The organism is Faecalibacterium hattorii (assembly GCF_003287455.1).
GTDB classification, from domain to species: Bacteria; Bacillota; Clostridia; order Oscillospirales; family Ruminococcaceae; genus Faecalibacterium; species Faecalibacterium hattorii.
This window is the reverse complement of sequence record NZ_PRLC01000004.1, coordinates 114693-172363: the sequence shown is the minus strand read 5'-3', so window position 1 is coordinate 172363 and position 57671 is coordinate 114693. Positions and strand designations below refer to the sequence as shown.

Below are 57671 nucleotides of genomic sequence, written 5' to 3'. Positions count from 1 at the left end.
ACATGGCTGTTAGAGTTGCTATCAATGGTTTTGGTCGTATTGGCCGTCTGGCTTTCCGTCAGATGTTTGATGCTGAGGGTTACGAGGTCGTCGCAATCAACGACCTGACCAGCCCCAAGATGCTGGCTCACCTGCTGAAGTACGATACTGCTCAGGGTTCTTTCTGCGGCAAGATCGGCGAAGGCAAGCACACCGTCGAGGCTACTGAGGATTCCATCATCGTCGACGGCAAGGAGATCAAGATCTACGCTGTCAAGGACGCAAAGGATGCTCCTTGGGGCGAGCTGAACGTGGATGTCGTTCTGGAGTGCACCGGCTTCTACACCAGCAAGGAGAAGAGCATGGCTCACATTCAGGCTGGCGCAAAGAAGGTCGTCATCTCTGCTCCCGCAGGCAACGACCTGAAGACCATCGTCTTCTCCGTCAACGAGAAGACCCTGTCCGCTGAGGATCAGGTCATCTCCGCTGCTTCCTGCACCACCAACTGCCTCGCTCCCATGGCTAACACCCTGAACAAGACCTATCCCATCGTTTCCGGTATCATGACCACCGTTCATGCTTACACCGGCGACCAGATGATTCTGGATGGTCCTCAGCGCAAGGGTGACCTGCGCCGTGCTCGTGCTGGCGCACAGAACATCGTCCCCAACACCACCGGTGCTGCTAAGGCCATCGGTCTGGTCATCCCTGAGCTGAACGGCAAGCTGATCGGCTCTGCTCAGCGTGTGCCTGTTCCCACCGGCTCCACCACCATTCTGGTTGCTGTCGTCAAGGGCAAGGACGTCACCAAGGAGTCCATCAACGCTGCAATGAAGGCTGCTGCTTCTGAGTCCTTCGGCTACAACGAGGATCAGATCGTTTCTTCCGATGTCATCGGCATGCGTTACGGCTCTCTGTTCGATGCAACTCAGACCATGGTCGCTAAGATCGACGACGACACCTATCAGGTTCAGGTCGTGTCTTGGTACGACAACGAGAACTCCTACACCTCTCAGATGGTCCGTACCATTAAGTACTTCGCTGAGAACTGCTAATTGAGTTCCTGACCTTCTAAAAAAAGGTTTTTGCTCCCCCTCCTGCCGGGTGACCGGTGGGAGGGGGAGCTTTTTTGTCTGTGCAGGAAAATTGCGGCCGGGCGAAACGGGCAAAATTCGGCACGATCTATTGAAAGCAGCTCCATAGTATGTTAAAATTACAAAGATAGGATAAACTGGGTTTGGTGTAAAAATCCATGTGCCGCGGGCCGGGAAGTACCCGGACAAAGCGGGCGGAAACGAGGCCGCCGCAGGGTACAACGGTAAGGAGCAAGAAATTTTTATGATTGCAAGACGTGAAAAATTGCAATATGGATATCTGTTTGTGACCGATCTTGTCTCGCTGGTGGCCAGTGTGGCGGTGGCGTGGCTGATCATGGACGGCCTGTTCGGTAAGATGACGGACTTCCGGGAGCCGCGGCTGGTGCTGGAAGCCTGTGTCATGCTGTTCATCGCCTACGTTCTGACCTTTTTCGTTTTCGACCAGAGCGAAAATATCGTTACCCGGAGCAGCACGCGGGAAGTGGAGATCGCGGTCGGCTTCAATATGTTGCTGGCTCTGCTGGATGTGGCGTGCTTGGCGCTGACCAAGGCCACCATGCTGGATTCGCGCTATTTCCTGATCGCAGTGCCTCTCGTCAACATTTTTATGATGTGCGGCAGCCATGCGCTGCTCAAAAAGCTGCTGACCCGCTGGAAGTACACCAAGGGGTTTCGGAGTCTGGTCGGCATCGTGACGACGCGGGAGCGGGCCCCGGGCATCATCCAAGACCTCCGAAAGGACTGGTCGAAGCAGCTTACCGGCATCGCGGTGCTGGAAGCCGTGGCCGAGGATGTGACGGGCGAGATCGAGGGTGTCGCAATCAAGGCCAATTACGATACCTTCATGGACTGGCTCCGTCAGGCGGCGCTGGATGAGATCTACATCGATGTCCCGACGGAAAGCGGCAATACGCTGGTGCCTTATCTGGAGGAGATCGAGAGCATGGGCCTGACGGTCCATTTCCGGCTTCCGGTTCTGGATCGGATCGAAGAGGCATGCTGCAGCGAGACCAGCGCCGTGCGGATGAGCCGGGTGCTGAGCCGCTGTGCCGGGGGCAATGTGGTCACCATGGGCACCGGGGAACTCAAGCTCCACGACCAGATCCTGAAGCGCGGGCTGGATATCTTCGGCGGCCTTGTGGGCTGCATCATCAGCATCCCCATCATTGCCATCGTGGCCATCCCGCTCAAGCTGGAAAGCCCCGGCCCGCTGATCTTCAAGCAGCGCCGCGTGGGCCGGAACGGCCGTGTGTTCTACATCCACAAGCTACGCAGCATGTATGTGGACGCCGAGGAGCGGAAGAAGGAGCTGATGGCCCAGAACGAAATGAACGGCCTGATGTTCAAAATGGAGGACGATCCCCGCATCACCAAGGTGGGCCGCTTCATTCGAAAGACCAGCATCGACGAACTGCCGCAGTTTTTTGATGTTCTCTGCGGTTCCATGAGCCTTGTGGGCACCCGCCCGCCTACGCTGGATGAGTACAACCAGTACGAGAGCCACCACAAGCGCCGCCTTTCCATGAAGCCGGGCATTACCGGCCTGTGGCAGGTCAGCGGCCGGAGCAACATCGAGGACTTCGAGGAAGTGGTCCGTCTGGATGTGCAGTACATAGACAACTGGACCCTTTGGGAGGATATCCGCATCCTCTTCAAAACCGTATGGGTCGTGTTTGCGGGAAAAGGTGCAAAATAAATGAACTACATCATTTTTGGCGGATCGGGGTTCATCGGGACCCACCTGATCCACCTGCTGCGGCAGGAGTGTGTACGGCCGGGGGATAAGATCTACGATCTGGATCTCGTCATGCCCGGCGAAGAGGGCGTCGTACCGGGCATCGTGGAGAAAAACGAAGGGGTCGAGTATATCCGCGCGGATGTCCGTCAGCCCCTCACGCTGGACTTTACACCGACGGCAGAGGACGTGATCTTCAACCTTGCGGCGGTCCACCGCACGCCCGGCCACCCGGACGAAGCCTATTTTGAAACGAACATCCTCGGTGCCGAGCAGGTGACCGCTTTTGCGGAACGGTACGGCATCCGGAAGATCCTGTTCACCAGCTCCATCGCCCCCTACGGCGCGGCGGAGGAGCTGAAGACCGAGGAAACGATCCCCATGCCCAATACGCCCTACGGCATCAGCAAGCTGGTGGCGGAAAAGATCCACCAGATCTGGCAGGCAAAGGACCCGGCGCGGGAGCTCACCATCGTCCGCCCCGGCATCGTTTACGGCAAGGGCGAGCACGGCAACATGACCCGCCTGTACAAGGGCCAGAAGAAGCACTATTTCTTCTACGCCGGGCGGAAGGACACCATCAAAGCCTGCATCTACGTCAAGGAACTGGTCCGCTTCTTCAAGTATCGGATGATCGACCACTCGTTCCCCGGCGTGGGCCTCTACAACTGCACCTTCGAGCCGGCCTATACCATCGAGGAGATCTGCACCGCGATGCAGTCGGCCACGGGGATGAAGTCCTATGTCCCGCTGATCCCCGGCAAGCTGCTGCTGTTCGCGGCGGCGGTGCTGGGGCCCATCGGCGGCAAAAAGGTTGGCATCCACCCGGCCCGCGTAAAAAAGCTGATGGTCTCCACCAATATCTGCGGCAAAAAGCTGGCCGCAACGGACTACCGCTTCCACTATACCTTGGAGGAAAGCTTCCGGGACTGGTATGAGGACTGCGGACGGAAAGAATTGATTTAATGTGAGGGAAAAACGTGTCTGAGAGTACGCCGATCCGGGTCGCCCAAATGATGACAGATATGAATTATGGCGGCGTCGAGATGGTCGTGATGAACTATTACCGCCACATCGACCGCTCCAAGGTCCAGTTTGACTTCTTCGCGCTGGAAGGCTCTGCCGTGCCCCAGCAGGAGGAGATCGAGCGGCTGGGTGGGCACGTCTATCTGGTGCCGCGGTATACCCATCTGGTCCAGTACGAAAGGGCGATCATGGAGCTGTTCCGGAAAAATCAATACCAGATCGTCCATTCGCACATGAATACACTGGGCGTGTTCTCTCTGTGGGGAGCACAGCGCGCCGGGGTGCCCAACCGTATCGTGCACAATCACTCGGTGGCGGGCAAGGGCGAAACGAAGAAGAATTTCGTCAAATATCTGCTCCGCCCGTTCGCAAAAATTTACCCCACCCAGCTCTGTGCCTGTTCGGAATCCGCCGGGCGCTGGCTCTACGGGGATTCGGAGTTCCGGGTCTTCAACAATGCCATCGATGTGGAAAAGTTCTCCTTCGACGCCCAGAAGCGGGCAGCCCTGCGCAAGGAACTGGGGCTGGAAGGCAAATTCGTGGTCGGCCACATCGGCCGCTTCTGCTACCAGAAAAACCATGAGTTCCTGATCGATGTGTTCGAAGAGATCCATCGCCAGCGGCCGGAGGCGGTGTTGATGCTGATCGGCCGGGGCGAGATGGAGAGTGTCATCCGCCGGAAAGTGAACCGCCGGGGGCTGCAGGACGCGGTCCTCTTTTTGGGCAACCGCAGAAAGATCGAGCGCTACTATCAGGCGATGGATGCGTTCGTTCTGCCGTCCCGTTATGAGGGGCTGCCTGTGGTGGGCGTGGAGGCACAGGCTTGCGCGCTGCCATTGATCTGCTCGACGGATATTTCACGGGAAACGAAACTGCTGGAATCGACGCAGTTCATCAGTTTGTCGGAACCGCCCCGGAAATGGGCACAAAAAGTGCTGGAAACGGCGGAACGGACCACGCGGTGCAATACGGAACGGCAAATGACCGAAAAAGGCTTTAATATTGCGGTCGAAGCGAAAAAGCTGGAAGTGTTTTATCAAAGCCTTTTGAGATAACAGGAGAAACCGATATGGAACCGCTCATCAGCGTCATCGTTCCCATTTATAATGTAAAGGCATATCTGGACCGCTGTGTGGAAAGTCTGTTGGGCCAGAGCTATAAGGATCTGGAAATTTTTCTGGTGGACGACGGCTCGACCGATGGCTGCGGGAAAGTATGTGACCGGTATGCCGCGCAGGACCCACGAATCACAGTGATCCACAAGAAGAACGGCGGCCTGTCTGACGCCCGAAATGCGGCGCTGGATGCGGCCCAAGGGGAATACTATGCCTTTGTGGACGGCGACGACTGGGTGTCGCCCTACTACGTGGAAAACCTCTATCGAGCGCTCAGAAAAGCTGATGCGGATATGGCCGTCAGCTGCTTTGAAGAGGTGTTTGAGGGCAGGGGCATCCAGTCGCAGCCCGCGGCAGAACTGAAAAATTTCCAGAGCCTGACCCCGGAAGCGTGCCTGAGGCGGATGCTTTATCAGGACGGCGTGGAGACCTCGACTCCGACGAAACTTTATAAAAAGGAGTTGTTCGAAGGACTGCGTTACCCGGTCGGAAAGCTTTACGAGGATATCCCAGTCGCGTACGAAGTGCTGAAGCGGGCGGCCCGCGTCGCATGGATCGGAAATGTGGATTACTACTATTTTCAGCGTGCTGCCAGCATCCAGAATGCGGCGTTCAACCCGAAGAAGCTGGACGGCGTGGAACACTGCCGCGCGATGCTGGAAAATGTCCGGCGGGATCACCCTCCGTTGGAACAGGCGGCGGAGTGCCGCTATCTCAGTACGGTCTGCAACATCCTGTTCCAGATCCGGGACAAGGCCCACGAGCCGGAGCGTAAACTGCTCTGGAAGGAAGTGGTCCGCTGCCGCAGTGCGGTGGTGCGGGACCCCAATGCCCGCAAAAAAGCGCGGCTGGCGGCGCTGCTTTCCTATGGAGGCTATCCGCTGCTGCGCTTTGTGTATGACCGGACGCAGTGGAGAGGGAAAACAAGATAAAAGGAGAAGTTGAATGGAAAAGCTGCGGAGAGATCACGGCTGGGAAAAGGGGCTGCTGACAGCGCTTTTCCTATTGGCCTGTTTTCAGAACCTGACCCTCGCCTCCATCGGTTCCGGTGCTTCGCTGAAATGGGTTCATGTGTTTTCGCTTGTGTTTCTGCCGTTTCTGTGCAGAAAAAAAGAACTGAGAGTCAACCGTCCGGTCCTGCTGTATGTGGCCTATGCAGCGGCTGTCTCTCTGCTTCATCGGAGCGAGTTTGGTGTCAATAGTCTGCTGCTGAACTACATCTTCGGCTTGTATCTGGTCGTGCTCTGCGCAAATTTTGGCGCAGACCTTTCCAAGGATGACTGGCTGGACATCGTGTCCGGCGCGGCAAGCATTCTGATGATCGTGATCCTGATCAAAAATTTGATCTACTATCAGGGATTTTTGGATTATCTCCGGACGGAGAGAATGGCGCACCCATGGGGCGTGAAAATGATCATCGGCGGAGGTTCCAACATTGAGTCGAGCTGGCTGGGGCTGCTGGCTTTTTTCTTCTGCCGGAGCCGCTGGAAATGGCTGTATGCGGGCGCGAACCTGATGCTTTCGTTCCTGTATGGGAGCCGCGCGGGAATGCTGATCGCCGCTGCGGCGATCCTCTGGCTTTTGCTGCCGCAGTTCAAGCGGCTGAAAGAACGGAAGGTGCGGATCACGGTGCTGGTGCTCTGCGCTGCACTGGTCGCGGCTCTGTGGGGGTCCGGCCTTTTGGAGTCGCTGGTCCTGCGCTCGCTGAATCGTTTTCTTCATGGCATGGAAGATGCGGGCAATGCGGGGCGTATCCGAATGTGGACCTACGCGCTTGAAACAAGCAAGGCCTATCCCTTTGGCTGTGGTGTGGGCAACTGCATGAAAGCGCTTTCCGGCGTGGCGGGCTTCGCCTATGGGGAAGATAATATCCACAATGTTTATCTGCAGAACCTCATCGACTGCGGCTGGCTGGGCGGGGCAGCGTATCTGGCGCTGGTCGTCCGGTTCTTCTGGATGGAAAAGAAAAAGCTGCTGCACGACCCGTTTGTGGCGGCGCTGTTTACCTACTGCGGGGCCTCTGTGCTTCAGTTCCGCGGCGGCGATACGCTGGCTTTCCTGCTGCTGGGCATGTATCTGGCGTACCGGGATGCAGACAACAAAAAAGAAAATTGGGTCGTAAAAATTCCATTAGGTAAAGGAAAGGAGACTCTGTGACGTGGGCAAAGAAAAGCCGCTGGTCTCGGTCATTATTCCTGTCTACAATGTTCAGAAATATCTGGAAGAATGCGTAGAGAGTGTACAGAACCAGTCCTATACCAATTTGGAAATTGTTCTGGTGGATGATGGATCCACGGATAATAGTGGCGAGCTGTGTGATGCATTGGCAGCGAAGGATACAAGAATTTGCACTTTACATAAAAGCAATGGAGGTCTCTCAGATGCACGGAATACAGGTATGCTGCAGGCGAGGGGAAAATATCTTACTTTTTTGGATGGTGATGATTTGCTTCCGCATAGTGCCGTAGAAAAGTTGGTTTCTAGTTGTGAGAAGAATCATTCGGAGCTTGCAATTGGACAACTCTTCGAGTTTTCAGGAGAAACGCCAAGAGATACAGAAAAAAATGGAACTGTTGAAAAGGTGGCGATGGAAGAAGCAATGAGAAGAATGTTCCTTTTCCAAGGAATCGGGCATTCGGCGTGTGGAAAACTTTATCGACGCGAATTATGGAATAAATTGAAGTTTCCATATGGAAGATTATATGAGGATTACGCAACGATTTACCGAGTGACATCCAAAAGCAAAACAGTTTCTATTATTGAAGAACCAGTATATTATTATCGCATGCGAGATGGATCAATCATGCACAGTGGTATTCAACGAAAAAATCTTGAGCTGCTGGAGGTCAGTGCAGATGTGACCGCTTTCATTGAGCAGGAGCTTCCGGAACTGCGCAATGAAGCTGCTTATCTTCAGCTTGTGACCTATCTGAAACTGTTGAAAGGAATTATGGATGGAGGCTTCTATCACTATCCAATGGAGCAGGAGAGAATCCTTGCCTATGTGCAGGATCAGCAGGACCTCATTCGCCAGCCGTGGGCAAAGCGTGCGGACAAGATCAAGGTGAAGACGCTGCTGCTCAGCAAGCACCTGTTTTACTGGGTATATGAACTGGCCGAACGAAAAAATGCACGGGATTTGAGAGTGTAAAAAGCATGATGAACAATAAGTTGATCAGCGTGATCGTGCCGGTCTACAATGTAGAGCATTACCTAAACCGCTGTGTGGACAGCATCCTTGCCCAGACCTATTCTGATCTGGAGATTCTGTTGGTGGATGATGGCTCGACTGATAGCAGTGGTGCAATTTGTGATGCCTATGCCCGGCAGGATGCGCGGGTGCAGGTCATTCATAAGAAAAATGGCGGGCTGTCCGACGCGCGAAACTGTGGAATCGAACACGCAAAGGGTCGCTATTTCTGCTTTGTGGACAGCGACGACGGCATAGCGCCGCAGATGATCGAGGTGCTCTATCGAAATCTGCTGAATGCCGGGGCTGATGTATCGGCGGTAGCACTGAAATATTTCTCGACGGAAGAGCTTCCGGCGGTCGAAGATGCGTTAGAGAAAGTGCAGTACATGACGGGAAAAGAGGCATTGCGCTCGATTTTGCAGTCAGAGGAGCTAGGGGATTTCGCAGTCAATAAACTGTACAAACGGGAATTGTTTGAAAATGTCTGTTATCCGTTAGGCCGGATGATGGAAGATCAGGGAACGACTTATAAACTTCTTGATAAATGCCAAGGTGTTGCATACTGTCCCGTCCCGCTTTATTTCTATTACCAGCGGCCCGACAGCATCCTGCACAAGCGGACACTGAAATTCTACGAAGACAAGTGGGATATGGGGTGTCAGCGGTATCAGTATATCCGTGAAAAGTACCCGGATATGTTGGAAAACGATGCAGCGATGATGAAGATCGTAGAGCACTGCTACCCGTATCTGAGAAAAGACCAACGCCGCAAAGCGGAAATGGAGCGATTTCTGCAGGAGTTCCGCACAGAGGCCGAGGGGCTTCTGGACAGCGGGTTCATGAGAAAATACCGGCTGCTGAAACAAAGCAGAGGACTGTACAGCGCGCTTTTTCTGCTGAAAAACGGCCGCGCAGCGAAATAAAGGAAACAGGGAAGAAGAATTGGAACAGGAAAAATTGATATCGGTCATTGTGCCGGTGTACAATGTGGAAGCTTTTTTGGAACCGTGTGTGCGCTCCATTATAGGACAGACGTATCGGCGGCTGGAAATTATACTGGTGGATGATGGTTCACCGGACAATTGCCCGCAGCTGTGCGAACAGTGGGCACAAAAAGATGAGCGCATTCGCGTGCTCCACAAGGAAAATGGCGGGTTATCCGATGCAAGAAATGCCGGGCTAAAAGCTGCAACTGGTGATTTTGTGTTGTTCGTGGATTCGGATGACTGGATCGCACCGGAAATGGCAGAAAAAATGTTGGATGCCATGGTGGAATACAAAGCGGATATGGTGCTCTGCCAGTATACAGAAGTATTCCCGAATGGGAAAATGCTCCGAAAATACGACGGAAAGCGCGCAGTTCGAGTTTATGGCCGACAGGAAATGTTCAAGTTGCTTTTGGAAGACCTTGAGGTGACGAATCATGTCTGGCGCAGACTGTATAAACGAAAGCTGCTGCCGGAAAATCTGTTCCCGGTCGGCAAAAATTTCGAAGATATGTATGTGATGGCAGAACTGACGGAAAAATGTGAGACATTTGTCAGCCTGAATGATGTCTACTATTATTATCGTGCAAATCCGGACGGTATTATGAAAACTAAGACATCAAAAAATCTGAATGATTATCTGGATGCGCTGGAGAAAAGCCATGCGGATATCTGCCGCTTTTGCCCGGAGATGCCGAAAGCAATGCAGGACAGTATGCGCCGGATGCGCGGCCTGACAGCAACCTATTTGTGGGAAGATGCACTGGTGGTGCCGACATTGACTTCGCAAGAAAGAAAGCAGATTCGGGAGAGAGTGGACAAGTGGGCAGATATGCTGCCGGAAGAAGTGCCCGGATTCAATGCGAGACAGCGGACATATTACAGATTGTTTCAGGAAAATGACCTGCGGGCTGCATGGATATGGTATGAATTATGGTTTAACCAGAACAACTGGTGGTGCCATTTGAAAAAGGCTGTGAAAAGAGCAGTGCCGCTTTTGGCGCGGAATGCAGCCGAGGACACTTTCTCATGAAAAAATCAATGAGTCTCAATGCGGTGATGAATGCGCTGAAAACGCTGATGAGCGTTATTTTCCCTCTCATCACCTTTCCCTATGCCTCGAACGTCCTGCAGGTCGAGAACCTTGGCAAAGTCAATTTTGCAAACTCGGTGTGCGGCTATTTTCTGCTGTTTGCGGGGCTGGGCATCTCGTCCTATGCGGTGCGGGAGGGTTCCAAGTATGTGAACGACCGGGAAAAGCTCTCGGCTTTTTCGTCGGAGATGTTCTCCATCAATATGATCACAACGGTCATCGCCTACCTAGCCCTGTTTGTGACCATGCTTTGTTCGGCCAAATTGCGGGGTTATACGGATCTGCTCCTCATCATGAGCTTGCAGATCTTCTTCACGACCATCGGCACTGAATGGATCTTCACGATCTTTGAGGAGTATACCTACATCACGGTGCGCGGCATGATTTTTCAGATCCTTTCCTTCGCCGCACTCTTCCTGTTCGTGAAAAATCAGAGCGATTACTGCATCTATGCGGGGATCTCGGTCTTTGCATCGGTGGGCTCCAATGTCCTCAACTATTTCCGCGCCCGGCGGTATTGTGCCATCCACTTTACATGGAAGATCGACTGGAAGACCCATCTCAAGCCCATTATGATCATCTTTGCCTCCACGCTGGCGACGACGCTGTACGTCAGCTCGGACACGACGATCCTCGGCATTCTGGGCAGCGATTACAACGTCGGCATCTATGCTGTGGCGGGAAAAATCTACGGCATCGTGAAGAACCTTCTTTCGGCGGTGCTGGTCGTTTCCATTCCGCGTCTGTCCCATTACGCCGGCATCGGCGCGAAAAAAGAGTTCAACCAACTGTTCAACAATATTTTCAGAGCCCTTATGGTCGTGGTGGCCCCGGCGGTCATTGGGCTGATCTTGCTCAGCAGGGAAGTGGTGCTCTTTATTTCCGGGGAAAGCTATCTGGATGCGGTGCAGCCGCTGCAGATCCTGAGCTTGGCTCTGTTGGTCTGCCTGTTTGGCTGGCTGTATAATTCCTGCGTTCTGCTGCCCTGCCGGAAGGAGAAGGAGCTGTTTTTTGTCACCCTCGTCAGCGGCGTGCTGAACGTCGCCCTGAACCTTGTCCTGATCCCGTACTTCAAGGAGAGCGCGGCGGCTTTTACGACGCTGCTGGCAGAGCTGTGTTCCATGGTGATGTGCATCCACTACTCGAAAGGGCTGGTGGAGCTCGTGTTCGATTGGAAGATCGTCGGGTCGGTGGCGGTGGGGTGCTTTGGCATTCTGGCGGTCTGCACGGTGGTCAAGGCGCTGCCGTTGCCGCTCCTCGCAACGATTTTTACGGCAGTGCTGGGGTCGGTGGCGGTCTACGGCGTGATCCTGATCGCGCTGAAAAACCCGCTGGTGCTGGAGTATCTGGCCAAATTCAAGCAGAAGATCAAACGCAGGATCTGAACTTTTCCGCTAAACTCCTTCCGCCATCGCTCACGTGATGCCAGAGAGGAAGCTGGCACGGCGCAGCCGGGACGGAGGGAGTTCTTTGCAACGGCTTCTTTTTTGGCCGCTTTCGGTCAAAATCACTACATTTCGCACAGGGAATAGACGAAGTTTGTTAATAAATTATCTATCACTTCTCCTTGCAAACATCACACTTTTTGTTTATAATAAGGGTGTACGGGGAGGCAAGCCCCGATAGCGAGTGAAATTCGATTCCGATGAAAAGAATTTGAGAGGAGCTTATTACCATGGGTTTAGGTAAGAAAACGATCGACGACGAGAATTACTGCGGCAAGAAGGTCCTTGTCCGCTGCGACTTCAACGTCCCGATGAAGGACGGCGTCATCACCAACGAGAACCGCATCAATGCAGCTCTGCCCACCATCCAGAAGCTGATCAACGACGGCGCAAAGGTCATCCTGTGCAGCCATCTGGGCAAGCCCAAGAACGGCCCTGAGGCAAAGTTCAGCATCGCTCCCGTTGCTGCTGCCCTGAGCGCAAAGCTGGGCAAGACCGTGGTCTTCGCAGACGACGACAACGTTGTGGGCGAGAAGGCAAAGGCTGCTGTGGCTGCCATGAACAACGGCGACGTTGTCCTGCTCCAGAATACCCGCTTCCGCAAGGAAGAGACCAAGAACATGCCGGAGTTCTCTCAGGAGCTGGCATCTCTGGCTGACGCTTACGTGGACGACGCCTTCGGCAGCTGCCACCGCGCTCACTGCTCCACTGCCGGTGTCACCGACTACATCAAGGATACCGCTGTGGGTTACCTGATGGAGAAGGAGATCAAGTATCTGGGCAACGCAGTCAACGACCCGGAGCGTCCCTTCACCGCCATTCTGGGCGGCGCAAAGGTCGCCGATAAGCTGAACGTCATCTCCAACCTGCTGGAGAAGGTCGATACCCTGATCATCGGCGGCGGCATGGCCTACACCTTCATCAAGGCGCAGGGCTATGAGGTCGGCAAGAGCCTGTGCGACGACTCCAAGCTGGAGTACTGCAAGGAGATGATGGCAAAGGCTCAGGAGAAGGGCGTCAAGCTGCTCCTGCCCGTCGATGCCGTCTGCATCAAGGACTTCCCCGATCCCATCGACGCACCCGTCGAGACCACCGTTGTGCCCGTGACCGCAATGCCCGCCGATATGGAAGGCTGCGACATCGGCCCGGAGACCACCAAGCTGTTTGCAGAGGCTGTCAAGGCTTCCAAGACCGTTGTGTGGAACGGCCCCATGGGCGTGTTTGAGAACCCGACTCTGGCTGCTGGTACGCTGGCAGTGGCACAGGCTATGGCTGAGAGCGGCGCTACTACCGTCATCGGCGGCGGCGACAGCGCAGCAGCTGTGCAGCAGATGGGTCTGGGCGATAAGATGACCCACATCTCCACCGGCGGCGGCGCTTCTCTGGAGTATCTGGAGGGCAAGGAGCTGCCCGGCATCGCTGTCATCCAGAACGCTTGATCTGCGCTCGTAACAGCATCACTGAGGTGCGGCGGCCATGCGCCGCTGCGCCTCTTTTGTTTTGAAGGTAATTAGTAAGGAGATAGACATCATGGATAAGGCAAAGCGTAAGGCAATCATTGCAGGCAACTGGAAAATGAACAAGACCGCCTCTGAGGCAGCCAAGCTGGTGGATGAACTGATCCCCGCCGTCAAGGATGCTTCCTGCGAGGTCGTCATCTGCACCCCGTTCACCGATCTGGTGACCGCCGTGGAAAAGACCAAGGGCACCAATATCCATGTGGGTGCCGAGAACGTCCACTTCGAGAAGTCCGGTGCGTTCACCGGTGAGATCAGCGCCGATATGCTGGTCGATCTGGGCGTCGAGTACGTCATCGTCGGCCACTCCGAGCGCCGCCAGTACTTCGCAGAGACCGATCAGACCGTCAACAAGCGTGCTCTGGCCGCACTGAATGCGGGCCTGAAGGTCATCATCTGCGTGGGCGAGAGCCTTGAGCAGCGCGAAGAGGGCGTGACCGAGGAGCTGGTCCGGATGCAGACCAAGATTGCCCTGCGCGATGTCACCGCAGAGCAGATGGCCAATGTCGTCATCGCCTATGAGCCCATCTGGGCTATCGGCACCGGCAAGACCGCCACTGCCGATCAGGCAGAGGAAGTTTGCGGCCAGATCCGCAAGGTCATCGGCGAGGTCTACGGCGAGGCCGTGGCCGAGGCGACCACCGTGCAGTACGGTGGCAGCATGAATGCCAAGAACTGCGAGGAGCTGCTGAGCAAGAAGGACGTCGATGGCGGCCTGATCGGCGGCGCATCCCTGAAGGCTCCGGACTTCGCCGTGATCGTCAACGCTGCTTCCAACGGCTGAATCCTGATTTCCTGAATCACCCCAGCGCCCGGCTGCGCCGTTTTCAGCGCTGAAGCCGGGCGCTTTTGAGTCCGATCGTTCAATATAAAGGAGAATACCTATGTCCAAGAAACCCGTAATGCTCTGCATCATGGATGGCTTTGGCTGGACCCCCAACGAGACCTACGGTAACGCTGTGGCCGCCGCCAACAAGCCCTTCATCGATTCTCTGATGGCAAAGTACCCCATGACCACCATCGACGCCTCCGGCATGGCCGTTGGTCTGCCCGATGGCCAGATGGGCAACTCCGAGGTCGGCCACACCAACATGGGTGCCGGCCGCATCGTCTACCAGCAGCTCACCCTCATCACCAAGTCCATCAAGGACGGTGAGATGCTCAAGAACCCGGTTCTGGTCAAGAACATGAAGGCCGCCATCGACGCGGGCAAGGCCATTCATCTGATGGGTCTGGTCGGCACCGGCGGTGTCCACAGCCACGCAGACCACTGGTTCGGCGTGCTGGAGATGGCCAAGCACATGGGCGCCAAGGAGGTCTACCTCCACTGCATCACCGATGGCCGCGATACCGACCCGCACTCCGGCAAGGGCTTCCTCGCCGACCTGCAGGCCAAGCTCGATGCGCTGGGCATCGGCAAGATCGCCAGTGTCTCCGGCCGTTACTACGCCATGGACCGCGACAACAACTGGGACCGCGAGGAGAAGGCCTACGCTGCCTTCGTCTACGGCGAGGGTGAGCACTATGCCAGCGCTGCCGAAGCCATAGAGGCTTCCTACGCCAACGACAAGACCGACGAGTTCGTTCTGCCCTGCGTCACCTGCGAGGGCGGCCGCGTGCAGGATGGCGACACCGTCATCTTCATGAACTTCCGCCCCGACCGTGCCCGCCAGATGACCCGCATCTTCTGCGACGATGCCTTCACCGGTTTTGAGCGCCGCGGCGGCCGCAAGCAGGTGAACTACGTCTGCATGGCCGAGTACGACGCCACCATGCCCAACTGCGAGGTCGCCTATCCGCCCGTGGAGCTGAAGAACGTTCTGGGCCAGTACCTGTCCGAGAACGGCAAGACCCAGCTCCGCATCGCCGAGACCGAGAAGTATGCCCACGTCACCTTCTTCTTCAACGGCGGCGTGGAGGCTCCCTACGAGGGCGAGGATCGCTGCGTGATCCCCAGCCCGAAGGTGGCCACCTACGACCTGAAGCCGGAGATGAGCGCTCCGGAGGTCGCAGCCGAGTGCAAGAAGCGGATCGAGAGCGGCAAGTATGACGTCATCATCCTGAACTTCGCCAACTGCGACATGGTCGGCCATACCGGCGTCTTTGAGGCCGCTGTGAAGGCCGTAGAGGCCGTGGATGCCGCCGTCAAGGAAGTTGTCACCGCTGTGCTGGATGCGGGCGGCTGCGCCTTCCTGACCGCCGATCACGGCAATGCCGAGAAGATGAAGAACCCGGACGGCACGCCCTTCACCGCCCACACCACCAACGTGGTGCCCTTTGTGGCCATCGGCTGCGGCGACGTGAAGCTCCGTGAGGGCGGCTGCCTCGCCGACATCGCCCCCACCATGCTGCCCTATATCGGCCTCCCTGTCCCCGCAGAGATGAGCGGTAAGAGCATCATCGTGGAGTAAGGATTTCTCCCGCCTAAATCCAAAAGCAAGCGCAAAGCGCCCCGCAGGGCCTTCTCCGAAGGTCTGCGGGGCGCTTTTATGTTGGCCGGGATATCTTTATTTGTCGTCATAGTGGCCGCGGCACTGTGCGATAAAAATACGGCCATTTTCAATATGATAGACCAAGCGATTTTTCTCGTCGATGCGGCGGCTGAATTCGCCCTGCAGGTCACCCCGTAAGGCTTCTGGATTACCAATGCCCTCAAGGCAACCATTGCGCTCGATATCCTTGATAAGCTGGTTGATCCGCTTCAGTGTTTTCTTGTCCTGAAGCTGCCAATAGAGATAATCTTCCCATGCTTCATCGGACCAGATCTTTTCACTCATCCTCAACCTCGATCAGCTCATGGGCCGTTCCTTTTCCGGAGCGGAGCTCCTGAACCGATTTTTTTACATGTGCCATGTTGGCGTCTGAGTAGAAGGGGTCTTGGTTCTGGGTAATCTCGAAGGGAATGCGGTTTTCACGAAGGACAGCTTTCACGAATAGATTGATCGCAGTGGAGGTATTGAGGCCGACGTTGGAGCAGAACGCATCAAAATTGATCTTATCCGCTGCGTCCACGCGGGCGGTCAGTGTTGCTTGTGCCATAGAGAACAGCTCCTTTCTGTGTTCTATCTGCCTTTATTATAATGCTATTGTGTACAGTTTGCAAGCAGATGAAACACAATTTACAAAATCTTCCCGATTCTGTTACAACACAAAACCCCGCCGCTGAGGGTTCCCTCAAGCGGCGGGGCATTTGTGTTAAAATACCGGAAAGCGGTTCAGCTTAGAGCTGGCTTTCGTATTCCTTGCGGTAGCCTTCCAGCTCACGCTGGTTGCCATAGACGAAGTGTCCGTTGGCGATCTCTTCCCAGACCGGCTTATCCACGCTGTAATCGTGCACGGACGGATCATAAACAAGCAGCTTCTTGTTCTTCTCCAGTGCGGGGTCGGGGATGGGAACGGCGCTCAGCAGGGCTTTGGTGTAGGGGTGCAGCGGATGGAGGAACAGCTCCTCCGCCTCAGCCAGCTCCACGATGCGTCCCTTGCTGATGACGGCGATGCGGTCCGAGATGAACCGAACCACCGACAGGTCGTGGGCGATGAACAGGTAAGTCAGGCCGCGGCTCTTCTTCATCGTGTTCAGCAGGTTCAGCACCTGTGCACGGATGGAGACGTCCAGAGCCGAGATGGGCTCGTCGGCCACGATGAACTCCGGCTGCATGACCAGAGCGCGTGCAATGCCGATACGCTGGCGCTGGCCGCCGGAGAATTCGTGCGGGAAGCGGGAAGCGAACTCCGGCAGCAAGCCGACTTCGTGCAGCGCATCCATGACCTTGTTGTGCAGGTCCTCCTGATCTTTGTACAGGTGGTGGTTCAGCAGACCCTCGGCCACGATGTACTCGACCTTGGCGCGCTCGTTCAGGGAAGCCATGGGGTCTTGGAAGATCATCTGGATCTTGCGGATGACTTCCTTGTCCAGCTCCTTGGAGATATGGCCATTGATCTTCTGGCCTTTGAAGAAGATGTCGCCGCCGGAAGTCGGGTTGATGCGGCAGATGGCACGGCCAATGGTGGTCTTGCCGGAGCCGGACTCGCCGACCAGCGAGAAGGTCTCGCCCTTGTAGATGTCGAAATTGACATGATCCACTGCGACGAATTTCTTTTTGCCGGAGCCAAAGGTGATCTGAAGGTCTTTCAGCTCAATCAGCTTTTCACGTTCAGCCATTTAAGTTGGAACCTCCCATCTTTCCCATTTTCTCACGAAGGTTCTGGATGGAGTGCGGACGCTCGATCTTGGGCGCGCGCGGGTCCAGATACCAAGTCTTTGCTGCGTGGGTCTCGGACACTTGGAAGAATGGAGGTTCTGCCACGAAGTCGATGGCCAGCGCATGCTTGTTGCGGGGGGCGAAGGCATCGCCCTTGATCTCGTTGAACAGGTTCGGGGGAGTGCCGTCCACGGTGGGGAGGCTCTCACCCTTGGTGCCCAGCTGGGGCAGCGCCTGAAGCAGTGCCCAAGTGTAGGGGTGCCAAGCGTCGTAGAAGATCTCCTCCACGGTGCCGTACTCCACGATCTGACCGGCGTACATAACAGCCACACGGTCGGCCACATTCGCCACAACGCCAAGGTCGTGGGTGATGTAGATGACCGACATGCCCAGCTCCTTCTGCAGATCACGGATCAGCTGCAGGATCTGTGCCTGAATGGTCACGTCCAGCGCAGTGGTGGGCTCGTCGCAGATCAGCACCTGCGGGCGGCAAGCCGCTGCAATGGCGATGACGACACGCTGGCGCATACCGCCGGAAAACTCGTGGGGGTACTGGTCATAGCGGCGCTCCGGGTCAGGGATGCCGACCTTGGCCAGCATCTCGATGGCCGCCTTCTTGGCGGCCTCACCCTTCAGGCCCTGATGGTGCTCGATGCTCTCCTGAATCTGCTTGCCGATCTTCTTCAGCGGGTTCAGGCTGGTCATCGGGTCCTGCATGACCATGGCGATCTTCTTGCCGCGCACGCCCAGCCAATCCTTTTCGGTGAACTTGGTCATGTCGCGGCCCTCGAACAGGATGGAGCCGCCGGTGATGGAACCGTTGGCGTCCAGCATGCCCACGAAGGTCTTGGTGAATACGGACTTGCCCGAACCGGACTCGCCCACGATGGCAAGGGTCTCGCCGTCGTACAGATCCAGCGAGCACTTGCGGATGGCGTTCAGCTTGCGTCCGCGCAGACTAAAAGTGATCTCCACGTCTTTGGCAGAGATAATCGGTTGTCTATCCATTTACGTTTCTCTCTCCAATCTATCAAACGTGGTTGCGCGGGTCTGCCGCATCCGACAAAGCGTTGCCCATGATGTAGAACGAGATCGAGATGATGGACACGATGGATGCAGGGAAGACCAGCAGGTACGGGTAATCGAGGAAGAAGCCGCGCACCTTGCTCAGGATCAGGCCCAGCGACGGAGTATCGATGCCAAGGCCGAGGCCGAGGTAGGACAGCGTAGACTCCAGATTGATGGTGCCGGGGATGGAAAGCGCCATGCGCAGGATGATGACAGAGACCAGATACGGCAGGATGTTCTTGGTCAGAACACGCCACAACGGGGTACCGAGGCAGCGGGACGCGAGGTTGTACTCGCGGTCACGGAACATGAAGACCATGTTGCGGACACGGCGTGCCATGGACAGCCAGTTGATCGCGATCATCGAAATTGCCATGATCCAGAAGCTCTGACCGACCATCAGGGCGATCAGGGTCATATAGATGATGTAGGGCACGTTATCGATCAGGTTGTACAGCTCCGTGAAGAAACGGTCCAAGCTGCGGACATAGCCCCAGATTAGGCCAAAGATGACGCCGACGATGCTCTCGCCAACGGCGACGACCAGAGCCAGACGGATGGACACCTGCGTGGCGTACCACACTTGGCACCAGTAGTCGCGGCCGAGGTTGTCGGTACCGAACCAGTATTCGCTGTTCGGCTTGATGAACGCCTTGCTCGTATCCGAGATCAGGCCCGTGTAATCGTACTTGCCGATGGCCAGTGCGATAAAGGAAAAGACCGTCAGCGCCAAGAACAGGATCAGGCAGAAGACAGCGACCTTCTGCTTGAGGAAGTTCTGGATGACAGAACCCCAGTAGGAATAGTTGGAATAGCCGATGCGCTCAGCCTCTTCCGGAGAGTATTCCACGAAGTAGAACAGTTCGTCCTGCTTCTTACCCTCAAAATCAGATGCCTTAGCCATCAGCGAGCTTCCTCCTTTCCAGTCAGAGTGATACGGGGGTCAACGACCATCATCAGCACATCGCCCAAGAAAACGCCCACGATGCCCAGAACGGCATACAGGATGACCAGCGTCTGCACGACGTTCAGGTCATAACGCTGGATGGCGTCGGTCAGCAGGGGGCCCATGCCGGGGACGGAGAAGAAGCGCTCCATCAGCAGGGAGCCGCCTACCGTCAGCAGGATGGACTGGGGGATATACTGCACCATGGGGACCATGGCGTTGCGCAGAACGTGCTTGAACATGATCTCGCGGGAGCTCAGGCCCTTGACACGCGCCAGCTTGATGTAGTCGCGGGTCAGCTCATCCACCATGTAGCGGCGGGTCCACAGGGCGTAGCCCGCGATGGATGCCAGCGACAAGCAGGTGATGGGCAGCACGCTGGACGCGCTCACATTGCGGGTGGAGTACAGCGTGGGGAAGCCCAGATACTTGGAGCCCAGCACCAGCACCAGAGAATAGGACACCAGCGAGGGGACCGCATTGACGAACACGGTGTAAGCCGTGCCGATCCAGTCAAATACCTTGTCCTTGAATGCCGCCTGAAGGATGCCCATCAGAACGCCCAGCACCAGAGAGATGGCGGACGCCGTGAGGCCCAGACGCATCGAGACGCCGAACTTTTTGCCGATGACCTTGACCACCGGTGCACCGTTTTGGATACGGCGGGACGTGCCGAAGTCCAGATGCAGCAGATCGTTGTAGAACTTGATCAGCTGGGTGGGGATGGGGTCGGTCAGGCCGGCCGCTTCCAGAGCGGCGGTCTTCTGCTGATCGGTGAACTTCATGAGCTGTTCCTCAGTGAAGTAGTAGTCCGTCGGCAGACAGCGCATCATCAAAAAGACGGCTGTTGCGATCAAAAAGATTGTGACAAGCGACTGGAGCAGCCGCTTAACCGTGTATTTTAACATGTTATCGAACCTTTAACTTTTATTTTGGGGTGCGGTGGAAAACTCAGGCCTTGGTGGCAGCATCGAAGGCAGCAGCGAACTCCTCGTACTGCTCGGTGGTGTAAGGCTCTTCGCTGGTCTCCCAGTTGACAGCCTTGTAGTTGCAGGGGCCGTACATGGCGTTGATCTTGCTGTACTCGTTGGCGTGGGTCAGAGTCCAGGACACATCGAAGTAGCAGGGGCAGGCCAGAACGTTGTTCAGCATGCAGGCCTCAGCCTTTGCGAAGGCGGCGTAACGGGCATCGGTATCATCAACGATGGCCTTTGCGGTGTTGACCAGATCGGTGAACTCCTCGTAAGCAGCGACCAGATCCTTCTGCCAGTCAGCGGGGCCGGCCTCCACGATCTTGGCGATGTTGGAGTAGTACCAGCTGTAGTAAGCATTGTCGTCGTGCAGGATCTCCTGACCAACGAAGTTGACAGGGTCGCCGAAGTCAGCGCCCCAGCCGTTGATGACGAAGCTCTGCACCTGAGGATTGCGGACTTCCTGCGTGAGGGAAGAAACGTAGGTCTTGATGTCCAGCACGATGAAGTCATCGCCGAAGCTGTCGGTGAAGCACTGCTTCAGCACGGTTGCGCTGTCCAGAGCGGTGGAGTTGCCGGCGATGATGTAGTAAGCAGCGTGGACGGGGAAGGTGACGCCGATGGCGCTCAGCTCGTCCATAGCCTGCTTCTTCAGGTCCGCGATGTCGCCGTTGTTGGCGCGCAGACGGATCATGGTCTTGCCGTCATAAGACTCCTTGTCGAAGCCCATCTCCTTGGCCACCAGAGTGCTGTACTCCTGACCCTTGGTATTATAGCAGACACCCGGCATGGTGTAGTAGTCGTTCTCGCACTTCAGGGGGTTGATCTTGTTGGTACGTGCATACCAGTTGGTCAGCTCCAGACCCTTGTAGAAGCACTGACGGAAGGCGGTGTTGGCGATAGCCTTGTTCCAGTTGTCATCGGGGGTGCCGTCATCGTTGTTCTTCTGATAGTTGAAGTGCATCTGGTAGCTGTACTTCTTGGGGCGCTTCTCGCAGAGCTGAGCATTGTACTCGCTGTTGGGATCGGCCTGGATGGTGGTCAGGGTGCTCTCGCCCACATCCATCTCGTCCAGCTCACGGTTCTGGTACAGCTGGAAGGTGACGGTGCCGTCGCTGATCATGGTGACGGTGAAGCGGTCGAAGCGGGACACATCGTTTGCACCATAGTAGTTGGGGTTGGGGATGTAGCTCTTGGTGTTCTGGCTGATGAACTCCTCCACCACATACGGGCCGTTGTACCACATGTTGGTGTAGTCGCAAGCACGGAAGCCCTCGATGCCCAGCTCGGTGATCAGGTCCTCAGAGACGGGGTAGAAGCTGGTGTAGGCCGCCACGGTATCAAAGTACGGGCAGGGAGCCTTGCAGGTGAAGACGAGGGTGTAATCATCGGGAGCCTCGACGCCCACACCGGCAGCCAGCATATCTTCGTAGGTCAGGTCGGCAGCAGCGTCGCCCATGTCGCTGGTCTTCTGGTAGTAGTCAGCAGCGCCCACCAGAGTCTCGTTGGGCATGGAGGTGTTGTTGGCCTGATTCTTGGCAGCGTTCAGCACCCACTCCAGACCCACGAGGAAGTCCTTGCTGGTCAGGTGAGCCTTGACCTCGCCGTTGACGTCCACCCAATCCACATCGTCGCGCAGGTTGAAGGTCCAGACGGAGGAGTCGTCGTTGTGGCTCCACTCCTTTGCCACGGAGGGCACAGCCTTGCCGTAGCAGTCAAAGCTCAGCAGACCCTCCCACAGGTTCGTGGTGACATTCATATCGGAAGCCATCTGGGTGTACAGCATGTTCCAGCTCTCCAGTTCACGGTTGGTGGCCTCCCAAGAGATGAACTCCTTCAGCGGGGCAGCGCCGGTGGTGTTGGGGGCGCTGGTTGCACCAGAGGAAGCAGCGGTGGAGCTGCTGGAGCTACCGCCACAGGCTGCCAGAATGCCGGCGGCACCAACGACGCCGGAAGCCTTCAGAAAGCTGCGGCGGCTGATTGCATGAGACTCGTGATTGATGTTCATTGTGTTATCCTCCCTAAATAATTTCCGTGCTTCGGTGCATGGTGCAGGACAGGTTGTCCTGCTTATTTCCCACTCCTTCACGGGGGGTCTGCATTCTCTGTACTGCTGGGGAATACAAAGGAGCGCAGATACAGACCCCTCTGTCTGTGCCTGTGCTCCCCCCGCAAAACCTTAACACACTGGTGATTATACCATTAAAAGAATAAGCTGTCAATGGAGTGTGGACAGGAAGCTGTTCAAAAAAGAAAGACAGACTGTGGGAAATGATGAAATATATTTGTTTTTGTCTGGAAAAGGATGCAGAAAGTTTAACACTGCTTTTGAAAAACAAAACAACCGAAATTGTTCTCCATAAACGAACAGGTGCGAAATGCTTTACATAATAAAAGAGCGGAAGCCATCCGCTTTGCGAACAGCTCCCGCCGGGGAAAGATCACTTCATAAAACGAGCCGAGGGAAAAGATCAGCCCTTGGTGGCAGCATCGAAGGCAGCGGCGAACGCTTCGTACTGCTCGGTGGTGTAAGCCTCTTCGCTGGTCTCCCAGTTGATCGCCTTGTAGTTGCAGGGGCCGTACATGGCGTTGATCTTGCTGTACTCGTTGGCGTGGGTCAGGCACCAAGTCACATCGTAGACGGTGGGGAAGATCAGGTTCTCCTCAAGGAAGTAGGCCTCAGCCTTTGCGAAGGCGGCGTAGCGCGCGTCGGTGTCGTTGACGATGGCGCGGCCCTCGTTGACCAGATCGGTGAACTGCTCGTAAGCATCCACCAGCTCCTGCTGATAATCAGCGGGGCCGTTCTCCACGATGCCCTCGATGTTGGTCATGTTGCAGCTGTAGTAAGCATTGTCGTCGTGGACGATGATCTGGGTCAGGAAGTTGATGGGATCGCCGAAGTCCGCGCCCCAGCCCATGTGGACGAAGCTCTGCAGCTTGGGTGCCACGACCTCCTTCATGGTGGAGGAGACGAAGGTCTCGATGTCCAGCACGATGAAGTCATCGCCGAAGCTGTCGGTGAAGCACTGCTTCAGGACGGTCGCGCTGTCCAGAGCAGTGGTGGAACCGGCCAAGATATAATAGGAGCAGTGCACCGGGAAGGTGACGCCGATGGCGGAGAGCTCCTCCATGGCCTGCTTCTTCAGGTCGGTGATGTCGCCGTTGTTGGCGCGCAGACGCTTCATGGTCTGGCCGTCGTACTTCTCACCGTCGAGGCCGATCTCCTTGGCCACCAGAGAGGTGTAGTCGGTGCCGTCAGAGGTGTAGCACAGGCCGCTCATGGTGAAGAAATCGTTCTCGCACTTCAGCGGGTTGATGGGGTTGTAGCGGGAGAAGAACTTGGTCAGCTCCAGACCCTTGGAGAAGCACTGGCGGAATGCCTTGTTGGCGATGGCCTTGTTCCAGTTCTCATCGGCGGTGCCGTCGGTCTTGCGCTTGTCGTAGTTGAAGATGAAGCAGTAGCTGAACTTCTTGGGGCGTTTCTCGCACATCTGCTGATTGTATTCGTTGGAAGGATCGGCCTGAATGGTGGCGATGCTGCTCTCGCCCAGATCCACCTCGTCCAGCTCACGGTTCTGGTACAGCTGGAGGCTGATGGTGCCGTCGGAGATCATGGTGATGGTCAGGCGCTCAAAGCGGCTGACGTTGGCAGCGTCGTAGTAGCTGGGGTTGGGGATGTAGCTCTTGGTGTTGCCCTGAATGTACTCCTCGATCAGATACGGGCCATTGTACCACATGGTCGTGTTGTCGCAGCCGCGGAAGCCCTCGATGCCCAGCTCGTCGAGCAGAGCGGGAGCCACCGGGTAGAAGCTGTTGTAAGCGGCCACGGTGTCGAAGTACGGGCAGGGATCCTTGCAGGTGAAGACCAGCGTGTAGTCATCGGGAGCTTCGATGCCCACACCGGCAGCCAGCATGTCCTCGTAGGTCATGTCGGCGGCAGCGTCACCGGCGGCCTTGGTCTGCTCGTAGTAATCGGCAGCGCCCGCCACGGTATCGTTGGGCATGGAGGTGTTGTTTGCCTCGTTCTTGTAGGCGTTCATGACCCACTCGAAGCCAACGAGGAAGTCCTTGCTGGTCAGGTGATCCTTCACCTCGCCGTTGACATCCACCCAGTCCACATCGTCCCGCAGGTGGAAGGTCCAGACGGTAGAATCGTCGTTGTGCTCCCAAGAAGAAGCGATGGCGGGCGCGACCTTGCCGTAGCAGTCAAAGCTCAGCAGACCGTCCCAGATGTTGGTGATGACGTTGGCGTCCTCAGCCTTCTGAGTGTACAGCATGTTCCAGCTTTCCAGCTCACGGTTGCCGCTCTCAAAAGAGATGAACTCCTTCAGCGGGACAGCGCCGGTGGAGTTGGGTGCCTCGGCACCGCTGGTGGAAGCGCTGCCGCCCTTGTCGGAGCTGCCGCCGCATGCAGCCAGCAGACTGGCTGCGCCGACCATGCCGGCACCCTTGAGGAAGCTGCGGCGGTCGAGCTTGTGAGACTCAAAATTGATGCTCATTGGATAGATCCTCCCAGATCTTGCACGGCGCAGACGGCCGTACACATTTTCCTATTCCTAAATCCAGTGTGGTCCGCCCCAGCCGAAAAAATGCACAGAGAGGACAAAAACCGCACTTCGGGTATTTTAGCACTGTAATGAAAAGAAGTCAATGCGATGAAGTGATAAATTGGAAACAAAAGGGTGATAACAACTTTCACAAAAAAAGCACTGCGCCGAAATTGCAAAAGAATCCAAAGACTGCCCGGCTGGTTTGAAACAGCAGACTTCAAAAGAAAAAAGGTTTGCTGTTTTTGCGGGGCGGACGATTCTGCTATCTTTTTTCACAAAAGCGTGTTACAATAAAATGAGTCTGTAAATAAGGAGCACACCATGAAAAACGACACCCCCCGCATCCCGAAGTTCAAACCCTATCTGTTCCACCCCGTTTTATATAAGACCGTCACCCGCACGTCCATCGTAGCCGTCCTGATGCTGCTGTGGGAGCGCTATGTCAGCGACGGCACCTTCACCATCTGGGAAGCGCCGGGCTTTCTGTGCGGGGTGGTGCTGCTGATCTGGGCGTGGATCGACTATATGCGGCTGGATGGCTTGACCATCCATCACCTGCTGGAAGAGTTCAAGGGACAGAGCAAACAGAAAAAGTTCCACTCCACCCGCTCCATCATCGACTACGCCGATGAAAAGATCGTTTCCTTCGAGGAGCTGGAGCCGGAAGAACGCACCTATTGCAGTATGCTCTCCAATCTGGTGCTGGGGCTGCCGCTGATCCTCATCGCCCTCTGCGTCAGCTTTTTGTAAGGGGGGCGCGCCATGGAAACGAATCGGAAACAACTGGTGGTGGGCATCCTCGCCCATGTGGACTCCGGCAAGACCACCCTCTCCGAAGCCATGCTCTACCGCGCCGGTGCCATCCGAAAGCTGGGCCGCGTGGACCACAAGGACGCCTTTCTGGACACCGACGCGCTGGAAAAGGCCCGCGGCATCACCATCTTCTCCAAACAGGCCCTGCTGAGCGCAGGGAACACCGACTTCACCCTGCTGGACACCCCCGGCCATGTGGATTTTTCCACCGAGACCGAGCGGACGCTCCAAGTGCTCGACTACGCGGTGCTGGTCATCAGCGGCACCGACGGCGTCCAGAGCCACACCGAAACGCTCTGGCGGCTGCTGCGGCGCTACCGCATCCCGACCTTTGTTTTCGTGAATAAGATGGACCTGCCCGGCCCCGGAAAAGAAGCCCTGCTGGAACAGCTCAACCGCCGTCTTGGCGACGGCTTTGTGGACTTCGGGGCCGAGGAAGCCGCCCGCGACGAGGCGCTGGCCCTCTGCGACGAGCGGCTGATGGAGGCCGTCCTTGACCGGGGCACCCTGACCGATGCGGACATCATCCCCGCCATCGCCCGGCGGCATGTCTTTCCCTGCTGGTTCGGTGCGGCCCTCAGGCTGGAGGGTGTGGACGAATTTCTGGAAGGGCTGGACCGCTTCACCCGCCCGGCCCCGGCGCTGGAAGCCTTCGGCGCAAAGGTGTTCAAGATCTCGCAGGATGAGCAGGGAGCTCGGCTGACATGGCTCCGGGTCACTGGCGGGGAACTGAAGGTCAAGGCTCAGCTCACCGGCGAAGCGGACGGTGAGCCGTGGGCCGAAAAGGCCAACCAGATGCGGCTGTATTCGGGGGCAAAGTACGCGCTGGCCGAGCGCATCGGGCCGGGGCAGGTCTGCGCCGTCACCGGCCTGACCAAGGCCCGCCCCGGCGAGGGCCTTGGCGCCGAACGGGACGGCGACCTGCCGGTCCTCGAACCGGTGCTGAGCTATCAGGTGCTGCTGCCGGAAGGGGCAGACGTTCACGCCGCCCTCGGCAAGCTCCACCGGCTCGAAGAAGAGGAACCCCAGCTCCACGTCGTCTGGAACGAGACGCTGGGCGAGATCCATGTGCAGCTCATGGGCGAGATCCAACTGGAAGTGCTCAAAAGTCTGCTGGCCCAGCGCTACGGGCTGGACGTAAGCTTTGGCCCCGGCGGCATTTTATATAAGGAAACGATCACCGAGGCCATCGAGGGCGTGGGCCACTACGAACCCCTCCGCCACTATGCGGAAGTCCACCTCAAGCTGGAACCCCTGCCCCGCGGCAGCGGGATGCAGTTCGACGCCGACTGCCGGGAAGAGGTGCTGGACAAGAACTGGCAGCGGCTGGTGCTGACCCACCTCGAAGAAAAGCAGCACCTTGGCGTGTTGACCGGTGCCCCGCTGACCGATGTGAAGATCACCCTCATCGCGGGCCGTGCCCACCTCAAGCACACCGAGGGCGGCGATTTCCGTCAGGCTACCTACCGCGCCGTGCGGCAGGGCTTGATGATGGCAGATCAGATCCACAAAACGCAGCTTCTCGAACCGTGGTATGCCTTCCGGCTGGAGCTCCCGGCGGAAAACGTGGGCCGGGCCATGAACGACATTCAGCAGATGGGCGGCAGCTTCGACCCGCCCCAGACCGCCCCGGACGGCCAGACCACCACCCTGACCGGAACGGCCCCGGCCTCCACCATGCGCAGCTACCCCATGGACGTGGTGGGCTACACGCGGGGCAGGGGACACCTGAACCTGAGTCTGGACGGCTACCGCCCCTGCCACAACGCCGAAGAAGTCATCGCCGCCGTGGGCTACGAGCCGGAGCACGACCTCGACAACCCGGCGGATTCGGTCTTCTGCGCCCACGGCGCGGGCTTCGTAGTCCCGTGGGAGCAGGTACGCAGCCATATGCACGTGGACAGCGGCTGGGGCAAGACCGCCCGCCCCGCCGAGGAAGCGGCCCAGAACCGTCCCCGCCGGATGGCCGCTTACCGTGCCACGCTGGAAGAGGATGCCGAGCTGCTGAAAATTTTCGAGCAGACCTACGGGCCCATCAAGCGGGACCCGCTGGCGGCGTTCCGCCCGACCCAAAAGACCGAGCGCCCGGATTTCAACGCCGAGCAGTGGGAGATCGCCCCCGAATACCTGCTGGTGGACGGCTACAACATCATCTTTGCGTGGGACGAGCTGAACGAGCTTTCCAAACAGAGCCTCGAAGCCGCCCGCAAAAAGCTGATGGACATCCTGTGCAACTATCAGGGGTTCAAAAAGTGCGTTCTCATCCTTGTGTTCGACGCCTATCGGGTGCCCGGCAGCCCCGGCACCATCCAGCAGTACCACAATATCCATGTGGTCTACACCAAGGAAGCCGAGACGGCGGATATGTTCATCGAGCATGTCACCCACGAGATCGGCAAGGGCCGCCGGGTCCGCGTCGCCACCTCGGACGGCATGGAACAGATCATCATCCTCGGCCATGGTGCTCTCCGCGTCTCCGCCCGCATGTTCCATCAGGAAGTGCAGGAGGCAGAGAAAGAGATCCGGAAATATTTACAGGGAGAAGTATAAACCTCTCCGTCATCGCTGACGCGATGCCACCTCCCCTAATGAGGGGAGGCCTTGGCAGCCGATTTTAGTTCATCTTTATGCCAAAGGCTCCCCTACTAGGGGAGCTGGCGGGCGCAAGCCCGACTGAGAGGTTGTACGAAGGAGAACGCTGCAATGATGATTACAAGTGAAGAATTTGTCTGGCGTGCCATTCCTCCCCGCCCCCGTTCCAGCCACAAGGGCACCTTCGGTTCGGTGCTGGCCGTGGCGGGCAGCGCAAGCTACCGGGGCGCTGCGGCCTTGGCCGTGGAAGGGGCCCTGCGCACCGGGGCGGGCATCGTCACGCTGGCCAGCGTCGAACCGGTGCTGGCGGCGGTGTCGGCCCGTCTGCCGGAGTGCTGCCTCTGCCCCTGCGAAGCGGGCGCGGCGGGCGGCATCGCCCCCGAAAATATCCCCCGCATCCAGCGCCAGAAGGCGACGGTCCTGCTGCTGGGCCCCGGCCTCGGTTACACGGTCCAGAGCGCAGCCCGCGCCGCCGAGACCCGGATGCTGGCGGGGACGCTCCTGCCCGGCTTTGCGGGCAGCGCCGTGCTGGACGCCGACGGCCTGAACGCCGCCGCCGATCTGCTGCAGGCCGGGAAGCTGCCCCATCCGCAGGGGGACTTGATCTTGACGCCCCACCCCGGCGAAATGGCTCGGCTGACCGGATGTTCGGCAGCGGACATCAACGCCGACCGCGAGGGTACGGCCCTCCGCTTTGCAAAGGCGTGGGATGCCGTCGTCGTGCTGAAAGGGGCCCGCACCGTCATTGCCGCGCCGGATGGCCGGTGTGCGGTGAACCCCACCGGCAACCCCGGCTTAGCCCGCGGGGGCAGCGGGGACGTGCTGGCCGGCATGACCAGCGCCCTGCTGGCCTGTAAGCTGCCCGCCTTTGAGGCCGCCGTCTGCGCGGTCTATCTCCACGGAGCCGCCGCGGACTGCGCCGCCGCGAAGCACGGCGAGGCCGGGATGCTCCCCCACGACCTCTTTGCCGAGCTGGGGGGCCTTTTCGCCGCCAACGGCCGCTGACCTTTTCCCAAACGATTCCTACCGAAACGCTTCCTTTCCGCCGGATTTGTGCTATACTGGACTTGGCACAAACTCGTTTGGAAAGGGGCGTTTTTGTTTATGGTTCCTGCACTGGAAAAAATCATTTCCGAAAGCGAGAACATGGTCTTTTTTGGCGGCGCGGGCGTTTCGACCGAGAGCGGCATCCCGGATTTTCGGAGCGTGGACGGGCTCTATCATCAGAAATATGACTACCCACCCGAAACCATCCTCAGCCATACCTTCTGGGAGCGCTGCCCGGAGGAATTCTATCGGTTTTATCGCGATAAGCTCATCGTCAAGGGGGCCAAGCCCAACGCGGCCCACCTGCGGCTGGCCAAGCTCGAACGGGAGGGCAAACTGAAAGCCGTCGTCACCCAGAACATCGACGGGCTGCATCAGGCCGCCGGTTCCAAAACGGTCTACGAGCTCCACGGCAGCACCCTGCGCAACTACTGCACCGAGTGCGGAAAGTTTTTTGACGCAGACTTCATTGCGAACAGCACCGGTGTGCCCCGCTGCCCGGACTGCGGCGGCATCGTCAAGCCGGACGTCGTCCTCTACGAGGAAGGGCTGGATGAGCAGGTGGTCTCCGGGGCGGTACAGGCCATCCGCAAGGCCGATACCCTCATCGTGGGCGGCACCAGCTTGGTGGTCTACCCGGCGGCGGGTCTGCTGCGGTACTTCCGGGGGCGGCACCTCGTGGTCATCAATATGCAGCCCACCCCCGCCGACGAAGAAGCCGACCTGTGCATCGCAAAGCCCATCGGGCAGGTGCTCAGCGAAGATGTGAAGTTGGAGGACGTGGGATGAAAGCAGTCATTCTCGAAAGCTATGTCATGAAGGAGGGCGACCTCGATTGGTCGGGCGTCAAGGCCCTCATCCCGGACACCACCAGCTATGTCCGTACGGCCTATGAGGAGATCGCGCCCCGCATCGGCGGCGCCGAGGTGGTCTTCCTCAACAAGTGCCGGATGGACGAAGCGGTTCTGGCCCAGTGTCCGAACCTGAAGTTCGTGGGCATCATCGCCACCGGCACCGACAATCTCGACTTGGAGGCGTGCCGCCGCCACGGCGTCGCCGTCGCCAACGTGCCCGGTTACTCGACCTACAGCGTCGCCCAGATGACCTTCAGTCTGCTCCTCGCCATCTGCCAGTGCGCCGAGCGGTACGATCGCGCCGTCAAGGATGGCTGCTGGCAGTTGGATATCCCGGCAAGCTATGGGCTACTGCCCCAAGTGGAGCTGTTCGGCAAGACCTTCGGCGTCTACGGCTACGGCAGCATCGGCCGCCAGACCGCCCGCATCGCCAAGGCCTTCGGGATGCGGGTCCTCGTCTGCACCCGCACCGTCCGGCCGGAGTATTCCGCCGACGGCGTGGAGTTCGTGGAGTTTGACACCCTGCTGCGGGAAAGCGACGTCCTCAGCCTTCACTGCCCGGCGACGCCAAAGACGCGGGGGCTCATCAGCGCGGATGCGCTGGCCCGGATGAAGCCGGGGGCCATCCTGCTGAACACGGCACGGGGGGCCTTGGTGGACGAAGAGGCCGTCGCCGCCGCCCTTCGCAGCGATCTGCTGGGCTTCTATGGGGCCGATGCCTTTGGCACTGAGCCGCTCCCGCAGGAAAGCCCCCTGCGGAAGGAACCCCACGCCATCCTCACCCCACACATTGCATGGACGACCAAGGAAGCGCTGCAGAACCTGATGGACATCACCACCCGGAACCTGCGCACCTTCCTCGACGGAAACGGCGAGAACATCGTCAACCGGTAACAGAAAAGGAGAACAACAATGCAGGCAACCATCCACAATGAATTCCTGACCCTGACCGTGGACACCCACGGCGCTGAGGCCGTCAGCCTGAAAAATGCGGCGGGGGAGGAGCTGCTCTGGCAGGCCGACCCGGCTGTCTGGAAGCGCCATGCGCCCATCCTCTTCCCGTGGACGGGCAAGCTGCCCGGCGGCACCTTCACCCATGGCGGCAAGACCTACAAGGGCGGCCAGCACGGCTTTGCGCGGGACGTGGAGCACACCCTGCTCCGCGCCGAGGGCGATACCATCGAGCTGGAGCTGCGGTCCGACGCCGCCACCAAGGCCCAGCGCTTCCCCTTTGACTTCGTCCTCACCAGCACCTTCCGGCTGGAGGGCAGGACGGTCCACCACACCCTGACCGTGGAAAACCCCGCCGACGCCGCGGAGGAGCTGCGGTTCGGCATCGGCTACCACCCGGCCTTCAACATCCCCTTCGACAGCGCCCACACCACCACCGACTACGAGTTCCGCTTCGACGGCCCCGAAAGCCCCATGATCCTCGACGCCCGCCCCAACGGGTTGCTCTCCGGCAAGTGTTACTACCAGTGGAAGAACGTCTCGTCCATCCCGCTCACCGATGAGCTGTTTGCAAACGACAGCTTCTGCATGGCGGGTCTGCGCAGCAGCACCGTGGGCATCTACGAAAAAGACACCGGCCGCCGCATCGTCTGCGACGTGCAGGGCTACCCCTACTCCCTCATCTGGTCGGCTCCGGCGAAGCCCGTCCGCTTCGTCTGCATCGAGCCGTGGCAGTCCCTGCCCGGTGCCGAGACCGACCCGCAGGAGTGGACCGAGCGGGCCGCTGCCGCCTGCCTTGCCCCCGGCCAGCGTTGGGCCACCACTCTGAACACGACGTTTGACCGATAAAAACAAAGAGGACCGGCTCGCGTGAGCCGGTCCTCTTTCTGTCTCAGAAAAAACAATAAAGATCTTACAGAGCCTTGATGGCAGTCTTGATGCGCTCGGCGGCGGCCTTGGTCTTCTCGGCGTCACCGAAAGCGGTCAGGCGGAAGTAGCCCTCGCCGCACTCACCGAAGCCGACACCGGGGGTGCCGACGACGCCGCAGTTCTCCAGCAGCCAGTCGAAGAACTCCCAGCTCTTCATGCTGCCGGGGCAGCGCAGCCAGATGTAGGGGCTGTTCTTGCCGCCGCAGTACCACACGCCGCACTCATCCAGCGCGTCGGCGATGACCTTGGCGTTTTTGCGGTAGTAGTCGAGGTTCTGCTGGATCTCAGCCATGCCGCTCTCGGTGAAGACGGCGGCAGCCGCGCGCTGCACGATGTAGGGCACACCGTTGAACTTGGTGGTCTGGCGGCGCAGCCAGAGCTTGTTCAGGTTCATGCCCTCGCGCTCCAGCTCCTTGGGCACGATGGTGTAGCCGCAGCGGGTGCCGGTGAAGCCGGCGATCTTGGAGAAGGAGCAGATCTCGATGGCGCACTCGCGGGCACCCTCGATCTCGAAGATGCTGCGGGCCAGATGCTCGTCGGTGATGAAGCACTCATAGGCGGCGTCGTACAGGATGACGGCGTTGTTCTTCTTGGCGTAAGCCACCCACTCCTTGAGCTGCTCGCGGGTGTAGGCTGCGCCGGTGGGGTTGTTGGGGCTGCAGATGTAGATGATGTCCGCCTTCACGCTGTCGTCAGGCATCCCAAGGAAGCCGTTCTCCTGATTGGTGCGGCTGTAGATGATCTTGCGGCCGTCGGTCACGTTGTCGTCCACATAGGTGGGGTAGACGGGGTCCGGAACCAGAACGGTGTTGTCCACGTCAAACAGGCCCAGCACGTTGGCCAAGTCGCTCTTGGCACCGTCGGAGATGAAGATCTCGTCCTCGTCCAGCTTGGTATTGCGGCTTGCGTAGTAACCCTGAATGGCCTGTTTCAGGAAGGGGTAGCCCTGCTCCGGGCCGTAGCCGTGGAAGCCTTCCTTGGTGCCCATCTCGGCGGCGGCATCCTGCATGGCCGTCACGACGCACTTGGCCAGCGGCTGCGTCACGTCGCCGATGCCCAGACGGATGATCTCTTTTTCGGGGTGTGCTTCCTGATAGGCCGCGACCTTGTGGGCAATGTCCACGAACAGGTAGCTGGCTTTCAGCTCGCCGTAATGATGATTCATTTTCATAATGTGTTCCCTCAATTCTTAATATTAGATTGCTCGCCCTCTCAGTCCGCTTCGCGTCCAGCTGTCCTCCCTCTGTCGCATATGCGACATCTCCCTCCGGCCGGAGGGAGTCTTTCCCAAAGGGGGAGCTTTTTTGCAAGAAGATAAACTTCCCGGAACTGCTAAAACCTCCCACTTTGGGGGAGGTGGCATCGCGTAAGCGATGACGGAGAGGGCAAGGACGTTAAACTTCAGCGATGCCTTCGTAAACAGTCGTTGCTGCGCCGGTCATCAGGAGCTGCTTGCCGGGCAGCACCCGGATGGTCAGCTCGCCGCCCCGCAGCGCTACATGGACATCCTCGCCCACGGGGCAGAGGCCCTGCTCCACCAGCGCCGCCACTGTGGCACAGGTGCCGGTGCCGCAGGCCCACGTTTCGCCGCTGCCGCGCTCCCACACCCGCATTTTCAGGTGGGTGGCGTCCACCACTTCGACGAATTCGGTGTTGATCCGCTCCGGGAAGTTCGGGTGGCGCTCAAACGCCGGGCCGATGGCTTCCAGCTTCAGACTGTCCACATCGTCCACAAGGGTCACGCAGTGGGGGTTGCCCACGCTGATGCAGGTGACATTCCACGGCTTGCCGTCTACCTCCAGAGGGCAGCGCACCAACGGCCCTTCGCCCATGTTCACGGCGGGCAGGTCTGCGGCCATGGCCGAGTAGACCCCCATCTCCACCTGCCAGAGCTCTTCGCCCATGCGGGTCAGCGTTTTGAGTCCGCTCTGGGTGTCGATCTTCAGCACGGACTTTTCCGCACAGGCCGGGTCGTGCACATGCAGCCACTCGGCCACGCAGCGGATGCCGTTGCCGCACATCTGCGCTTCGCTGCCGTCGGCGTTGAAGATGCGCATGGTGCCGTCCGCCCCCGGTGTGCGGGGCGCACAGATGCAGATGATGCCGTCCGCGCCCACCGAAAAGTGCCGCGCCGAGAGCTTCTGCGCCAAGGGGACGATCTTCTCCGGCACGCCGGAAGCCCGGCAGTCCAGATAGAGATAGTCGTTGGCGCAGCCCTGCATTTTGGTGAATGAGAGTTTCATCGCGTTCATCCTTTCAGTAGTTATAACGAACCAACTATTATGATAAGAAGCAAACGGGGTTCTGTCAAGCGAAAAAAGGCGCTTTCGGCAATTTTTATCGGAAATTTCCGCCCGGCCCGGCCCGGAACGCAAAACAGGGCTTGACAAGATGCGGCCCATGGGATATAAAAAATAGAGAGTGCTCTGTGCGGCGGCGAGGGCCGCGCGTAGGGTGACAACAAAGAATCGATGACAAAAGGAGACCGTGATAATGGAGACCTTTGAGAAGATCCGTGCACTGCTGGCAGAACAACTGGATGTTGACCCCGCCAAGATCACCATGGACAGTGACATCATGAGCGATTTTGAGGCCGACAGCCTTGACATCGTGGATATGGTCATGACGCTGGAGGACGAGTTCGGCATCGAAGTGCCCGACGACGCCATCGAAAATCTGCGCACCGTGGGTGACGTGGTGAACTTTGTGGACAGCCATCAGGGCTGATTTGGTTTTGCAAAAGGCCCCGTTTCCCGGCGCTGCACACGGCGGTGCTGCGGCGGGGCTTTTAATATGAGTTCGTGCGGAACGGCCAAGAGAGACCGGACGTTTGGCGCACGGCTTTGGAGGATAAAATAAAATGGCAAAAGACAACAAGAAACTCGTGCAGGCGATCACCAGTCAGGAGGAGAACTTCGCACAGTGGTATACCGACATCTGCGTCAAGGCAGAGCTGGTCGAGTATTCCAGCGTGAAGGGCTTCATCATCCTGCGCCCCTATGGTCAGGCCATCTGGGAGCTGATCCAGAAGGACATGGATGCCCGCTTCAAGGCCACCGGCCATGAGAACGTGGCCATGCCCGTCCTGATCCCGGAGAGCCTGCTGCAGAAGGAAGGCGAGCTGGTCAATGGCTTCGCGCCGGAGGTGGCGTGGGTCACGATGGGCGGCTCGGACAAGCTGGAAGAGCGCCTCGCCGTCCGCCCCACCAGCGAGACCATGTTCTGCGACCATTGGTCCCGCGTGTTGCACAGCTACCGCGAGCTGCCCATGAAGTACAACCAGTGGTGCAGCGTCGTGCGCTGGGAGAAGACCACCCGTCCCTTCCTGCGCAGCCGTGAGTTCTGGTGGCAGGAGGGTCACACCATCCACGAGACCGCCGCTGAGGCTGAGGCTGAGACCCAGCAGCAGCTGGACTGCTACGCAGACGTCTGCGAGCAGGATCTCGCCATCCCTGTTGTCAAGGGCCGCAAGACCGATAAGGAAAAGTTTGCCGGTGCCGAAGCCACCTACACCATCGAAGCCATGATGAAGGACGGCAAGGCCCTGCAGAGCGGCACCAGCCATTACTTCGGCGATAAGTTCAGCAAGGCCTATGACGTGACCTTCACCGGCCGCGACAACCAGCTGCACCACCCGTTCCAGACCAGCTGGGGCGTATCCACCCGTCTGGTGGGTGCCATCATCATGACCCACGGCGACGACGACGGCCTGATCCTGCCCCCCGCTGTGGCTCCCATTCAGGTGGTCGTGGTGCCCATCGCAGCCCACAAGCCCGGCGTCTCCGAGAAGGCCGCTGAGCTGGCCGAGAAGATCAGCAAGTATGCCCGCGTCAAGCTGGACGACAGTGACAACGCCCCCGGCTGGAAGTTCTCCCAGTGGGAGATGAAGGGCGTGCCCCTCCGTCTGGAGATCGGCCCCAAGGACCTCGAAAAGAACCAGTGCGTCCTCGTCCGCCGCGATACCCGCGAGAAGATCTTCGTCTCTCTGGACGAGCTGGAAACTGCCATCCCCGCCCAGTTGGAGGCCCTGCGCAAGGACCTGTACGAGCGCGCCCTGAAGAACCGCGAGGAGCGCACTTGGTCCGCCACCACCATGGACGAAGTCAAGGCGCTGGCCAAGGCCAACACCGGCTACATCAAGACCATGTGGTGCGGCGACCTTGCCTGTGAGATGAAGATGAAGGAAGAGGCTGGCCTGTCCAGCCGTTGTATGCCCTTCGAGCAGGAGCACCTCAGCGATGTCTGCCCCTGCTGCGGCAAGCCCGCCACCAAGATGGTCTACTGGGGCATCGCCTACTAAGCCGCCCCATAGTCAGAGCCTGATCAGATGAAAAAAGCAGCTTTCCCGTTGGGCGGGAGAGCTGCTTTTTTGTGTCTGCCTATTGACAACCATGTATCTACTGTATATACTGTAAATATACAGACGCAACGGAGGCGGCAGACATGAATCTCTTCATCGATAACAAGAGCGGTGCACCCATCTACGAGCAGCTCTACACCCAGATCAAGAACCAGATTTTGAGCGGGGAACTACAGCCGGAGGAGGCTATGCCATCCATCCGGGGGCTGGCGCGGGACCTGCGCATCAGCGTTATCACCACAAAGCGGGCCTACGATGAGCTGGAACAGGAGGGTTTTTTGTATGCGGTGCCCGCCAAGGGCTTTTTCGTGGCAGCGAAAAACACCGAGCTGCTCCGGGAAGAGAACCTGAAAAAAATCGAAGCACACCTGACGGAAGCCGTCCGGCTGGCGGCACCCTGCGGGCTGACCAAACAGGAACTGACCGAAATGTTGGAATTGCTGTGGGAGGAATGAACCATGAACGCATTAGAACTGCACGGCCTTGAAAAGCACTACCCGGATTTTGCGCTGGGGCCCATTGATCTGGAACTGCCCGGCGGCACAGTCTGCGGGCTGATCGGTGAGAACGGCGCGGGCAAGAGCACGACCATTAAGCTGATTCTGGACATGATCGACGGGGACGCTGGCACTGTGAAGCTGTTCGGACAGGAGGGGATCACCCCGCTTGCCAAAGCCGATATCGGCGTGGTGCTGGGCGGCGAGGGCATCCCCACCTGCCTGACCGCGCCGCAGGTGGGTAAAGTGATGGCGGGCATCTATCCCAATTGGGATGCCGCCGCCTACGCCGACTGGTGCCGCCGCTTTGACCTTCCGGAGAACAAGAAGTACGGCGACTACTCCACCGGCATGAAGATGAAGCAGTGCCTTGCCGTGGCACTTTCTCATCACCCCAAGCTGCTGCTGTTGGACGAAGCCACCAGCGGTCTGGATCCGGTGGTACGGGATGAGCTTATCGATCTGCTGCTGGACTTTGTGCGGGATGAGAACCATGCAATTTTGATCTCGTCCCACATCGTCAGCGATTTGGAAAAGCTCTGCGATACCATTGCCTTTCTGCACAAGGGGAAGCTCCTGCTCTGTGAGGACAAGGACACGCTGCGGGAGGAGTACGCCCTCTGGCACGGCACTGCCGGGCAATTGGAGGAGCTGGATAAAAACGCCATCGTCAGCCGTCGGGTGACAGCCTACGGGGCCGAGGCACTGGTGAAGAGGGAACTTGTCCCGGCGGGCAGCACCCTGACACCGGTGAGCATCGAAGAACTGTTCGTTTTGATGGTGAAAGGGGAGAATGTGCGATGAAAGGTTTGCTGTTGAAGGATTGGTATCAGGTCAGAACCAGTATGAAAACCATGTACCTGACGGTTGCATTTGTGCTGGTGATCTGGGTGCTCAGCACATCGAACGCCTATGTGTTTCCGGTGAGTTATGCGGCCATTTTTCTGGGCATCCTGCCGGTGAACCTGCTCACCTACGACCAGAGCGTCGGTTGGGTGGAGTATGGCCGGACGCTTCCGGTGAGCAAAAAGACGCTGGTGGCGGAAAAGTACCTCATCGGTCTGTTCTGCGCTGCGGCGGCTGTTGTAATCGGAGGACTGTTCGTAACGGTGATCCCTCTGCGTACCGGAACGGCCCCGGACGAGGATGTGCTGTCCCTGCTGGCGGGCAGTGTGTGTGCCATCCTGCTGATCAACGGTATTTCCCTGCCGCTGCTGTACCGCTTTGGGGCCGAAAAAGCCCGCATGATCTACGTCCTGACCTTTGCCGGACTGGGTGCCCTGCTGGGCGGCGGCGGTGCCGTGATGGATGAACTGCAGCAGAACGGCACGGGAAGTGAACCGCTTCCTGTGCCCCTCTGGCTGGCCGCAGTGCTTCTGCTGGCGGTACTGGCCCTGTATGCCGTGTCATGGCGGGTGTCGGTGGCATGGTATGGAAAGTATAAGAAGTAGGCTTTTCTTTGTGCAATATAGCAATAATCTGGTAAAAAAACTGTAAAAGGGGTTGAAAAATCCGCCCGGCCGTAGTATCATAACGGGGCCGAAGGGCAAATCTTTTTACAGGAGGCGTTTGATTTCCATGTCCAGTGACCATACGGATCACCCTAAACAACGCTCCTCCTGCGATGCGGGCAAGGCGAACGAGTCTGCCGCGTCCTGAACTGCATGTGCCCATGATACACCGCAGGAGGTCGATCCCGACTGACGCGGTGTATTTTTTATGCCCGGAATGGGCAGGGAGGGAACCAAGATGCAGAAGAAAAACTACCAAGAAGAGATCCTGAACCTCATCCACAGCGGCCTTCCGCAGCAGGAACTGGCGGAGCGTCTGTCCGACTACCACGAGAACGACCTTGCCGATGCGCTGGCGGCCCTGACACCGGACGAGCGTCAGAAGCTGTACGCGGTGCTGGGTGTCGAGCGAGTGGCCGAGATCTTCTCCTACCTCGACGATGCGGAGCCGTACCTGAAAGAACTGCCCTCCGAGAAGGCCGCGAAGGTCGTCTCGAACATGGACTCGGACGATGCAGTGGACGTGCTGGATGACCTCGAAGAAGAGGATAAGGACAAGATCGTCAAACAACTGGATCAGGACTCCGCCGAGGATGTCCGGATGCTGCTTTCCTACGGTGAGGACGAGATCGGCAGCAGCATGACCACCAACTACATCTGCATCCGAAAGGATATGACCATCCGTCAGGCCATGAGTGAGCTGGTGAAACAGGCGGGCGAGAACGACAACATCTCCACCCTTTACGTCGTGGACGAGGAAGACAAGTTCTACGGTGCCATCGACCTGAAGGATCTCATCATTGCCCGCGCGGACGAGAAGCTGGAAAAGCTGATCGCCCGGAACTACCCCTACGTGACCGACCACGAAAAGATCAGCGACTGCATCGACCGCATCGTGGACTACGCCGAGCGTTCGCTCCCCGTGCTGAACGATGCGGGCAGGCTGGTCGGCATCATCACCTCCTCCGACGTGGTGGAGCTGGTGGATGACGAGATGGGCGACGATTACGCAAAACTGGGCGGCTTGACCAGCGAGGAGGATCTGAACGAGGGCGTCTTCGAGAGCGTGAAAAAGCGTCTGCCGTGGCTGATCGCCCTGCTCTTCCTTGGGATGCTCGTTTCCTCGGTGGTCGGCGCATTCGAGTCGGTGGTGGCTGTGCTGCCCATCGTCATCTGCTTTCAGTCCATGGTGCTGGATATGGCCGGCAACGTCGGTACGCAGTCGCTGGCCGTGACGATCCGCGTGCTGGTGGATGAGAACCTGACCCCCGCGAAAAAGCTGCAGCTCCTCTGGAAGGAGATGCGGGTCGGTCTGGTGAACGGCCTTCTGCTGGCCGTCATGGCGCTGGGCTTCCTCGGCTGCTATATCCACTTCTTCAAAGCGTATGCGTGGGGCGAGGCCTTCCTGCTGTCCGGCTGCGTCGGCGTCGCGCTCATCATCGCAATGGTCGTTTCCAGCTTGGTGGGCACCATCATCCCCATGCTGTTCCATAAGATCCACATCGACCCCGCCGTGGCTTCCGGCCCGCTCATCACCACCATCAACGACCTCGTTGCCGTGGTCGTCTACTATGGCCTTGCCATGATCGTCCTGATCGATATTTTCCATCTGGGTTAAAGTGAATAAAACGAAAAAGCTCCGGCACACATCGCGTGCCGGAGCTTTTCGTTTTATACGTTGGAGATCCAATACCGCTGGGTCAGCGTTCCGTCCAGCGAATCATAGGCTTCGTCTTCGAGGACGCCGCCGTTGGCGCGGATGGTCTTGGCGGAGGCGACGTTGTAGTGGTCGCAGCAGATGCGCACTTTGGCAATACCGCGCTCCTTCGCTTTTTCCAGCGTCAGGCGGAGCATCTGGGTAGCGTAGCCGTTCTGCCGTTCGGAGGGGCGGACGCTGTAGCCGATGTGCCCGCCGTAGGTCAGCAGGTAGTCGTTCAGGTAGTGGCGCAGGTTCGTCATGCCCACGAGGTGCTCGTGCTCGTCCAGCGCCAGATATTCGGTGGCGGGGACCAGCCCGGCGGGGGTCGTCTCCGGGAATTTGAGATTCCGGATCGCAGCCAGCCATGCGTCGAAATCGTCGTACTTATCCAGCGCCGAGGTGCCGTCCATCCGGGAGCCGATGGCCAAGAATTCTTTCCGGTAGGCCATGACCTGTTCCCGGTCGCCCTCGTCCGGTTCGCGGAGATGGATCTTCTGGGGCGCCGTGCGGCGGGTGGCGGTGCGGAAATCCGGGGCTTTCATCAGGCCGTGGCGGTTGCAGTAGAAGTAGAGCACCCCTGCGCCACGCAGCGGGAACCGGCAGCTCGCCTCGCCCTCCGGGTACAGCTTGACGAGCTGGAGCTTGTCGCCGGTGAGGTAGGCGATGAAGGAGATGAAGTGGTCCTTTTCCATCGGGTGATGGAGGGTGACGAAGAGTTCATCCTCTACCCGCTCCACGGTCAGTTGGTGGTGTTCGTCGGCGGGGTCGGCGTCGGCGATGTCCAATGCGGGCAAAGTGATGCCGCAGCAACTGACCACCGCCTGACCGGTGGCGTGGAGCACATTCCCACAGATGGGGCAGACGTAGAGCTTGGAGCGCAGCAAATTGGCGGCGCGGTTCCGGTTGACTACCGGCTCGCCCTGCATTAGCTCCAGCACGCTGACGCCCAGCGCGGCGGCCAGCGGTTCCAGCAGAGAGATATCGGGCAGACCCTTGGCGGTCTCCCATTTGGAGATGGTCTTGGCGCTGACGGCGAGCTTGCCCGCCAGTTCGGCTTGGGTCAGGCCCTTGGCTTCCCGCAGCAGCCGGATGGTGCTGCCGGTAACGTAAGTATCCATAAAAATTCCTCCCATTTGTGTTTGTAACAGGATACCATACAAAAACACTCCACGCAACCTACGCTGCGTGGAGGAGAGAAGTTCGCTTATTCTTCTTCGGCACCGTCCTCTTCATCGGCGTCCAATTCAATGCTGAACACGGCCTTTTTCAGCTTGCCGCAGCCCTGCGCTTTCAGACCGGATCGATAGGGTTCCCCGGCCAGATAAAGCGCGAACCGACCCTCGCAGAGCATACCCGCAATGCTGGTGTCCGCGCTGCCCACGGTCAGGTCGGCGGCTTCGTCGGTGGGCTTGGTGGGGGAAAACTCGCCCAGAGAGACCTCGAACAGTTCGCTGCCCTCAAGGTCGGTCTCCAGCGTCAGGTGATTGTCCCGGCGGATGAAGGGCACCTTGCCGCCCACCTGCGGGGTCACGGTGCTGACGGTGACAACGGCTTTTTCACCGTCGATGCGGGTCTTCCCGGCGGGCAGGTTGTTGATGTCCCGCGCCATGACGAATTCGATGACAGCGTCGAGGTTGTCGCTCATGCCGAGGTAGTTGGGAAGGTTGTTCAGGGTATCGTAGATCATAGAAAACTCCTTCGTTTTTTGTCTTATCCTACCACAGAACCGGCGGTTTTGCAACAAAAAGCCCCTGCGGAGCGGATCACGCAGGGGCGGAACGGTTATTCGGCTTCCTTCGGGTCGGTCAGCAGCTCTTTGATGCTGGGCACCACGCCGCCGAGGTTCTGCAGCTCGGAGGGGATGATGATCTTGGTGGCCTTGCCGTTGGCGACCTTGGCCAGAGCTTCCAAGCTGCGAAGAGCCAGCACCTTGTCGTTGGGCATGGCCTCGTTCAGCAGACGGATGGCGTCGGCGTTGGCCTTCTGCACGGCGAGGATGGCCTGCGCCTCGCCCTCGGCTTCGAGGATGCGCTGCTGCTTGACGGCGTCGGCGCGGAGGATGGCGGCTTCTTTTTCGCCCTCGGCGGCGGTGATGGCCGCCTGCTTCTCACCGTCGGCCTTCAGGATGACGGCGCGCTTCTCGCGCTCGGCCTTCATCTGCTTCTCCATGGCCTCCTGAATTTCCCGCGGCGGGATGATGTTCTTGACTTCGACACGGTTGACCTTGATGCCCCACTTATCGGTGGCTTCGTCAAGGATGGCGGTGATCTTGCCGTTGATGACGTCACGGCTGGTCAGGGTGTGGTCCAGCTCCATCTCGCCGATGATATTGCGCAGGGTGGTGGCGGACAGGCTCTCGATGGCCGCGATGGGCTGATTCACGCCGTAGGTGTAGAGCTTGGCATCCATGACCTGAAAGAACACGACGGTGTCGATCTGCATGGTGACGTTATCGCGGGTGATGACCGGCTGAGGGGGGAAGTCTGCGACCTGCTCCTTCAGGCTGACCTTTTTGGCCACCCGCTCCACGAAGGGAATCTTGACGTGGAGGCCGGCCGTCCATGTAGCGGAGTAGCTGCCCAGACGCTCGATGACGTAGACCATCGACTGCGGCACGATGACGATATTGGTGACAACGATCACCAGAACCACGAAGATCAGGGCAAGGATCACAAATAGCATAATAGGCATAGATACGCTCCTTTGTCAGTGAGTGGATGATTCGGTGAGGACAGGTTCCACAATGAGCAGGGTGCTGTGGATCTCGGTCACGCGGCAGCTCTGGCCGGGGGCAAGGGTGTCGCCGGGGGTGGCGCAGCGGGCGTTCCAGTCCACGCCGTCCAGCCGGACGCGGCCCGTTTCCTCGGCGGAGACGGGGGTCAGCACTTTGGCCTCGCGGCCAAGGCTGCGGTCGCCGTTGGTGGGGGTAGGCTTCTGGCGCAGCCGCTGGGTCAGCGGCTTGAAAGCCGCCAAACACAGGACGCTGACCACGATGAACACCACGGCCTGAACCTTGAACGGCGGATGGAACAGACAGCTCAGCAGGGCCGCGGCACTGCCCGCCGCGAACCAGATGGACACCATGCTGAAGGTCATCCCCTCCAGCACGAGGAACCCGACCGCTGCAATGAGCCAGAAAATAGGATCGATGGACATTTGCACTCCCTCCTTCTTTGTCTATTGTATAACAAAACTCTTAAAAATACAAGATGTCGTGATTTAGGTAACAGCCTCCCTCCATGAGGGAGGCGGCATCGCGCGGGCGATGCCGGAGGGAGTTAAACATAATCGTAATAACTATGGTTCGGGTTATGGCCGACCTCTTCCACCACGATGGTGAAGCCCATGGGGTTCACCTCGGTGCTCTTGCCGCTGGCCAGCGTCTCCACGATGATATGCTCGGTGCGGTTGACGATGATCTCCGCCGTCTCCACCTCGCCGATGCGCTGGTAGTGCAGGATGCCGCCCTCAGCCCGGAGCACCCAGAGCTTGCCGGTGCGGAACGCCTCGCAGGTGTGGCGGAGCTGGGCCAGTTGGGCCAGCACGGGCCGCAGCCGCTGTTCGTGAGCATCCCAGCGGAAGAAGGCGCGATTGAACGGGTCACGGTAGCCCTGCATCGCGATCTCGTCGCCGTAGTACAGGCAGGGCACGCCCGGCAGGGTGTAGATGATGGCGTAGGCCATCCGCAGCCGGAGCAGCCCCTCCTCGTAGGCGTCGCCGGTCACGCAGCGGCCGCTCTGCCACTGGCGGCCCCGGCCGTTGGCGGGTTCGTCCGCGATGACGGTCAGCGCCCGCTCGGTGTCGTGGGTGGAGAGGAAGTTCAGCGCGGTGTCTATGGCGGGGGCAGGGTAGTGCTCGCAGATGGTCAGGATCTCATTGGCAGCCTGTTCAGCGGGCTTGCCCTTGACGAAATCCAACACGGCGTTCTTGAACGGGTAGTTCATCACGCTGTCCAGCCCCTTGCCCAGAAGGTAGGTGCGGCGCTGGTTGAAGCCGTACTTGGTGGTGGCATCCTCCCATACTTCGCCCAGTAGGAATTTTTCGGGCCCGACCCGCTTGACGGCGGTGCGGATCTTCTCAATAAACTCGTCCGGCAGCTCGTCGGCCACATCCAGCCGGAAGCCCGCGGCACCCCGCCGCAGCCATGTGTCGATGACGCCGCCCTCGCCGGTGATGAACTCGACATAAGAGGGCGTCTCCTCGTTGACCTCCGGCAGGGTCTCGAAGCCCCACCAGCTGCGGTAGCCGCCCTTGTACTTGGGGTCAAAGTCATACCAGCAGCGGTAGGGGGAGTTGGGGTCGCGGTAGGCGCCGCCCTCGCCGTAGCGGCCCTCCCGGTTGAAGTACCGGCTGTCGGAGCCGGTGTGGCTGAACACGCCGTCCAGCACGATGCCGATGCCGTACCTCTTGGCCTCGGCGCAAAGGGTCTCGAAGTCCTCGTTGGTGCCCAGCAGCGGGTCCACGTTCAGGTAATCGGCGGTGTTGTACCGGTGGTTGGAGTGGGCCTCGAAGATGGGGTTCAGGTAGATGAAGTCGATCCCCATCTCGTGCAGGTAGGGGAGCTTGAGCTGGATGCCCTTGAGGTCGCCGCCGAAGTAGTCCTCGTTCAGGTGGCCGCCCACCTCGTTGGGCTGCCAGAAGGGCTCGGCGTGCTTGTCGGCCTGATAGATGCGGTCGGGGAAGGGCATGGGCTTATTTTCCACACCCTCGCAGAAGCGGTCGGGGAAGATCTGGTAGAACACCTTGCCCTTGATGGAAGCCGGCGTTTCGAAGGCGGCATCGTAGACTGTGATCTGCCACTTTTCGCCGTCCTGCCAACTGACCACGCCGCAGTTGTCCGGCCCGCGCACGATGCGGCGGAAGTCGGTGTAGAGGTCAAAATAATAAAAGTACAGGCCGGGGTCGTTGAGGGTCACCTCCACCGAGAAGTGGTTCTGCTTGGGGGTCTGGCCATCAAAGTTCATCCGGTAGTAGACCGGCACATCGAACTTGCCCTCCTTCTGGAGGACAAGGTGCGGGTCCACATAGCCGAGGTCTTCCGGCACGCAGAGGGACAGCCGGACGCTCTGTCCGGCTCGGACCGCGCCGAAAGGCTGCTTGAAATAGGGGTCGAAGCTGTTGAACAGACAAGACAAAATGGGGTCGTTCCTTTCTCAAAAAAAGCCCCGGAGCCGTTGTACAGTCCGGAGCTTTGCTTCATGTCTTTAAGGGGTTACTTCACGACAGGTGCATGCCAGATATCGCGGGCATAATCCAGCACGGAGCGGTCTGCGCTGAAGATGCCGCTGTTGGCGATGTTCTTCAGGCTCATGCGGGCCCAAGTCTCGCGGTCGGCATACAGGCGCTGCAGGTCGGCCTGTGCACGGCGGTAATCCTTGAAGTCGGCCATGACCATATACGGGTCGTTGCTGCGCAGGTTCTCAGTGACCTCGTGGAAGTTCTCGCCGTTCCAGCCGCGCTCCAAGAAGTTCAGAGCTGCGTTGGCCACATCGTCGCCCATGATGAACGCGTTGGGGTGGTAGCCGACCTGCTTCAGGTTGTTGACCTCAGGAGTCAGCATACCGAAGATCAGCTCGTTCTCCTTGCCGGCAGCGTCGGCGATCTCGACATTTGCGCCGTCCAGCGTGCCCAGCGTGATGGCACCGTTCAGCATGAACTTCATGTTGCCGGTACCGGAAGCCTCGGTGCCAGCCAGAGAGATCTGCTCGGAGACCTCGGCAGCGGGCATCAGGTGCTCGCTCAGGGAGACGCAGTACTCTTCCAGATAGACCACGCGCAGCTTGTCGCGCACAGCAGGGTCGTTGTTGATCAGATCGCCCAGCTTGCAGATCATGCGGATCATCTGCTTGGCCATATAGTAGCCGGGAGCCGCCTTTGCGCCGAAGATATAGGTCTTGGGGATGAAGTCGGCGTTGGGGTTCTCCTTCAGGTACAGGTACTGTGCCGCGATGTTCAGCGCATTCAGGTGCTGGCGCTTGTACTCGTGCATCCGCTTGACCTGACAATCGAAGATGGAGCTGGGGTCGATGGACTGGCCGGTGCTCTTCTCCAGATAAGCGGCGAAGTTCTTCTTGTTGCTCAGCTTGATCTCGTTGATCCGCTTCAGAACGGTCTTGTCGTCAGCGTACTTGTTCAGCTTGGACAGGTTGGAGGCGTCGTGCTTATACTCCTCGCCGATGGTCTCGTCCAGCAGCTTGCACAGCTCCGGGTTGGAGGCCAGCAGCCAGCGGCGGTAAGCGATGCCGTTGGTCACGTTCTTGAAGGCCTGCGGCTTGAACAGATAGTAATCGTGGAAGACGCTCTCCTTGATGATTTCGCTGTGCAGCTTGGAGACGCCGTTGATGCTGTTGGCGGTGTAGGCGCAGATGTTGGCCATGCGCACCTGATTGTCGCCGATCAGGGCCATATAGTTGATCTTGCCCTCGTCGCCGGGGAAGGCCTTCTCCAGCTCCTCGCGGGCGCGGCGGTTCATCTCGACCACGATCTGATAGATGCGGGGCAGGGTCATCTTGAAGATGTCCACATTCCACTTCTCCAGAGCCTCGGCCATGACGGTGTGGTTGGTATAGGCGAAGACCTTCTGGCAGATAGCGAAGCTCTTGTCCCAGTCGAAGCCGCACTCGTCCAGCAGGATGCGCATCATTTCGGGGATGGCGAGGGTCGGGTGGGTATCGTTCAACTGGATGGCGACCTTGTCGCCCAGATTCTCCAGCGTGCCGTAGGTGGACAGGTGGTTCTGGACGATATCGCCGATGGAAGCGGCAGACAGGAAGTACTGCTGGCGCAGACGCAGGATCTTGCCCTCGACGTGGTTATCGTTGGGGTACAGGACCTTGGAAATCAGCTCCGCGTTGGCGTTCTTGCTCATCGCGGTGTTGTAGTTGCCCAGAGAGAAGCTGGACATATCGAAGTCCGGGGCCTTTGCCTGCCACAGGCGCAGCTTGGCGACGCCCTTGCCGTCGTAGCCCTGCACATACATATCAGAGGGGACAGCCATGACGCTGTTGTAGTTGGTGTGCTGGATATAGTGGAAGCCGTGATCCCAGTTCTCGTGGATCTCGCCGTCAAAGCGGACCTCGATGGCCTGATCGGGGTGGCTCTTCAGCCAGACCTGACCGCCGGGCAGCCAGTTGTCAGCGCGCTCCTGCTGCCAGCCGTCCACGATCTTCTGCTTGAAGATGCCGTACTCGTACAGGATGGAGTAGCCGGTGCCGCAGATGCCGGTGGTGGCCATGCCGTCCAGATAGCAGGCAGCCAGACGGCCCAAGCCGCCGTTGCCCAGACCTGCATCCGGCTCTTCCTCATAGATGCTGTCAATGCTGATGTCCGCAGCGGCCAGTGCCTGCTGGGCTACATCGTTCAGACCGAGGTTGAACAGGCTCACTTTCAGGCTGCGGCCCATCAGAAACTCCATACACAGGTAATAAACCTGCTTGGCACCGGTGCCAATGGCCTTGGACTGGAACTTTTTGTGGTTCTCGCTCATCATCTGGCGGCAGATCAAAGCGAGGGAACGATAGATCTGCTGGTTGGAAGCAACGCTCAGATCCACGCCGTACTCGCTGGTCAGCTTGTCCTGAAGAATTTTTGCAAATTCTTTCGTAGTCATAAAGGAACTCCTATCCGCACACTCACTTAGGTGCTGTTTTTGAATTTTAACGTAGCAGGGAACCTCTCCTCTTTCCCTCAGCCCTGCTGCATAACGATATCATTATAATCAGTTCCGGGCGTGAATGCAAGGAAAAGAGCCAATTTTTGCCGTTACTGCTATTTTTGGCTCCATCTTTCTGACAAATCTGCTGAAAATTCGGATTTAGCACTTTTTCTTGCGCTGCTTTTATATTATAATAAGAAGAAAGCGGACTGTGCCGCAGCCGGGGGAGAACGGTGGCGGCGTGGCAATTCGTCGAGAAATTCCGCTGAGAACGAAAAAGCCGCGCTCCGGTTTTCGGGCGCGGACGGGTTTGTGCCCGAAAATCCCGAAAATGGCTCCGAAAAACCGGGAAATTCGAAACACGCCCGCCGTGCCGGAACTGCGCAGTGCGCAAAGTGAGGATACGATGGTTAATAAAGTACGAGTGAACATTGCGGGCGCGCCCTACGCGATCGCAACGACGGATTCGGAAACGTATATCACCTCTCTGGCCAAGAAGCTGGATGAGGATATCGCAAAGCTGCTGGACGGCAACGAAAACCTTTCGGTGACCAAAGCGGCGGTGTTCTGCGCCATGGATTATCTGGACGAGTACAAAAAGAGCACCGGCAGCGCCGAGAACATGCGCGGCCAGATCCAAGATTACATCGCGGACGCAGCCCGCGCCAAACTGGCCGAGGACAAGGCCAAGGCGGAAAATGAGACGCTCCGGCGCGAAAATGCGGCCCTGCGGGAGCAGTTGGCCCGGATGAAGGCCAAGGAGCAGAGCCGCGAAAAGGCCGAGCAGGAGAAACAGGGAGAACAGAATGCCGAAGATTGAGATCCTTGCCCCGGTGGGCAGTGAAGAGATGCTCCGTGCCGCTGTGTTCAGCGGGGCGGACGCCGTGTATCTGGGCTTTGCGGGCTTCAACGCCCGCACCGGCGCGGGAAATTTTACGGCGGACAGCCTGAAAGAGGCCGTCCGCTTCTGCCATGTGCGGGGGGTCAAGGTGCATGTGGCGCTGAACACCACCGTCTACGGCGGCGAGCTGGCCCAACTGGCCGATGCCGTGCGGGCCGTGGCCGAAAGCGGGGCGGATGCCGTCATCTGCCAAGACCTTGCGGTGGCCCAGCTCATCGGGCAGATCGCACCCCGGCTGCCCCGCCACGGCTCCACCCAGATGAGCGTCCACACCTTACAGGGCGCGCTGGAGCTGAAGGAGCTGGGCTTCACCCGCGTGGTGCTGGCCCGCGAGCTGAGCCTGCCCGAAGTGGAGCACATCACCAAGAACTGCGGCATCGAGACGGAGTGCTTCGTCCACGGTGCGCTGTGCATGTGCGTCAGCGGCCAGTGCTATATGTCGGCCTTCCTCGGCGGACGGAGCGGCAACCGCGGCTCCTGTGCGGGGCCCTGCCGTCTGCCCTTTGAGGCCAACGCCCTGCCGGAGGGCAAGCCGGGCCGTCTGCACCACCTGTCCCTCAAGGATAACTCGGTCATCGACAAGCTGGACAAGCTCCAAGCCATCGGGGTGGCCTCGGCCAAGATCGAGGGCCGCCTCCGCACACCGGAGTACGTGGCCGCTGCGGTCAGCGCCTGTCTGGCGGGCCGCGAGGGCCGTGCCTACGACCGGGACCTGTTGAAAAATGCCTTCAGCCGTTCGGGCTTCACCTCCGGCTATCTGGATGGGAAGATCGACGGCACCATGTTCGGCGTCCGCAGCGAGGCCGACGCAGAGCTGACCAAGAAGACCCTGCCCGCCCTGCGGGAACTCTACCGCCGCGAGCGCTCCCGCGTGCCGGTGCAGATGAAGCTGGAGATCGAGGAGGGCGGCGAGAAGCTGACCGTCACCGACGACGAGGGCAACCGCGCCTTTGCCTACGGCGACGCCGAGCCTCAGCCCGCCCGCACCGACCCCACCGAGAGCTTGCAGCGCAGCCTGTCCAAGACGGGCGGCACCCCCTTCGCGGTGGAGAAAATCGACGTGGAAATGGACGGCGGGCCGTGGTTCGTGCCGGGCAGCGCCGTCAACGAGCTGCGCCGCACCGCGCTGGAAGGCCTCCAGCAGAAGCGCGAGGTCCTGCACCCGTGGCCGGTGAACGAGGTCACCCTGCCTCCGCTGCCCCTGCGCACCCTGCCGCCCCACCGCACCCTCCGCGCCCGGTTCGAGCACTGGGATCAGGTGCCGGAGCGGGCCCTTTCCGGCATCGAGTACCTGATCCTGCCCATCGCACAGGCCGACCGGGTCCCCCGCGAGTGGCGGAGCAAGACCATCTTGGAGCTGCCCCGCGTCATGTTCGGCGCGCTGGAAGCGGACACGGCCCGCCGCATCGCGGCCACGCAGGACGCCGGGTTTGCCGGGTACGAGGCCGGCAACATCGCCCACCTGCGGCTGTGCAGGGGGCTGCCCCTCTCCGGCGGCTTCGGCCTGAATGTGACCAACGACCTGTCGGCCCAGTTCTATGCCGACCACGGCCTTGACTCGATCTTGATCCTGCCGGAAGTCAAGGACAGCGATATTTCCACCATTGCGCCGACGAAAAACGGCAAGCCGGTGCCCACGGGCGTCCTCATCTACGGCCATATGCCGCTGATGGTCACCCGCGCGTGCCCGCTGCAGAACATCCACGACTGCGCCCACTGCGACAAGACCGGCGTGTTGACCGACCGCAAGGCCAAAAAGTTCCCGGTGCGGTGCGGCATGGGCGTGCGGACCATCTACAATCCCGTACCTATTTATATGGGAGACAAGCCCGGTGCTCTGACGGTGGACTACGGCGTGGCTTATTTCACGCTGGAAACGCGGGAGGAAGCGGCGGCGATTCTGGACGCCATCCGCCAGCACGCCCCCTTTGAGGGCGACTTCACCCGCGGGCTTTATTTCAAAGGAACGAATTAAACCTCTCAGTCACGCTTCGCGTGCCAGCTCCCCTGATAGGGGAGCCCTTGGCATGTCGGGTCCGTTCGAATGAGACGAATCAAAAATTATTTTTCAAAAAATGCCGGGCTCCGCGAAAGCGGGGAGGCAGGAGTGGAGAATAGAATGGAAGATATCACCGTAAACTATAAAGTGCTGGATGCGCGGGCAAAGGTGCCCGCTTACGCGACGGCGGGTGCCGCTGCGGCCGACCTGTGTGCGGTGCTGGATGCGCCGCTGACGGTCCAGCCCATGCAGCGGGTGCTGGTGCCCACCGGCCTTGCCATCGAGCTGCCGGGGGCTTACTGCGTCGCGCTGGTCTATGCCCGCAGCGGCCTTTCCATCAAGCACGGCCTCTGCATGGCCAACGGCGTCGGCGTGGTGGACAGCGACTACCGCGGCGAACTGAAGGTGCCCATGGTCAATCTGGGGCAGGAAGCCTATACCATCCAGCCCGGCGAGCGGGTGGCTCAGCTCTGCATCGCGCCGGTCTACACCGCTGCCTTTGCACAGGTGGAAGAGCTGGGCGATACCCAGAGGGGCGAGGGCGGCTTCGGCTCGACGGGGAGGTAACGATGGATCTTATTCTAGCATCCGGCAGCCCCCGGCGGCGGGAGCTGCTGAGCTTATACACCTCCGATTTCTCGGTCTGCGTCAGCGATTTTGACGAGAGCGCCGTCACGGCCCCCACCCCGGCACGGCTGGTGGAAGAGCTGGCGCGGGGCAAATGTTTGGCCGTTTCGGCCCAGCACCCCGGGGCAGTGGTCATCGGCTGCGACACGGTGGTGGACGTGAACGGCGAGGTCTTCGGCAAGCCCCACAGCCCCGCCGATGCCAAGCGGATGCTCCGGGCCCTGTCCGGCGCGACCCATGAGGTCCACACCGGCGTCTGCATCTCGGACGGGGAGCGGACCGAAAGCTTCGTGGATACCTGCCGCGTGAAATTTTTCCCCATCCCGGAAGCGGAGATCGACCGCTACGCCGCCACCGAGGAGCCTTACGACAAGGCCGGTGCCTACGCCATCCAAGGCCGCGCAGCGCTCTGGCTGGACGCCATCGAGGGCGACTATTACACCATCATGGGGCTGCCCGTCAGCCGCACCATCCGGCTGCTTCAACAATTTTGAGCGGCTTGGCGCGGAGAATTATGAAAAAATCCGGGAAAACTTGTTAAAACGCTTGAGAAAACCTCTGCTTGCGGCTATAATATAGTCGTGTTATTCTGCGATGGGCGGCGAATGGGTTTGCGCCGCCATGCGTTTTGGAATAGACCGGAAATACGAAGGAGAGCTTCATTATGAGTTTTTTGTCAAAGGACGTTGGCATTGATCTGGGTACCGCCAATACTCTGGTTTACATGAAGGGCAAGGGCATCATCATGCGGGAGCCGTCGGTCGTGGCTGTGGATACCAAGACCGACGAGGTCCGGTGCGTAGGCACCGAGGCAAAGGCCGTCATCGGCCGCACCCCCGGCAGCATCGTGGCGGTCCGCCCCCTGAAGGACGGCGTCATCGCCGATTTCGACATCACCGCCAATCTGCTGGAGAATTTCCTGAAGAAGGCATGCGGCAACAGCATGTTCTCCCGCCCCCGCGTGGTCATCTGCATCCCGTCGGGCGTGACCGAGGTGGAGCGCCGCGCCGTGCGTGAGGCCACCCTGAAGGCCGGTGCCCGTCAGGTCTCCGTCATCGAGGAGCCGATGGCAGCCGCCATCGGTGCGGGTCTGCCCATCAGCGAGCCCACCGGCAGCATGATCGTGGACATCGGCGGCGGCACGGCGGAGATCGCTGTCATCTCGCTGGGCGGCATCGTGGCCTCCCGCAGCGTCCGGATGGCCGGTGATATGTTCGATCAGGCGATCATCGCCTTCATCAAGCGCAAGTACAACCTGCTCATCGGTGAGCGCACCGCCGAGCAGATCAAGATCGAGATCGGCTCCGCCTACCCCATGGACCCCGAAATGACCATGGAGATCAAGGGCCGCAACCTTGTGGACGGCCTACCCAAGAACATCGTCGTCCACTCCGAGGACGTGCGCGAGGCTCTGCTGGAGTGCCTCGTCAAGATCACCAGCGCCATCAAGGAAACGCTGGAGCGCACCCCGCCGGAGCTGAGCGCCGACATCATCGACCACGGCATCACCCTGACCGGCGGCGGCGCTTTGCTGCGCGGTCTGGATCAGCTGATCCAGAGCGAGACCGGCATCGACGTGCATGTGGCCGAGGACCCGCTGGACTGCGTGGCCAAGGGCGCAGGTGCTGTGCTGGATCATGTGGATGTCCTGCATGACGTTCTGGACACCGACGGAGCTCATATGTAACGGAGAGTGCGGATGGCTCTGGCTGTCCGCGCTTTTTTGCAACCGGAGGAACTTCCCTTGAAAGATTTTTTCGACACATGGAAATTTAAGATCCTCATCGGCATCGCGGTGTTTCTGGTGGGCATCATGGCCTACGCGGGCGCGAACGACCGCCTGACCGCCGCCCCGCAGGAACTGCTGAGCGTGGCTGTGGCCCCGTTCCAGAAGGCGGCGGCCATGGTCAGCAGCGGCGTCTCCTCCCTGTGGGAGAAGTACACCAACATCGACAACATCATCGCCGAAAACCAGCAGCTCACCGAGGAAAACGCCGAGCTGCGCAGGCAGATGGTGGATTACGACCGCATCAAGGCCGAAAACGAGGCCTATAAGGCACTGGCCAACATCCAGAGCAGCCGCCCGGAGATGAGCTGCACCTCGGCCTTCGTCATCGGCCGCGACCCGCTGGATCCCTTCTACGGCTTCACGCTGGATCAGGGCTCGGTGGACGGCATCGAAGTGAACGATACCGTCGTCAGCGACGAGGGCTACCTGCTGGGCATGGTGGTGGAAGTGGAAGCTACGAGCTGCAAGGTGATGACCATTCTGCACCCGAACTTCAACGCCGCCGGCGTCGTTTCCCGCACGCGGGATAACGGCATCATCACCGGCAACGCCGACTACGCGGCGGACGGCGCGTGTGTGCTGACCAACCTGAACCGCAACACCCTGACCCAGAAGAGCGATCAGGTCATCACCACCGGCCTCGGCGGGGTCTTCCCAGCGGATGTGCTGGTGGGCGTGGTCAAGGAGGTCGTGCCGGAAGTCAGCGGCAAATCGTCCATCGCGGTCATCACGCCGGGCACCGACCCGCGCACGGTGCGCCACGCATTCATCATTACCAATTTCTGAGGAGGCCCTGCCATGGAATCACGCCGCAAGCGCAGCCGCAGCCAGATCATCAAATGGGTCTGCTATACGCTGCTGATGCTGCTGTGCACGGTTTTGCAGACCACGCCGGGCCTGTTCCAACTGGGCGACGCAAAGCCGCTCTGGCTGCTGCCGCTGGCGCTGGCCGTCGCGGTGGAAGAGGACGAGTTCGCCGGGGGCATCTTCGGCGCGGTCTGCGGCCTGATGTGGGATTATACCGCCGGCCGCACGGTGGGGATGCTGGCCTTTGAGCTGCTGGTGCTCTGCTTTCTGCTCTCGGCGGTGGTGCAGCTTTACTTCAAAGCCTCCGCCGCGAACTTCGTCCTGCTGGCGCTGGGGGCAAGTCTGCTGGTGCTCTCGCTGGACTGGCTGTTCTTCTACTACATGCCCGGCTACAGCGGGGCTGTGGAGCGGTATCTGTGGTTCGTGCTGCCCACGGCGGTGTTCACCATCCCGGTCTGTGCGCTGGTGTTCGGGTGTGTGCGCCGCATCCATGCGGAATTCAAGATCGACAACGGCATAGTCTGAACCGGCTGCGCCAAAAGGAGAACGGATGAACCAAGACGAACGCAAAACGGCTGTGCGGCGGATGATGCTCCTCATTGCCGCCGCCGCCGTGATCATCGGACTGTATGGGTTCCGGCTGATCTTTTTACAACTGGTCAATGGCGACAGCTTCACGGCGCAGGCCACCAACACCACCGATTATAAATTCACCGTCACTGCCGCCCGCGGCGACATCGTGGACAGCAAGGGCGAGCGGATCGCCTCCAGCACCACGGGCTATAGCGTGGTGCTCAACAAGCTGCTGATGGGGGACGAAGACCTCGACACCATGCTCCAGAAGATCGTGGGGCTGCTGGGCAAGAACGGCGAGAGCTGGAACGATAGCCTCCTCATCGGCCAGCCGGATGCGGCGGGCCACTATGAGTTCACTGCGGCCAGCGACAACGCTGCGGAGCAGAAGGCCCTTGCCGCCATGAAAGACAACCTCGGCTTGCAGCAGTATGCCACCGCCGACGATGTGATGGAAAAGCTGGTGGAGGACTACGACCTCGCCGATTTCTCCCTCTACTGGCAGCGGGTGCTGAGCGGCATCCACTATGAGATGCAGCTTCAGGCGTTTTCCAACGTGAACAACTTTGTCATGGCGGAAAACGTCAGCGAGGCCACCGTGGCTACCATCAAGGAAAACAGCCTCTCCCTGCCGGGTGTGGAGATCGTGGAGACCAGCACCCGCAGCTACGAGCAGGGCACCGTCCTGCCGCATGTGCTGGGCCGGGTGGGCAAGATCACCGCCGAAAAGTGGAAGGTGACCGACGAGAACGGTCAGGTGACCTACCCGCTCAAGGAAAAAGGCTACAACATGAACGACATCATCGGCATTTCCGGCTTGGAATCTGCCTATGAGGACGAGCTGCGGGGCAAGGACGGCGTGGAGACCATCACCCGCAATTCGGACGGCGTCATTGTGAACACGGCCCTCACCACCGTGCCGGAGCCGGGTCATACGGTCCAGCTCACCATCGACAGCGAGTTCCAGAAGGCCGTCGATCAGGCGCTGGCGAAGAATGTGGAATGGATCAAAAACACCTACGCGGACAGCAAACAGGCCAACGCGGGCGCGGTGGTCGTCATCGACGTAAAGACCGGCGGCGTGCTGGCGGCGTCCAACTACCCCAGCTTTGACCAGAACCTCTATGCCGCCCAGTACAGCGAGTACAGCGCCGACGAGAATATGCCCCTGTTCAACCGGGCGCTGCAGGGCCTGTACACCCCCGGCTCCACCTATAAGCCCAGCGTTGCCGTGGCGGGGCTGGACACCGGGCTGCTGAACCGGAATTCCACCGTCAACTGCACCCGCGTCTACACTTATTATAAGGATTACCGTCCCCGCTGCGCCCAGCACGGCCACGGCAACGGCCCCATCGATGTGATCAACGCGATCAAGTGGAGCTGCAACATCTTCTTCTACGATGTGGGCCGCCGCCTGACCAGCGACGTCTACGATGCCTACGCCTACAAGCTGGGTCTCGGCCAGCGCACCGGTGTAGAGGTCAGCGAGGCGCTGGGCCACCTGACCACCAAGAACGACTCCAACTACACCGAATCGCTGGATATCCAAGCCGCCATCGGTCAGGGCAACACCGCCGTCACTCCCATCCAGTTGGCGACCTATGCCGCGACGCTGGCCAACCGGGGCACCCGCTACCGCACCCACTTCGTCAAGGCCATCCTCGACTCCAACACCGGCGAGACCCTCGAAGAGACGCAGCCGGAGGTCATGGATGTCGTCGAGGACAAGGGGGAGACCTTTGACCTGGTCCGGGAAGGTATGAAGGGCGTGGCCCAGACCATCCCGGCGCTGGCAGCTTACCCCTACACCATCGCGTGCAAGACCGGCAGCCCCCAGCGCAGCGAGGGTTATTACGTCGGCAGCACCTATAAGCACTACACCAACGCCGCCATGATCGCCTACGGCCCGGCGGAAGACCCGGAGATCGCCATCGGCATCGTGGTGGAGTACGGCGGCGCGGGTGCCCGCACCGGTCAGCTCGTGGCGGATATCTTCAATGCCTACTACGCCATGAAGGACGGCACCCTCACCGTGGATGATACCGTTTCCGATGCGCTGGCTCAGCCCGAAACGGCCGCGGATGACGCAGCAACGGACAACGGGACGGCCGCCGACCCTGCGGTGGACCCGGCCGCAGCCGCTGCCGCCGCCGGAAATACCGACGAATGAACCCTTCGCGATGCAGCAAATGCAAAAGGTGAGGGACGATAATTCGCATCTTTCAGGGGAAATTGGAGAATATCCCGAAAAAACCATGGTTTTTGTCCAAAAACCTGTTGTAAAAAACAAGGAATTGTGATACTATGATATATGCAAGGAAATTGGGCCCGGCACAGGGGAAAGCAAAGGAGAGGTTGACCGATGACGATTGCACTGATTGCGCATGACTCCAAAAAAGAGCTGATGGTACAGTTCTGTACGGCGTACTGCCGGATTTTGAGCCAGCATAAATTGGTGGCCACCGGTACGACCGGCAAGATGATCGCGGAGGCGACGGGCTTACAGGTCCAGCGCTTCCTCGCGGGCGTTCAGGGCGGCGACCAGCAGATCGCGTCCCGCATCGCCTGCAACGAGGTCGATCTGCTGCTGTTCTTCCGCGACCCCATCAACGCCAAGCCCAGTGAACCCAACGAAATGACCCTGCTGCGCCTGTGCGATGTCCACAACATCCCGCTGGCCACCAACATCGCCACCGCCGAAGTGCTCATTCACGGCTTGGAGCGCGGCGACCTCGATTGGCGCGATATCGTCCATCCCCAGAATGGCTGAGAGATAAAAAATAAGAGGCTCTGAACCAAACGGTTCAGGGCCTCTTTTGCGTCGTTCAGGGAAGTGCAGAACTCAGAACTTGAGCTCTTCTGCCAGATCGTCCAGTTCTTCGGGGGAAAACTCGCCCAGCGGTAAGATCAGCCGGGCCAGCGTCTCCTGCGGCAGAGCGGCAAGCGCGGCGCTCTCGTCGCTGGCCGGGTCGGCGGCGGGGCAGATGCGGCTCACGCCCTCTGCATCCGTCTCCACCCGCGCGTGGTGGCCGGTGGCGATGTACTGGATGCCCAGCCGGTCTGCCGCCGCCAGCAGGGCGGGGAAGCGCAGGTCGGAGGGGACAGCCTCCTCGGCCAGATGGCTTGCCAGCTCGGAGGCGTTCA

Annotated in this window: 51 protein-coding genes (1 of these 51 only partly in view); 34 read left to right on the top strand and 17 right to left on the bottom strand. The window is 59.2% G+C overall.

Going from position 1 to position 57671, the window contains the following annotated elements:
• Nucleotides 1-2: 2 nt before the first annotated feature.
• The 13 genes from gap (at nucleotide 3) to gpmI (ending at nucleotide 15597) form a co-directional block, all read left to right on the top strand.
• Nucleotides 3-1034 (top strand): type I glyceraldehyde-3-phosphate dehydrogenase, encoded by a 1032-nt coding sequence (gene gap, locus C4N23_RS04420; protein WP_055189435.1) that lies wholly within the window; start codon nucleotides 3-5, stop codon nucleotides 1032-1034.
• Nucleotides 1035-1317: 283 nt separating this feature from the next.
• Nucleotides 1318-2772, top strand: a complete 1455-nt coding sequence (locus C4N23_RS04415) for a sugar transferase (RefSeq protein ID WP_112144339.1) — start codon at nucleotides 1318-1320, stop codon at nucleotides 2770-2772.
• Complete coding sequence (locus C4N23_RS04410; protein ID WP_112144337.1) at nucleotides 2773-3777, top strand: NAD-dependent epimerase/dehydratase family protein; 1005 nt, start codon at nucleotides 2773-2775, stop codon at nucleotides 3775-3777.
• Nucleotides 3778-3836: 59 nt separating this feature from the next.
• The gene (locus C4N23_RS04405; RefSeq protein WP_181567068.1) at nucleotides 3837-4892 is read left to right on the top strand and encodes a glycosyltransferase family 1 protein; all 1056 of its coding nucleotides are present in this window, start codon (nucleotides 3837-3839) and stop codon (nucleotides 4890-4892) included.
• A 14-nt stretch (nucleotides 4893-4906) separates the two neighbouring features.
• A complete protein-coding gene (locus C4N23_RS04400) occupies nucleotides 4907-5884 on the top strand; it encodes a glycosyltransferase family 2 protein (protein ID WP_112144332.1) in 978 nt (325 codons plus the stop codon).
• A 13-nt stretch (nucleotides 5885-5897) separates the two neighbouring features.
• Nucleotides 5898-7109 (top strand): O-antigen ligase family protein, encoded by a 1212-nt coding sequence (locus tag C4N23_RS04395; RefSeq protein WP_112144329.1) that lies wholly within the window; start codon nucleotides 5898-5900, stop codon nucleotides 7107-7109.
• 1 nt (nucleotide 7110) lies between these two features.
• Nucleotides 7111-8103 carry a glycosyltransferase family 2 protein gene (locus tag C4N23_RS04390; protein WP_112144327.1) on the top strand — a complete coding sequence of 331 codons (993 nt, stop codon included), beginning with the start codon at nucleotides 7111-7113 and terminating at the stop codon, nucleotides 8101-8103.
• 5 nt (nucleotides 8104-8108) lie between these two features.
• Nucleotides 8109-9068, top strand: coding sequence for a glycosyltransferase family 2 protein (locus C4N23_RS04385; RefSeq protein ID WP_112144325.1), 960 nt, complete (start codon nucleotides 8109-8111; stop codon nucleotides 9066-9068).
• A 19-nt stretch (nucleotides 9069-9087) separates the two neighbouring features.
• On the top strand, nucleotides 9088-10164 hold the full coding sequence (locus C4N23_RS04380; RefSeq protein ID WP_112144322.1) for a glycosyltransferase: 1077 nt from the start codon (nucleotides 9088-9090) through the stop codon (nucleotides 10162-10164).
• A gap of 8 nt (nucleotides 10165-10172) precedes the next feature.
• Nucleotides 10173-11609 carry a flippase gene (locus tag C4N23_RS04375; protein WP_242983721.1) on the top strand — a complete coding sequence of 479 codons (1437 nt, stop codon included), beginning with the start codon at nucleotides 10173-10175 and terminating at the stop codon, nucleotides 11607-11609.
• A gap of 290 nt (nucleotides 11610-11899) precedes the next feature.
• Nucleotides 11900-13108 carry a phosphoglycerate kinase gene (locus C4N23_RS04370; protein WP_112144318.1) on the top strand — a complete coding sequence of 403 codons (1209 nt, stop codon included), beginning with the start codon at nucleotides 11900-11902 and terminating at the stop codon, nucleotides 13106-13108.
• A gap of 91 nt (nucleotides 13109-13199) precedes the next feature.
• On the top strand, nucleotides 13200-13970 hold the full coding sequence (gene tpiA / locus C4N23_RS04365; protein ID WP_055189416.1) for a triose-phosphate isomerase: 771 nt from the start codon (nucleotides 13200-13202) through the stop codon (nucleotides 13968-13970).
• Nucleotides 13971-14070: 100 nt separating this feature from the next.
• Nucleotides 14071-15597: a 2,3-bisphosphoglycerate-independent phosphoglycerate mutase gene (gene gpmI, locus C4N23_RS04360; RefSeq protein WP_055189414.1), complete on the top strand. Its 1527-nt coding sequence runs from the start codon at nucleotides 14071-14073 to the stop codon at nucleotides 15595-15597.
• Between the two features lie 96 nt (nucleotides 15598-15693).
• On the opposite strand, the gene C4N23_RS04355 is transcribed toward gpmI, so the two are convergent.
• The 8 genes from C4N23_RS04355 to C4N23_RS04320 all read right to left on the bottom strand — a co-directional run bounded on the left by C4N23_RS04355 (nucleotide 15694) and on the right by C4N23_RS04320 (nucleotide 24872).
• Nucleotides 15694-15963: a Txe/YoeB family addiction module toxin gene (locus tag C4N23_RS04355; protein WP_112144316.1), complete on the bottom strand. Its 270-nt coding sequence runs from the start codon at nucleotides 15961-15963 to the stop codon at nucleotides 15694-15696.
• Complete coding sequence (locus tag C4N23_RS04350) at nucleotides 15956-16225, bottom strand: type II toxin-antitoxin system RelB/DinJ family antitoxin (protein ID WP_070099971.1); 270 nt, start codon at nucleotides 16223-16225, stop codon at nucleotides 15956-15958. The genes C4N23_RS04355 and C4N23_RS04350 overlap by 8 nt, the downstream gene beginning before the upstream one ends.
• Before the next feature lie 181 nt (nucleotides 16226-16406).
• On the bottom strand, nucleotides 16407-17348 hold the full coding sequence (locus tag C4N23_RS04345; RefSeq protein ID WP_055189408.1) for an ATP-binding cassette domain-containing protein: 942 nt from the start codon (nucleotides 17346-17348) through the stop codon (nucleotides 16407-16409).
• Complete coding sequence (locus tag C4N23_RS04340) at nucleotides 17341-18396, bottom strand: ABC transporter ATP-binding protein (RefSeq protein WP_055189406.1); 1056 nt, start codon at nucleotides 18394-18396, stop codon at nucleotides 17341-17343. Before C4N23_RS04340 ends, C4N23_RS04345 begins: the two co-directional genes overlap by 8 nt.
• A 22-nt stretch (nucleotides 18397-18418) precedes the next feature.
• A complete protein-coding gene (locus C4N23_RS04335; protein WP_055189404.1) occupies nucleotides 18419-19360 on the bottom strand; it encodes an ABC transporter permease in 942 nt (313 codons plus the stop codon).
• Complete coding sequence (locus C4N23_RS04330; RefSeq protein ID WP_055189402.1) at nucleotides 19360-20310, bottom strand: ABC transporter permease; 951 nt, start codon at nucleotides 20308-20310, stop codon at nucleotides 19360-19362. The genes C4N23_RS04335 and C4N23_RS04330 overlap by 1 nt, the downstream gene beginning before the upstream one ends.
• Nucleotides 20311-20353: 43 nt before the next feature.
• Entirely contained in the window at nucleotides 20354-22381 is a 2028-nt protein-coding gene (locus tag C4N23_RS04325) for an ABC transporter substrate-binding protein (RefSeq protein ID WP_112144313.1), read from the bottom strand.
• Between the two features lie 463 nt (nucleotides 22382-22844).
• On the bottom strand, nucleotides 22845-24872 hold the full coding sequence (locus C4N23_RS04320; protein ID WP_112144311.1) for a peptide ABC transporter substrate-binding protein: 2028 nt from the start codon (nucleotides 24870-24872) through the stop codon (nucleotides 22845-22847).
• A 372-nt stretch (nucleotides 24873-25244) separates the two neighbouring features.
• On the opposite strand from C4N23_RS04320, the gene C4N23_RS04315 reads away from it, so the two are divergent.
• The 6 genes from C4N23_RS04315 (at nucleotide 25245) to C4N23_RS04290 (ending at nucleotide 32029) form a co-directional block, all read left to right on the top strand.
• Entirely contained in the window at nucleotides 25245-25673 is a 429-nt protein-coding gene (locus C4N23_RS04315) for a hypothetical protein (RefSeq protein WP_055189396.1), read from the top strand.
• A 12-nt stretch (nucleotides 25674-25685) separates the two neighbouring features.
• Nucleotides 25686-28286 (top strand): translation factor GTPase family protein, encoded by a 2601-nt coding sequence (locus C4N23_RS04310; RefSeq protein WP_112144309.1) that lies wholly within the window; start codon nucleotides 25686-25688, stop codon nucleotides 28284-28286.
• Nucleotides 28287-28439: 153 nt separating this feature from the next.
• Nucleotides 28440-29333 (top strand): NAD(P)H-hydrate dehydratase, encoded by an 894-nt coding sequence (locus C4N23_RS04305; RefSeq protein WP_112144307.1) that lies wholly within the window; start codon nucleotides 28440-28442, stop codon nucleotides 29331-29333.
• A 99-nt stretch (nucleotides 29334-29432) separates the two neighbouring features.
• Nucleotides 29433-30164 carry an NAD-dependent protein deacylase gene (locus C4N23_RS04300; protein ID WP_112144305.1) on the top strand — a complete coding sequence of 244 codons (732 nt, stop codon included), beginning with the start codon at nucleotides 29433-29435 and terminating at the stop codon, nucleotides 30162-30164.
• On the top strand, nucleotides 30161-31123 hold the full coding sequence (locus C4N23_RS04295; protein WP_112144303.1) for a D-2-hydroxyacid dehydrogenase: 963 nt from the start codon (nucleotides 30161-30163) through the stop codon (nucleotides 31121-31123). The genes C4N23_RS04300 and C4N23_RS04295 overlap by 4 nt, the downstream gene beginning before the upstream one ends.
• Before the next feature lie 18 nt (nucleotides 31124-31141).
• Nucleotides 31142-32029, top strand: a complete 888-nt coding sequence (locus C4N23_RS04290; RefSeq protein ID WP_112144301.1) for an aldose 1-epimerase family protein — start codon at nucleotides 31142-31144, stop codon at nucleotides 32027-32029.
• Nucleotides 32030-32093: 64 nt separating this feature from the next.
• Here the strand turns inward: C4N23_RS04290 and C4N23_RS04285 are convergent, their stop codons facing one another.
• Together C4N23_RS04285 and dapF are read right to left on the bottom strand one after the other, a co-directional pair.
• On the bottom strand, nucleotides 32094-33281 hold the full coding sequence (locus tag C4N23_RS04285) for an LL-diaminopimelate aminotransferase (RefSeq protein WP_112144298.1): 1188 nt from the start codon (nucleotides 33279-33281) through the stop codon (nucleotides 32094-32096).
• 223 nt (nucleotides 33282-33504) lie between these two features.
• Nucleotides 33505-34353 carry a diaminopimelate epimerase gene (gene dapF / locus C4N23_RS04280; RefSeq protein WP_112144295.1) on the bottom strand — a complete coding sequence of 283 codons (849 nt, stop codon included), beginning with the start codon at nucleotides 34351-34353 and terminating at the stop codon, nucleotides 33505-33507.
• A gap of 250 nt (nucleotides 34354-34603) precedes the next feature.
• On the opposite strand from dapF, the gene acpP reads away from it, so the two are divergent.
• From acpP to mgtE, 6 genes are all read left to right on the top strand, one after another.
• Nucleotides 34604-34837, top strand: a complete 234-nt coding sequence (gene acpP, locus C4N23_RS04275; RefSeq protein WP_055189381.1) for an acyl carrier protein — start codon at nucleotides 34604-34606, stop codon at nucleotides 34835-34837.
• 133 nt (nucleotides 34838-34970) lie between these two features.
• Complete coding sequence (gene proS / locus C4N23_RS04270; RefSeq protein ID WP_055189379.1) at nucleotides 34971-36410, top strand: proline--tRNA ligase; 1440 nt, start codon at nucleotides 34971-34973, stop codon at nucleotides 36408-36410.
• Between the two features lie 143 nt (nucleotides 36411-36553).
• Entirely contained in the window at nucleotides 36554-36925 is a 372-nt protein-coding gene (locus tag C4N23_RS04265; RefSeq protein ID WP_005932304.1) for a GntR family transcriptional regulator, read from the top strand.
• Between the two features lie 3 nt (nucleotides 36926-36928).
• Entirely contained in the window at nucleotides 36929-37771 is an 843-nt protein-coding gene (locus tag C4N23_RS04260) for an ABC transporter ATP-binding protein (RefSeq protein ID WP_112144293.1), read from the top strand.
• Entirely contained in the window at nucleotides 37768-38418 is a 651-nt protein-coding gene (locus C4N23_RS04255; protein WP_112144291.1) for an ABC-2 transporter permease, read from the top strand. The genes C4N23_RS04260 and C4N23_RS04255 overlap by 4 nt, the downstream gene beginning before the upstream one ends.
• Before the next feature lie 298 nt (nucleotides 38419-38716).
• A complete protein-coding gene (gene mgtE / locus C4N23_RS04250; RefSeq protein ID WP_112144288.1) occupies nucleotides 38717-40096 on the top strand; it encodes a magnesium transporter in 1380 nt (459 codons plus the stop codon).
• A gap of 53 nt (nucleotides 40097-40149) precedes the next feature.
• Here mgtE and C4N23_RS14380 read toward each other — a convergent pair whose 3' ends face one another.
• The 6 genes from C4N23_RS14380 to C4N23_RS04220 all read right to left on the bottom strand — a co-directional run bounded on the left by C4N23_RS14380 (nucleotide 40150) and on the right by C4N23_RS04220 (nucleotide 47786).
• Entirely contained in the window at nucleotides 40150-41295 is a 1146-nt protein-coding gene (locus C4N23_RS14380) for a GNAT family N-acetyltransferase (RefSeq protein WP_112144285.1), read from the bottom strand.
• A gap of 86 nt (nucleotides 41296-41381) precedes the next feature.
• Entirely contained in the window at nucleotides 41382-41864 is a 483-nt protein-coding gene (locus C4N23_RS04240; protein WP_112144283.1) for a YhcH/YjgK/YiaL family protein, read from the bottom strand.
• Between the two features lie 95 nt (nucleotides 41865-41959).
• The gene (locus tag C4N23_RS04235) at nucleotides 41960-42868 is read right to left on the bottom strand and encodes an SPFH domain-containing protein (RefSeq protein ID WP_172678620.1); all 909 of its coding nucleotides are present in this window, start codon (nucleotides 42866-42868) and stop codon (nucleotides 41960-41962) included.
• Nucleotides 42869-42883: 15 nt separating this feature from the next.
• Nucleotides 42884-43333 carry an NfeD family protein gene (locus C4N23_RS04230; RefSeq protein WP_112144280.1) on the bottom strand — a complete coding sequence of 150 codons (450 nt, stop codon included), beginning with the start codon at nucleotides 43331-43333 and terminating at the stop codon, nucleotides 42884-42886.
• Between the two features lie 122 nt (nucleotides 43334-43455).
• Nucleotides 43456-45312, bottom strand: coding sequence for a glycoside hydrolase family 13 protein (locus C4N23_RS04225; RefSeq protein WP_112144277.1), 1857 nt, complete (start codon nucleotides 45310-45312; stop codon nucleotides 43456-43458).
• Between the two features lie 77 nt (nucleotides 45313-45389).
• Nucleotides 45390-47786, bottom strand: a complete 2397-nt coding sequence (locus tag C4N23_RS04220) for a glycogen/starch/alpha-glucan phosphorylase (protein WP_112144275.1) — start codon at nucleotides 47784-47786, stop codon at nucleotides 45390-45392.
• A 376-nt stretch (nucleotides 47787-48162) separates the two neighbouring features.
• Between C4N23_RS04220 and C4N23_RS04215 the strand changes: the two genes are divergently transcribed.
• The 9 genes from C4N23_RS04215 (at nucleotide 48163) to mgsA (ending at nucleotide 57297) form a co-directional block, all read left to right on the top strand.
• The gene (locus C4N23_RS04215) at nucleotides 48163-48651 is read left to right on the top strand and encodes a cell division protein ZapA (protein WP_242983720.1); all 489 of its coding nucleotides are present in this window, start codon (nucleotides 48163-48165) and stop codon (nucleotides 48649-48651) included.
• Nucleotides 48638-50707, top strand: coding sequence for a U32 family peptidase (locus C4N23_RS04210; RefSeq protein ID WP_112144272.1), 2070 nt, complete (start codon nucleotides 48638-48640; stop codon nucleotides 50705-50707). The genes C4N23_RS04215 and C4N23_RS04210 overlap by 14 nt, the downstream gene beginning before the upstream one ends.
• A 144-nt stretch (nucleotides 50708-50851) precedes the next feature.
• Entirely contained in the window at nucleotides 50852-51298 is a 447-nt protein-coding gene (dut, locus tag C4N23_RS04205; protein WP_112144270.1) for a dUTP diphosphatase, read from the top strand.
• 2 nt (nucleotides 51299-51300) lie between these two features.
• Nucleotides 51301-51852 carry a Maf family protein gene (locus C4N23_RS04200; RefSeq protein ID WP_112144268.1) on the top strand — a complete coding sequence of 184 codons (552 nt, stop codon included), beginning with the start codon at nucleotides 51301-51303 and terminating at the stop codon, nucleotides 51850-51852.
• A 170-nt stretch (nucleotides 51853-52022) separates the two neighbouring features.
• Nucleotides 52023-53045, top strand: a complete 1023-nt coding sequence (gene mreB, locus C4N23_RS04195; protein WP_055189350.1) for a rod shape-determining protein — start codon at nucleotides 52023-52025, stop codon at nucleotides 53043-53045.
• Between the two features lie 57 nt (nucleotides 53046-53102).
• The gene (gene mreC / locus C4N23_RS04190) at nucleotides 53103-53933 is read left to right on the top strand and encodes a rod shape-determining protein MreC (protein WP_242968054.1); all 831 of its coding nucleotides are present in this window, start codon (nucleotides 53103-53105) and stop codon (nucleotides 53931-53933) included.
• A gap of 12 nt (nucleotides 53934-53945) precedes the next feature.
• Nucleotides 53946-54479: a rod shape-determining protein MreD gene (mreD, locus tag C4N23_RS04185; RefSeq protein WP_112144266.1), complete on the top strand. Its 534-nt coding sequence runs from the start codon at nucleotides 53946-53948 to the stop codon at nucleotides 54477-54479.
• Nucleotides 54480-54504: 25 nt separating this feature from the next.
• A complete protein-coding gene (locus tag C4N23_RS04180) occupies nucleotides 54505-56697 on the top strand; it encodes a peptidoglycan D,D-transpeptidase FtsI family protein (protein WP_112144264.1) in 2193 nt (730 codons plus the stop codon).
• Nucleotides 56698-56889: 192 nt separating this feature from the next.
• On the top strand, nucleotides 56890-57297 hold the full coding sequence (gene mgsA / locus C4N23_RS04175; RefSeq protein WP_055189341.1) for a methylglyoxal synthase: 408 nt from the start codon (nucleotides 56890-56892) through the stop codon (nucleotides 57295-57297).
• Between the two features lie 72 nt (nucleotides 57298-57369).
• Here the strand turns inward: mgsA and C4N23_RS04170 are convergent, their stop codons facing one another.
• Nucleotides 57370-57671, bottom strand: the 3' portion of a protein-coding gene (locus C4N23_RS04170; RefSeq protein ID WP_112144262.1) for an adenine nucleotide alpha hydrolase family protein. It continues 223 nt past the right edge of the window; only the last 302 of its 525 coding nucleotides appear in the window; its start codon lies off the right edge, out of view; its stop codon occupies nucleotides 57370-57372.

Excerpts from the sequence above, each read along its gene's own strand:
- gap (WP_055189435.1), top strand. The coding sequence starts at position 3 with ATGGCTGTTAGAGTTGCTATCAATGGTTTTGGTCGTATTGGCCGTCTG.
- C4N23_RS04415 (WP_112144339.1), top strand. The coding sequence starts at position 1,318 with ATGATTGCAAGACGTGAAAAATTGCAATATGGATATCTGTTTGTGACC.
- C4N23_RS04410 (WP_112144337.1), top strand. The coding sequence starts at position 2,773 with ATGAACTACATCATTTTTGGCGGATCGGGGTTCATCGGGACCCACCTG.
- C4N23_RS04405 (WP_181567068.1), top strand. The coding sequence starts at position 3,837 with ATGAATTATGGCGGCGTCGAGATGGTCGTGATGAACTATTACCGCCAC.
- C4N23_RS04400 (WP_112144332.1), top strand. The coding sequence starts at position 4,907 with ATGGAACCGCTCATCAGCGTCATCGTTCCCATTTATAATGTAAAGGCA.
- C4N23_RS04395 (WP_112144329.1), top strand. The coding sequence starts at position 5,898 with ATGGAAAAGCTGCGGAGAGATCACGGCTGGGAAAAGGGGCTGCTGACA.
- C4N23_RS04385 (WP_112144325.1), top strand. The coding sequence starts at position 8,109 with ATGATGAACAATAAGTTGATCAGCGTGATCGTGCCGGTCTACAATGTA.
- C4N23_RS04375 (WP_242983721.1), top strand. The coding sequence starts at position 10,173 with ATGAGTCTCAATGCGGTGATGAATGCGCTGAAAACGCTGATGAGCGTT.
- C4N23_RS04370 (WP_112144318.1), top strand. The coding sequence starts at position 11,900 with ATGGGTTTAGGTAAGAAAACGATCGACGACGAGAATTACTGCGGCAAG.
- tpiA (WP_055189416.1), top strand. The coding sequence starts at position 13,200 with ATGGATAAGGCAAAGCGTAAGGCAATCATTGCAGGCAACTGGAAAATG.
- gpmI (WP_055189414.1), top strand. The coding sequence starts at position 14,071 with ATGTCCAAGAAACCCGTAATGCTCTGCATCATGGATGGCTTTGGCTGG.
- C4N23_RS04355 (WP_112144316.1), bottom strand. The coding sequence starts at position 15,963 with ATGAGTGAAAAGATCTGGTCCGATGAAGCATGGGAAGATTATCTCTAT.
- C4N23_RS04350 (WP_070099971.1), bottom strand. The coding sequence starts at position 16,225 with ATGGCACAAGCAACACTGACCGCCCGCGTGGACGCAGCGGATAAGATC.
- C4N23_RS04345 (WP_055189408.1), bottom strand. The coding sequence starts at position 17,348 with ATGGCTGAACGTGAAAAGCTGATTGAGCTGAAAGACCTTCAGATCACC.
- C4N23_RS04340 (WP_055189406.1), bottom strand. The coding sequence starts at position 18,396 with ATGGATAGACAACCGATTATCTCTGCCAAAGACGTGGAGATCACTTTT.
- C4N23_RS04335 (WP_055189404.1), bottom strand. The coding sequence starts at position 19,360 with ATGGCTAAGGCATCTGATTTTGAGGGTAAGAAGCAGGACGAACTGTTC.
- C4N23_RS04330 (WP_055189402.1), bottom strand. The coding sequence starts at position 20,310 with ATGTTAAAATACACGGTTAAGCGGCTGCTCCAGTCGCTTGTCACAATC.
- C4N23_RS04325 (WP_112144313.1), bottom strand. The coding sequence starts at position 22,381 with ATGAACATCAATCACGAGTCTCATGCAATCAGCCGCCGCAGCTTTCTG.
- C4N23_RS04320 (WP_112144311.1), bottom strand. The coding sequence starts at position 24,872 with ATGAGCATCAATTTTGAGTCTCACAAGCTCGACCGCCGCAGCTTCCTC.
- C4N23_RS04315 (WP_055189396.1), top strand. The coding sequence starts at position 25,245 with ATGAAAAACGACACCCCCCGCATCCCGAAGTTCAAACCCTATCTGTTC.
- C4N23_RS04310 (WP_112144309.1), top strand. The coding sequence starts at position 25,686 with ATGGAAACGAATCGGAAACAACTGGTGGTGGGCATCCTCGCCCATGTG.
- C4N23_RS04305 (WP_112144307.1), top strand. The coding sequence starts at position 28,440 with ATGATGATTACAAGTGAAGAATTTGTCTGGCGTGCCATTCCTCCCCGC.
- C4N23_RS04300 (WP_112144305.1), top strand. The coding sequence starts at position 29,433 with ATGGTTCCTGCACTGGAAAAAATCATTTCCGAAAGCGAGAACATGGTC.
- C4N23_RS04295 (WP_112144303.1), top strand. The coding sequence starts at position 30,161 with ATGAAAGCAGTCATTCTCGAAAGCTATGTCATGAAGGAGGGCGACCTC.
- C4N23_RS04290 (WP_112144301.1), top strand. The coding sequence starts at position 31,142 with ATGCAGGCAACCATCCACAATGAATTCCTGACCCTGACCGTGGACACC.
- C4N23_RS04285 (WP_112144298.1), bottom strand. The coding sequence starts at position 33,281 with ATGAAAATGAATCATCATTACGGCGAGCTGAAAGCCAGCTACCTGTTC.
- dapF (WP_112144295.1), bottom strand. The coding sequence starts at position 34,353 with ATGAAACTCTCATTCACCAAAATGCAGGGCTGCGCCAACGACTATCTC.
- acpP (WP_055189381.1), top strand. The coding sequence starts at position 34,604 with ATGGAGACCTTTGAGAAGATCCGTGCACTGCTGGCAGAACAACTGGAT.
- proS (WP_055189379.1), top strand. The coding sequence starts at position 34,971 with ATGGCAAAAGACAACAAGAAACTCGTGCAGGCGATCACCAGTCAGGAG.
- C4N23_RS04265 (WP_005932304.1), top strand. The coding sequence starts at position 36,554 with ATGAATCTCTTCATCGATAACAAGAGCGGTGCACCCATCTACGAGCAG.
- C4N23_RS04260 (WP_112144293.1), top strand. The coding sequence starts at position 36,929 with ATGAACGCATTAGAACTGCACGGCCTTGAAAAGCACTACCCGGATTTT.
- C4N23_RS04255 (WP_112144291.1), top strand. The coding sequence starts at position 37,768 with ATGAAAGGTTTGCTGTTGAAGGATTGGTATCAGGTCAGAACCAGTATG.
- mgtE (WP_112144288.1), top strand. The coding sequence starts at position 38,717 with ATGCAGAAGAAAAACTACCAAGAAGAGATCCTGAACCTCATCCACAGC.
- C4N23_RS14380 (WP_112144285.1), bottom strand. The coding sequence starts at position 41,295 with ATGGATACTTACGTTACCGGCAGCACCATCCGGCTGCTGCGGGAAGCC.
- C4N23_RS04240 (WP_112144283.1), bottom strand. The coding sequence starts at position 41,864 with ATGATCTACGATACCCTGAACAACCTTCCCAACTACCTCGGCATGAGC.
- C4N23_RS04235 (WP_172678620.1), bottom strand. The coding sequence starts at position 42,868 with ATGCCTATTATGCTATTTGTGATCCTTGCCCTGATCTTCGTGGTTCTG.
- C4N23_RS04230 (WP_112144280.1), bottom strand. The coding sequence starts at position 43,333 with ATGTCCATCGATCCTATTTTCTGGCTCATTGCAGCGGTCGGGTTCCTC.
- C4N23_RS04220 (WP_112144275.1), bottom strand. The coding sequence starts at position 47,786 with ATGACTACGAAAGAATTTGCAAAAATTCTTCAGGACAAGCTGACCAGC.
- C4N23_RS04215 (WP_242983720.1), top strand. The coding sequence starts at position 48,163 with ATGGCTCCGAAAAACCGGGAAATTCGAAACACGCCCGCCGTGCCGGAA.
- C4N23_RS04210 (WP_112144272.1), top strand. The coding sequence starts at position 48,638 with ATGCCGAAGATTGAGATCCTTGCCCCGGTGGGCAGTGAAGAGATGCTC.
- dut (WP_112144270.1), top strand. The coding sequence starts at position 50,852 with ATGGAAGATATCACCGTAAACTATAAAGTGCTGGATGCGCGGGCAAAG.
- C4N23_RS04200 (WP_112144268.1), top strand. The coding sequence starts at position 51,301 with ATGGATCTTATTCTAGCATCCGGCAGCCCCCGGCGGCGGGAGCTGCTG.
- mreB (WP_055189350.1), top strand. The coding sequence starts at position 52,023 with ATGAGTTTTTTGTCAAAGGACGTTGGCATTGATCTGGGTACCGCCAAT.
- mreD (WP_112144266.1), top strand. The coding sequence starts at position 53,946 with ATGGAATCACGCCGCAAGCGCAGCCGCAGCCAGATCATCAAATGGGTC.
- C4N23_RS04180 (WP_112144264.1), top strand. The coding sequence starts at position 54,505 with ATGAACCAAGACGAACGCAAAACGGCTGTGCGGCGGATGATGCTCCTC.
- mgsA (WP_055189341.1), top strand. The coding sequence starts at position 56,890 with ATGACGATTGCACTGATTGCGCATGACTCCAAAAAAGAGCTGATGGTA.